This is a genomic window from Ensifer adhaerens (assembly GCF_001270265.1).
Classification (GTDB): Bacteria; Pseudomonadota; Alphaproteobacteria; order Rhizobiales; family Rhizobiaceae; genus Ensifer; species Ensifer adhaerens_B.
On the sequence record NZ_LGAP01000001.1, the window covers coordinates 57,390 to 112,734 of the forward strand.

Annotated in this window: 56 protein-coding genes and 1 pseudogene (1 of these 57 running past the window's edge); 35 read left to right on the forward strand and 22 right to left on the reverse strand. The window is 62.6% G+C overall.

Annotation, left to right across the window (positions count from 1 at the left end):
- The first annotated feature begins 147 nt into the window (after positions 1-147).
- The 6 genes from AC244_RS34915 to era all read left to right on the forward strand — a co-directional run bounded on the left by AC244_RS34915 (position 148) and on the right by era (position 4,032).
- Positions 148-300: a DUF3563 family protein gene (locus AC244_RS34915; RefSeq protein WP_082366691.1), complete on the forward strand. Its 153-nt coding sequence runs from the start codon at positions 148-150 to the stop codon at positions 298-300.
- Between the two features lie 191 nt (positions 301-491).
- A complete protein-coding gene (locus AC244_RS00225; protein WP_053246867.1) occupies positions 492-1,049 on the forward strand; it encodes a DUF2062 domain-containing protein in 558 nt (185 codons plus the stop codon).
- Entirely contained in the window at positions 1,046-1,465 is a 420-nt protein-coding gene (gene acpS / locus AC244_RS00230) for a holo-ACP synthase (protein ID WP_025426385.1), read from the forward strand. Before AC244_RS00225 ends, acpS begins: the two co-directional genes overlap by 4 nt.
- 169 nt (positions 1,466-1,634) lie before the next feature.
- Positions 1,635-2,378 (forward strand): signal peptidase I, encoded by a 744-nt coding sequence (gene lepB, locus AC244_RS00235; RefSeq protein WP_053247607.1) that lies wholly within the window; start codon positions 1,635-1,637, stop codon positions 2,376-2,378.
- Positions 2,378-3,094, forward strand: a complete 717-nt coding sequence (rnc, locus tag AC244_RS00240; RefSeq protein WP_152975839.1) for a ribonuclease III — start codon at positions 2,378-2,380, stop codon at positions 3,092-3,094. The genes lepB and rnc overlap by 1 nt, the downstream gene beginning before the upstream one ends.
- Before the next feature lie 8 nt (positions 3,095-3,102).
- Positions 3,103-4,032: a GTPase Era gene (gene era / locus AC244_RS00245; RefSeq protein ID WP_053247608.1), complete on the forward strand. Its 930-nt coding sequence runs from the start codon at positions 3,103-3,105 to the stop codon at positions 4,030-4,032.
- A 185-nt stretch (positions 4,033-4,217) separates the two neighbouring features.
- Here era and AC244_RS00250 read toward each other — a convergent pair.
- Positions 4,218-4,433 (reverse strand): annotated as a pseudogene (locus AC244_RS00250) (glycerophosphodiester phosphodiesterase); the annotation flags it as partial.
- A gap of 254 nt (positions 4,434-4,687) precedes the next feature.
- Between AC244_RS00250 and AC244_RS00255 the strand changes: the two are divergent.
- From AC244_RS00255 to AC244_RS00270, 4 genes are all read left to right on the forward strand, one after another.
- The gene (locus AC244_RS00255) at positions 4,688-5,734 is read left to right on the forward strand and encodes a glutathione S-transferase family protein (RefSeq protein ID WP_053246870.1); all 1,047 of its coding nucleotides are present in this window, start codon (positions 4,688-4,690) and stop codon (positions 5,732-5,734) included.
- Between the two features lie 299 nt (positions 5,735-6,033).
- Positions 6,034-7,290: an SAM-dependent methyltransferase gene (locus AC244_RS00260; protein WP_053247609.1), complete on the forward strand. Its 1,257-nt coding sequence runs from the start codon at positions 6,034-6,036 to the stop codon at positions 7,288-7,290.
- 209 nt (positions 7,291-7,499) lie between these two features.
- Positions 7,500-9,806, forward strand: a complete 2,307-nt coding sequence (locus AC244_RS00265) for a Tex family protein (RefSeq protein WP_053246871.1) — start codon at positions 7,500-7,502, stop codon at positions 9,804-9,806.
- 209 nt (positions 9,807-10,015) lie between these two features.
- Positions 10,016-10,333: a hypothetical protein gene (locus AC244_RS00270; protein WP_053246872.1), complete on the forward strand. Its 318-nt coding sequence runs from the start codon at positions 10,016-10,018 to the stop codon at positions 10,331-10,333.
- Positions 10,334-10,424: 91 nt separating this feature from the next.
- Here the strand turns inward: AC244_RS00270 and rkpK are convergent, their stop codons facing one another.
- The 3 genes from rkpK to AC244_RS00285 form a co-directional block, all read right to left on the reverse strand.
- Positions 10,425-11,738, reverse strand: a complete 1,314-nt coding sequence (gene rkpK / locus AC244_RS00275) for a UDP-glucose 6-dehydrogenase (protein ID WP_053246873.1) — start codon at positions 11,736-11,738, stop codon at positions 10,425-10,427.
- A gap of 79 nt (positions 11,739-11,817) precedes the next feature.
- A complete protein-coding gene (locus AC244_RS00280) occupies positions 11,818-12,861 on the reverse strand; it encodes an NAD-dependent epimerase (RefSeq protein ID WP_053246874.1) in 1,044 nt (347 codons plus the stop codon).
- A gap of 69 nt (positions 12,862-12,930) precedes the next feature.
- Positions 12,931-13,263, reverse strand: coding sequence for an ArsR/SmtB family transcription factor (locus AC244_RS00285; RefSeq protein WP_053246875.1), 333 nt, complete (start codon positions 13,261-13,263; stop codon positions 12,931-12,933).
- 49 nt (positions 13,264-13,312) lie between these two features.
- Between AC244_RS00285 and AC244_RS00290 the strand changes: the two genes are divergently transcribed.
- Positions 13,313-13,795, forward strand: a complete 483-nt coding sequence (locus AC244_RS00290) for an SRPBCC domain-containing protein (RefSeq protein WP_053246876.1) — start codon at positions 13,313-13,315, stop codon at positions 13,793-13,795.
- Between the two features lie 13 nt (positions 13,796-13,808).
- Positions 13,809-14,165, forward strand: coding sequence for a glyoxalase/bleomycin resistance/dioxygenase family protein (locus AC244_RS00295; RefSeq protein ID WP_053246877.1), 357 nt, complete (start codon positions 13,809-13,811; stop codon positions 14,163-14,165).
- Positions 14,166-14,181: 16 nt separating this feature from the next.
- Here the strand turns inward: AC244_RS00295 and AC244_RS00300 are convergent, their stop codons facing one another.
- Positions 14,182-14,919: a L,D-transpeptidase gene (locus AC244_RS00300; protein ID WP_053246878.1), complete on the reverse strand. Its 738-nt coding sequence runs from the start codon at positions 14,917-14,919 to the stop codon at positions 14,182-14,184.
- Between the two features lie 235 nt (positions 14,920-15,154).
- On the opposite strand from AC244_RS00300, the gene recO reads away from it, so the two are divergent.
- From recO to AC244_RS00325, 5 genes are all read left to right on the forward strand, one after another.
- Positions 15,155-15,901, forward strand: a complete 747-nt coding sequence (recO, locus tag AC244_RS00305) for a DNA repair protein RecO (protein ID WP_053247610.1) — start codon at positions 15,155-15,157, stop codon at positions 15,899-15,901.
- Positions 15,902-15,964: 63 nt separating this feature from the next.
- A complete protein-coding gene (locus AC244_RS00310; protein ID WP_053246879.1) occupies positions 15,965-16,474 on the forward strand; it encodes a PaaI family thioesterase in 510 nt (169 codons plus the stop codon).
- A gap of 261 nt (positions 16,475-16,735) precedes the next feature.
- Positions 16,736-19,561, forward strand: a complete 2,826-nt coding sequence (locus AC244_RS00315) for a DUF2339 domain-containing protein (protein ID WP_053247611.1) — start codon at positions 16,736-16,738, stop codon at positions 19,559-19,561.
- A gap of 9 nt (positions 19,562-19,570) precedes the next feature.
- Positions 19,571-20,227, forward strand: coding sequence for an HD domain-containing protein (locus AC244_RS00320; RefSeq protein ID WP_053246880.1), 657 nt, complete (start codon positions 19,571-19,573; stop codon positions 20,225-20,227).
- A 100-nt stretch (positions 20,228-20,327) separates the two neighbouring features.
- Positions 20,328-21,179, forward strand: a complete 852-nt coding sequence (locus AC244_RS00325; protein WP_053247612.1) for an MOSC domain-containing protein — start codon at positions 20,328-20,330, stop codon at positions 21,177-21,179.
- 18 nt (positions 21,180-21,197) lie between these two features.
- Here the strand turns inward: AC244_RS00325 and AC244_RS00330 are convergent, their stop codons facing one another.
- Positions 21,198-22,121 carry a phytanoyl-CoA dioxygenase family protein gene (locus tag AC244_RS00330; RefSeq protein WP_082366721.1) on the reverse strand — a complete coding sequence of 308 codons (924 nt, stop codon included), beginning with the start codon at positions 22,119-22,121 and terminating at the stop codon, positions 21,198-21,200.
- A 129-nt stretch (positions 22,122-22,250) separates the two neighbouring features.
- Here AC244_RS00330 and AC244_RS00335 point away from each other — a divergent pair, with 129 nt between their 5' ends.
- The 5 genes from AC244_RS00335 (at position 22,251) to nadC (ending at position 28,327) form a co-directional block, all read left to right on the forward strand.
- On the forward strand, positions 22,251-23,117 hold the full coding sequence (locus AC244_RS00335; RefSeq protein ID WP_053246882.1) for a helix-turn-helix domain-containing protein: 867 nt from the start codon (positions 22,251-22,253) through the stop codon (positions 23,115-23,117).
- 106 nt (positions 23,118-23,223) lie between these two features.
- Positions 23,224-24,462: an MFS transporter gene (locus tag AC244_RS00340; protein WP_053246883.1), complete on the forward strand. Its 1,239-nt coding sequence runs from the start codon at positions 23,224-23,226 to the stop codon at positions 24,460-24,462.
- 169 nt (positions 24,463-24,631) lie between these two features.
- Positions 24,632-25,711 (forward strand): quinolinate synthase NadA, encoded by a 1,080-nt coding sequence (gene nadA / locus AC244_RS00345; RefSeq protein WP_053246884.1) that lies wholly within the window; start codon positions 24,632-24,634, stop codon positions 25,709-25,711.
- A gap of 52 nt (positions 25,712-25,763) precedes the next feature.
- The gene (locus tag AC244_RS00350) at positions 25,764-27,362 is read left to right on the forward strand and encodes an L-aspartate oxidase (protein WP_053246885.1); all 1,599 of its coding nucleotides are present in this window, start codon (positions 25,764-25,766) and stop codon (positions 27,360-27,362) included.
- A gap of 56 nt (positions 27,363-27,418) precedes the next feature.
- Positions 27,419-28,327, forward strand: coding sequence for a carboxylating nicotinate-nucleotide diphosphorylase (gene nadC, locus AC244_RS00355; RefSeq protein ID WP_053246886.1), 909 nt, complete (start codon positions 27,419-27,421; stop codon positions 28,325-28,327).
- 97 nt (positions 28,328-28,424) lie between these two features.
- On the opposite strand, the gene AC244_RS00360 is transcribed toward nadC, so the two are convergent.
- From AC244_RS00360 to AC244_RS00400, 9 genes are all read right to left on the reverse strand, one after another.
- Positions 28,425-28,760, reverse strand: coding sequence for a hypothetical protein (locus tag AC244_RS00360; RefSeq protein WP_053246887.1), 336 nt, complete (start codon positions 28,758-28,760; stop codon positions 28,425-28,427).
- Between the two features lie 243 nt (positions 28,761-29,003).
- Entirely contained in the window at positions 29,004-29,999 is a 996-nt protein-coding gene (locus AC244_RS00365) for an NUDIX hydrolase (RefSeq protein WP_053246888.1), read from the reverse strand.
- Positions 29,986-30,525: a tyrosine phosphatase family protein gene (locus AC244_RS00370; RefSeq protein WP_053247613.1), complete on the reverse strand. Its 540-nt coding sequence runs from the start codon at positions 30,523-30,525 to the stop codon at positions 29,986-29,988. Before AC244_RS00370 ends, AC244_RS00365 begins: the two co-directional genes overlap by 14 nt.
- 1 nt (position 30,526) lies before the next feature.
- Entirely contained in the window at positions 30,527-31,135 is a 609-nt protein-coding gene (locus AC244_RS00375; protein ID WP_053246889.1) for a YfbR-like 5'-deoxynucleotidase, read from the reverse strand.
- Complete coding sequence (locus AC244_RS00380) at positions 31,132-31,977, reverse strand: YgfZ/GcvT domain-containing protein (protein ID WP_053246890.1); 846 nt, start codon at positions 31,975-31,977, stop codon at positions 31,132-31,134. The genes AC244_RS00375 and AC244_RS00380 overlap by 4 nt, the downstream gene beginning before the upstream one ends.
- Positions 31,978-32,318: 341 nt before the next feature.
- On the reverse strand, positions 32,319-33,089 hold the full coding sequence (locus AC244_RS00385) for a hypothetical protein (protein WP_053246891.1): 771 nt from the start codon (positions 33,087-33,089) through the stop codon (positions 32,319-32,321).
- Between the two features lie 16 nt (positions 33,090-33,105).
- Entirely contained in the window at positions 33,106-33,375 is a 270-nt protein-coding gene (locus AC244_RS00390) for a hypothetical protein (RefSeq protein ID WP_115420638.1), read from the reverse strand.
- Between the two features lie 159 nt (positions 33,376-33,534).
- A complete protein-coding gene (locus AC244_RS00395; RefSeq protein ID WP_053247615.1) occupies positions 33,535-33,990 on the reverse strand; it encodes a TIGR02301 family protein in 456 nt (151 codons plus the stop codon).
- Positions 33,990-34,460, reverse strand: a complete 471-nt coding sequence (locus AC244_RS00400) for an NUDIX hydrolase (protein ID WP_053246892.1) — start codon at positions 34,458-34,460, stop codon at positions 33,990-33,992. The genes AC244_RS00395 and AC244_RS00400 overlap by 1 nt, the downstream gene beginning before the upstream one ends.
- 58 nt (positions 34,461-34,518) lie before the next feature.
- On the opposite strand from AC244_RS00400, the gene AC244_RS00405 reads away from it, so the two are divergent.
- The gene (locus tag AC244_RS00405; protein ID WP_053247616.1) at positions 34,519-35,298 is read left to right on the forward strand and encodes an SOS response-associated peptidase; all 780 of its coding nucleotides are present in this window, start codon (positions 34,519-34,521) and stop codon (positions 35,296-35,298) included.
- Positions 35,299-35,311: 13 nt separating this feature from the next.
- Here AC244_RS00405 and AC244_RS37375 read toward each other — a convergent pair whose 3' ends face one another.
- On the reverse strand, positions 35,312-35,464 hold the full coding sequence (locus AC244_RS37375; protein WP_167590824.1) for a hypothetical protein: 153 nt from the start codon (positions 35,462-35,464) through the stop codon (positions 35,312-35,314).
- A 412-nt stretch (positions 35,465-35,876) separates the two neighbouring features.
- Here AC244_RS37375 and cysS point away from each other — a divergent pair, with 412 nt between their 5' ends.
- From cysS to rarD, 8 genes are all read left to right on the forward strand, one after another.
- Positions 35,877-37,268 (forward strand): cysteine--tRNA ligase, encoded by a 1,392-nt coding sequence (gene cysS, locus AC244_RS00410; RefSeq protein ID WP_053246893.1) that lies wholly within the window; start codon positions 35,877-35,879, stop codon positions 37,266-37,268.
- Positions 37,269-37,382: 114 nt separating this feature from the next.
- The gene (locus AC244_RS00415) at positions 37,383-37,763 is read left to right on the forward strand and encodes a VOC family protein (protein WP_053246894.1); all 381 of its coding nucleotides are present in this window, start codon (positions 37,383-37,385) and stop codon (positions 37,761-37,763) included.
- A gap of 12 nt (positions 37,764-37,775) precedes the next feature.
- A complete protein-coding gene (locus AC244_RS00420) occupies positions 37,776-38,267 on the forward strand; it encodes a GFA family protein (RefSeq protein WP_053246895.1) in 492 nt (163 codons plus the stop codon).
- Positions 38,264-38,740, forward strand: coding sequence for a GFA family protein (locus tag AC244_RS00425; protein ID WP_053246896.1), 477 nt, complete (start codon positions 38,264-38,266; stop codon positions 38,738-38,740). The genes AC244_RS00420 and AC244_RS00425 overlap by 4 nt, the downstream gene beginning before the upstream one ends.
- Positions 38,737-39,234, forward strand: coding sequence for a GFA family protein (locus AC244_RS00430; RefSeq protein ID WP_053246897.1), 498 nt, complete (start codon positions 38,737-38,739; stop codon positions 39,232-39,234). The genes AC244_RS00425 and AC244_RS00430 overlap by 4 nt, the downstream gene beginning before the upstream one ends.
- A 2-nt stretch (positions 39,235-39,236) precedes the next feature.
- Positions 39,237-40,199, forward strand: a complete 963-nt coding sequence (pip, locus tag AC244_RS00435) for a prolyl aminopeptidase (protein WP_053247617.1) — start codon at positions 39,237-39,239, stop codon at positions 40,197-40,199.
- A 26-nt stretch (positions 40,200-40,225) separates the two neighbouring features.
- A complete protein-coding gene (cimA, locus tag AC244_RS00440; protein WP_053246898.1) occupies positions 40,226-41,842 on the forward strand; it encodes a citramalate synthase in 1,617 nt (538 codons plus the stop codon).
- 329 nt (positions 41,843-42,171) lie between these two features.
- Positions 42,172-43,110: an EamA family transporter RarD gene (rarD, locus tag AC244_RS00445; RefSeq protein WP_053246899.1), complete on the forward strand. Its 939-nt coding sequence runs from the start codon at positions 42,172-42,174 to the stop codon at positions 43,108-43,110.
- A 77-nt stretch (positions 43,111-43,187) separates the two neighbouring features.
- On the opposite strand, the gene AC244_RS00450 is transcribed toward rarD, so the two are convergent.
- On the reverse strand, positions 43,188-43,808 hold the full coding sequence (locus AC244_RS00450; protein ID WP_053246900.1) for a TIGR00730 family Rossman fold protein: 621 nt from the start codon (positions 43,806-43,808) through the stop codon (positions 43,188-43,190).
- A gap of 243 nt (positions 43,809-44,051) precedes the next feature.
- On the opposite strand from AC244_RS00450, the gene AC244_RS00455 reads away from it, so the two are divergent.
- The 4 genes from AC244_RS00455 to pssA all read left to right on the forward strand — a co-directional run bounded on the left by AC244_RS00455 (position 44,052) and on the right by pssA (position 49,607).
- Positions 44,052-45,797 carry a LysM peptidoglycan-binding domain-containing protein gene (locus tag AC244_RS00455; RefSeq protein WP_053246901.1) on the forward strand — a complete coding sequence of 582 codons (1,746 nt, stop codon included), beginning with the start codon at positions 44,052-44,054 and terminating at the stop codon, positions 45,795-45,797.
- A 220-nt stretch (positions 45,798-46,017) separates the two neighbouring features.
- Positions 46,018-47,910, forward strand: a complete 1,893-nt coding sequence (locus AC244_RS00460) for an ABCB family ABC transporter ATP-binding protein/permease (protein ID WP_053246902.1) — start codon at positions 46,018-46,020, stop codon at positions 47,908-47,910.
- A 113-nt stretch (positions 47,911-48,023) separates the two neighbouring features.
- Entirely contained in the window at positions 48,024-48,722 is a 699-nt protein-coding gene (locus tag AC244_RS00465; RefSeq protein WP_053246903.1) for a phosphatidylserine decarboxylase, read from the forward strand.
- 9 nt (positions 48,723-48,731) lie between these two features.
- Complete coding sequence (gene pssA, locus AC244_RS00470) at positions 48,732-49,607, forward strand: CDP-diacylglycerol--serine O-phosphatidyltransferase (RefSeq protein WP_053246904.1); 876 nt, start codon at positions 48,732-48,734, stop codon at positions 49,605-49,607.
- Positions 49,608-49,683: 76 nt separating this feature from the next.
- Here pssA and AC244_RS00475 read toward each other — a convergent pair whose 3' ends face one another.
- The 5 genes from AC244_RS00475 to alr all read right to left on the reverse strand — a co-directional run.
- On the reverse strand, positions 49,684-50,424 hold the full coding sequence (locus AC244_RS00475) for an SDR family NAD(P)-dependent oxidoreductase (protein ID WP_053246905.1): 741 nt from the start codon (positions 50,422-50,424) through the stop codon (positions 49,684-49,686).
- A 12-nt stretch (positions 50,425-50,436) separates the two neighbouring features.
- Complete coding sequence (gene purF, locus AC244_RS00480; protein WP_053246906.1) at positions 50,437-51,927, reverse strand: amidophosphoribosyltransferase; 1,491 nt, start codon at positions 51,925-51,927, stop codon at positions 50,437-50,439.
- Between the two features lie 144 nt (positions 51,928-52,071).
- The gene (locus tag AC244_RS00485) at positions 52,072-52,695 is read right to left on the reverse strand and encodes a CvpA family protein (RefSeq protein ID WP_053246907.1); all 624 of its coding nucleotides are present in this window, start codon (positions 52,693-52,695) and stop codon (positions 52,072-52,074) included.
- 132 nt (positions 52,696-52,827) lie between these two features.
- The gene (gene radA / locus AC244_RS00490; RefSeq protein WP_053246908.1) at positions 52,828-54,231 is read right to left on the reverse strand and encodes a DNA repair protein RadA; all 1,404 of its coding nucleotides are present in this window, start codon (positions 54,229-54,231) and stop codon (positions 52,828-52,830) included.
- A gap of 157 nt (positions 54,232-54,388) precedes the next feature.
- Positions 54,389-55,345, reverse strand: the 3' portion of a protein-coding gene (gene alr, locus AC244_RS00495) for an alanine racemase (protein ID WP_053246909.1). Its footprint extends 183 nt past the window's final position; the window shows 957 of its 1,140 coding nt (coding positions 184-1,140); the start codon falls outside the window, past its right edge — the gene reads right to left on this strand; it ends in the stop codon at positions 54,389-54,391.

Genomic DNA, 55,345 nt, shown 5'->3' on the forward strand with positions numbered 1-55,345 from the left:
GCGCAGTTGCCTTGAATTCAGGCAGGTCGAGGTCTGAAAAGTGGCAAGGCATGCTTGTCGCGCATGGCTGCTGTCTTTTCCTGGCTCTGGTGGAACAGTGGCCTCTAAACTATCTTCTGCATCGGGAGGTAAACGAAGAGGTTTGCCATGTTTAATCAGTTGAGGAAGATCACCCGCGCGCTGCGCGTCGCCACTCAGGAAGAGCGCGAGCTCGCCTATCTCAACGGTTCGGTCGATCGCATCGATCTCGAATACCGTCAGCGCCAGATCGACCGCGGCCTGTTCCGCAACGGCTACTAAGCTGCTGCCTGTTTCCGTATGATGGCGGGAATGGCGAGCCATGCGCCAGGCGAATGGCTCATTCGTGATCGCTGCACCACACGCCAGCGGGTTGCAAGCAACGGGCATGACGCCTATCTTGCGGCCGGTAAACAGGCGGACACGCCGTCTTGTGCCGACTGGCGGTTTCAAGATGCGGTCATGACGGCATAATGTTATTCAGACGTAGAAAACCGGTCACGATTTCCGAAAGGCTTCGCGCGCTTGTTTGGCCGCGCAAGGGCTTTCGGCGTGGCCCCCGCTACATGGCGCTGCGTATCCTGCGCCTGTCGTCGTCACCGCACTCGATCGCAATCGGGGTCGCTGCGGGTGCCGCCTCCTCATTCACGCCCTTCTTCGGGCTGCATATCATCATCGCAGTTGCACTCGCTTCCGTGTTCTCCGGCAATCTGCTTGCCGCAGCGATCACCACGGCGCTCGCCAACCCGGTGACGATCCCGATGATCCTGACGGCGTCCTACGAGCTTGGAACGGTCATCATCGGGCCGCAGGCGTCAGGTCCGGCAACCGGCGCGGACGTCGCGCATATGGTCGAGCACCTCGAATTCTCGGGCCTTTGGGGCCCCGTCTTCAAGCCGATGCTCATCGGATCGGTTCCGCTTGCCGCCGCCGGCGCCCTGATCTTCTACCCGCTGGCCTACCAGACGGCCCGTCTTTTCCAGTCCCGCCGCCGACGCGCACGGTCGTCCGGTGTAAGGTCCACACCATGATCATCGGCATCGGCAGCGACCTCATCGACATCAGGCGCATCGAAAACTCCCTCTCGCGTTTCGGCGAGCGTTTCGTCAATCGCTGCTTCACCGAGGTGGAGATCGCCAAGTCCGAAGGCCGCAAGAACCGCGCCGCCTCCTACGCCAAGCGCTTTGCCGCCAAGGAGGCCTGTTCCAAGGCGCTCGGCACCGGAATAGCGCACGGCGTCTTCTGGAAAGACATGGGCGTCATCAATATGCCCGGTGGCAAGCCCACGATGCATCTGAGCGGTGGTGCTGCCGAACGGCTTCAGGCGATGGTGCCCAAGGGGCATCGCGCGGCAATCCATCTGACAATTACCGACGATTTCCCGCTGGCGCAGGCCTTCGTGATTATCGAGGCACTCCCCGTTGCCCCGCCAGAGGGAACGGTTTAGAGCATTCCGTTGAGAAATCCGGGCGTGCCCGATTGCGGGGGCAGGGTGCCCTTGCAGCATAGATACAAAATTGCGCATCCGCCTTTGAGGCTGGAAACCGAAAGCGCAAACGACAGTTGATTGAGCGGCACGCTTGTAGAGCGCACCGATGACAAAGGAAGACAGCAGCGTGGCAGAAAAGACAGAAGCGAAGCAGAGCGGTCTCTGGGAGAATGTGAAGGTCATCATCCAGGCACTGCTCCTGGCCGTGGTCATTCGCACCGTCTTCTTTCAGCCCTTCACCATTCCGTCGGGCTCGATGATGCCGACCCTGCTTGTCGGCGACTACATCTTCGTCAACAAGTTCGCCTACGGCTACTCCAAGTATTCGCTGCCGTTCTCGCCGGATCTGTTTTCGGGCCGCATCTTCGCCAGCGAGCCGAAGCGCGGCGACATCGTCGTCTTCCGCTTCCCGCCGAACCCGGACATCGACTACATCAAGCGTCTGGTCGGCCTGCCCGGCGATCGCATCCAGGTGCGCAACAGCATTCTCTACGTCAACGACAAGCCGGTCGACCGCGCGCCTGACGGCGCGTTCCGTGCCGACGATCAGTACGACACCGGCGGCGACGTGCCGGTCTACCGCGAAACCATGGACAACGGCGTTTCCTATGACACGCTCGATCAGTTCCCGGATTCGCGCGGCGACAACACGCGCGAGTTCATCGTGCCCGAAGGTCATTACTTCATGATGGGCGACAACCGTGACAACTCGGCCGACAGCCGCTTCGACGTCGGCTTCGTGCCGGCCGAGAACCTTGTCGGCCGCGCAAGCCTGATCTTCTTCTCGCTCGGCAACGACACCTCGTTCCGTGAAATCTGGAAGTGGCCGGCGAACCTGCGCTACGACCGCCTGTTCAAGGCGGTCGAATGATGAAGGCGCGGTCGCTAAGCGCGGAGGATCGGGCCAAGCTCGAGGCCGTGATTGGCTATCAGTTCAGCGAGAAGGAGCGGCTCGATCGGGCGCTGACCCATTCCAGCGCCCGCAATGCCAGGGGATCGAACTATCAGCGGCTCGAATTCCTCGGAGACCGGGTGCTGGGTCTGTGCGTCTCTGAGCTTCTGTTCCAGACGTTTCGTGATGCCAACGAAGGCGAGCTTTCTGTGCGGCTGAACCAGCTCGTCAGCGCCGAGAGCTGTGCCCAGGTCGCCGACGACCTGGAACTGCACCAGTTTATCCGCACCGGTTCCGACGTGAAGAAAATCACCGGCAAGGCGATGATGAATGTGCGCGCCGATGTGGTAGAGTCGCTTATCGCCGCCATCTATCTCGACGGCGGGCTGGAGGCGGCGCGCAAATTCGTGCTGCTACACTGGAAAGAGCGGGCGACCCGCGCCGACGGCGCCCGTCGCGATGCCAAGACCGAATTGCAGGAATGGGCGCATGCCAAGTTCGGCATCGCGCCGACATACCGGACGGATGACCGCTCCGGCCCCGACCACGATCCGCGCTTCACCGTGACCGTTGAGGTCGGGGGCGTTGCGCCGGAGACGGGGACGGATCGATCCAAGCGCGGCGCCGAGCAGGTGGCCGCGACGAAATTGTTGGAACGCGAAGGCGTGTGGCGGAAAATCTCCGCCGGAAATTGACGGAAAACATGACGGATATGGAAAAAGATACGGCCGCCGAAAGCGCGCCGACCCACTCGGGTTTCGTGGCGCTGATCGGCGCCACCAATGCCGGCAAATCGACGCTGGTCAATCGCCTCGTCGGCGCCAAGGTTTCGATCGTCAGCCACAAGGTTCAGACGACCCGGGCGATCGTGCGTGGCATCGCCATCCACGATAACGCACAGATCGTGTTCATGGACACACCCGGCATCTTCAAGCCACGGCGCCGGCTCGACCGGGCGATGGTGACGACGGCCTGGGGCGGAGCCAAGGACGCCGACTTCATCATGCTGCTGATCGACAGCGAGCGTGGCCTGAAAGGTGATGCGGAAACGATCCTTCAGGGCTTGAAGGAAGTCCACCAGCCGAAGATCCTGGTTCTGAACAAGATCGATCAGGTGCGGCCGGAGGATCTGTTGAAGCTCGCGGCAGCGGCCAACGAGACGATCAAGTTCGAGCGCACCTTCATGATCTCCGCGCTGACGGGATCGGGCTGCAAGGACCTGATGGATTATCTTGCCGAGACGCTGCCGGAAGGACCCTGGTATTACCCCGAGGACCAGATTTCCGACCTGCCGATGCGCCAGCTTGCGGCCGAAATCACCCGCGAAAAACTGTTCCTGCGCCTGCATCAGGAGCTTCCCTACGCCTCGCATGTCGAAACCGAGAAGTGGGAAGAGCGCAAGGACGGATCCGTTCGCATCGAGCAGGTGATCTACGTCGAGCGCGAAAGCCAGAAGAAGATCGCGCTCGGCAAGAACGGCGATGCGATCAAGGCGATCTCCACCGCGTCGCGCAAGGAAATCTCCGAGATCCTCGAGCAGCCGGTGCACCTCTTCCTGTTCGTCAAGGTGCGTGAAAACTGGGGCGACGACCCAGAGCGCTTCCGCGAAATGGGTCTTGAGTTCCCGCGCTGATCGGCAAGCTTCACGATATGCATTAACGCCGCTCGCCAGCCCCGCTGGCGAGGGGCTCTTCTCAAGGCGCGGTTTAGTGCCTCGGCCGAAGCCTGCAGGCGGGACTTGTCTCCGCACTCGGGTCAAGGCGCCTGTGGCGCGCTCGCGCTGCTTCCTTCAAGACAATCGCGACCGGATACGTGCCGTCACGACGCCGGTTGCCTTTTTGCCAGCATCGGTCCGGTCGTCTCCGCACGGTTGGTCCAGACGTAGCCCGAGAACGTCTCCGGCACCAACTCAAGATCTTCCGCGCTATCGATGCCCGTGGTGAAGTCGCCCCCCGCATAGGGTCCGAGCAGGATGATCTCGCTGCCGGCCGATTTCATTCGTTGCGCAAAACGGTCGGGCCAGCCCCAGAGCCAGGGAGGCGTTGCCAGCAAGGACGTGTTGAGAAGCCAGACGACGGCGGCAAACAGCACGGCGACAATGACGAATCTTTTCATCCTGATTCTCCCTCTTGCCACCGGGATTGCTCGACAATGTGGCGCTACCGTGATGTTGCGCGCTGGGCGTGTGGACTGGGTATTGCGAACGATCTGTCAACCGCCGGCCGAATTGACCGGTGCGCGCACGCGTGAGAGTTAGATGGCATTCCCGCAGGTTCAGGAGAGAATTCATGCCGCAGCTCGTCGATGGAAAATGGGTCAAGGGCGACGTTGCGGCGAGCGAGATGAAGGGTGGGGCCTTTCACCGGGAGCCGACCCGTTTCCACAGCTGGATCACGGCAGATGGCGGCCCGGGCCCGCAGGGGCAGGTGGGTCTTCCGGCGGAAGCCGGACGCTATCGCCTGTTCGTTTCCTATCTCTGCCCCTGGGCGTCGCGCACGATCGCCTTTCGCAATCTCAAGGGGCTTCAGGACGTGGTCGGGCTTACCGTCTCCAACCCGCTTTTGGGCGAGGATGGCTGGGTTTATGACGAGCCTGTCGATGCCGGTCCACGCGTCGGCATGATCCGCTTCCATCACGAGCTCTATACGGCGAGTGACGCCGGCTACACCGGCAAGGTCTCGGTCCCCGTCCTCTGGGACATGAAGGAAGGGCGCATCGTCAACAATGAATCCGCCGACATCATCCGCATTCTGAATTCGGCCTTCGACGACCTGACCGGCAATCGCCTCGATTTCTACCCTCAAGCGCTGCGTGCAAAGATCGATCGCTGGAACGATCCGATTTACGAGCGCGTCAACAACGGCGTCTATCGCGCCGGTTTTGCCAAGACGCAAGCCGCCTATGACGAGGCCGTCACGAGCCTGTTCGGGATGCTTGATGAGCTCGAGCGCCATCTGACGGCCAATCGCTACGTCGCGGGCGAATATCTGACGGAGGCCGATATCCGTCTGTTCGTCACATTGATCCGTTTCGATGCGGCCTACCACGGCGTCTTCAAATGCAACCTTCGCCGGATCGAGGACTATCCGGCGCTTTCCAACTATCTGCGTGAAATCTACCAATGGCCCGGTATCGCCGAAACGGTGCGCATCGATCACATCAAGCGTGGCTACTACGGCATCGCCCACGTCAATCCGACCCGTATAGTGCCCGCCGGTCCCCTGCTCGATTTCTCCCGCCCACATGACCGGCTTTCTCTGCCGGGTCGAGGGGTCGTCGGCGCTGATACCGCTTCGGCCGATTTACTAAGCAAACAAATCTTTGAGGGGGCATAAAAAACCCATTGCCAATCGATTGAAGCTTACTAAGTTAGTGGAAGTTCTGATGGATAGGAGCCAGATGGCAGCTGGCCTTACGAATTTCCGGTAACGCGTGCATGAGGAGCGCAGCATGTTTGCCGGATGCCGTTAGGCCACGCCCGAGCCGGTTTTCGCCGCTTCCGGACGTGCTTTGCGTCACGCCCATGCGTTTCGTGTCATGCGGGCTACGACGCCCTCCGGAATCCCCGATAGAACCGGCACCGTCGCCGCGCCTGTGCGCCAGGACATATATGTCGGTCTGGCTGGGGTTGGATATGAATGCGGCATTGTTGAATCTGCTTCGCCGTCTGGTGCGCAAGGGCAACCTGACGGTGTTCTTCTCTGCGGGTGAGCAGGTCATTCTGGGCGATGGCTCGGGAAAACCGGCAACGATCCGCATTGTCGATGCGGAGGCCGAAAAGGCGATAGCGCTCGACCCGAGCCTTCGTTTCGGCGAACTCTATATGGACGGGCGCGTCGTCGTCGAGGACGGCGATATTTTCGACGTGCTCTCGATCGTAAAGGAAAACGGGCTCGAGAACGCCGCGACCGTTCGATACACCCTGGTTGCTCTTCAGCACGTGTTGCGCCAGCAGGTGAAGAGCCGAATGCCGGTCAACCGCAACCGGCACAATGTGGCCCATCACTACGATCTCGATCGCAAGCTCTTCAATCTTTTCCTGGATCAGGACTGGCAATATTCCTGCGCCTATTTCGAGCCGCCGGGCATCTCGCTCGACGAGGCGCAGCTCGCCAAGAAACGCCATATCGCCGCCAAGCTGTTGCTCGAACCCGGGCAGAAAGTGCTTGAGGTCGGCTCCGGCTGGGGCGGGATGGCCATGTATCTGGCTGAATCCTCCGGCGTCGCGGTGACGGGCATCACGCTCAGCGAGGAGCAGCTGAAAATCTCGCGCGAGCGGGCGGCTAAGCGCGGTCTGTCCGATCGCGTCCGTTTCGAGCTTCAGGACTACAGGACGATGCAGGGGCGGCAGTTCGATCGCATCGTCTCGGTCGGCATGTTCGAGCATGTCGGCATCGGTAATTACGGCCGGTTCTTTCGCAAGATGCGGGAGCTTCTGAAGCCGGAGGGCGTGATGCTGCTGCACTCGATCGGGCAGGTCTACAAGCCTTGGGCGACCAATCCCTGGATCGAGAAGTACATTTTCCCCGGCGGTTATATCCCGGCGCTTTCGGAGGGTCTGCCGTCCGTTGAAAAGACCCGACTTCTCGTCAAGGATATCGAGCTCCTGCCGATGCACTATGCCTGGACGCTGAGGGCGTGGCGGGAACGCTTCCTGGCGCGGCGCGAAGAGGCGGTAAAGCTGTTCGACGAACGCTTCTTCCGCATGTGGGAGTTCTATCTTGCCGCCTCCGAGACGGCCTTCCTCCATGACAAGCATTTCATCTTCCAGCTGCAGCTGTCGCCGTCGCTCGACACCGTGCCTTTCGCACGCGGTTACATCGAGGCGAAGGAACGGGAACTGATGGAATTCGAGAAGACCCGCTCGCCGCTTGAGCCGGTGGATATCTAAGGCGTGTCGCCCGAAAGTGCGTCCCAGTTTCGAGACAACGACATGCGTATAAACAAGTGCTCGATCACGTTGTATGGATCCGTTCATTCGACGTGATCCAGCCTGCCATCTCCTGTGGAGTTCCGGTTTTGCCGCGCAGGCCTTCACTTGGCCTTGAAGGCCTGCGCCTTTATGGTCGCCGACTGAAAACAGGAAAGACGGATCCCATCATGGCCAGCCCAGCAAAACCCATCGCCGCCATCATTGCCAGCGAGATCAAGGCGACGACCTCCCAGGTCACCGCCGCCGTGGAGCTGCTCGATGAGGGCGCGACGGTGCCGTTTATCGCCCGTTACCGCAAGGAAGTGACCGGCGGGCTCGACGACACGCAGCTACGCACGCTGGCCGAGCGGCTGACCTATCTGCGCGAGCTGGAGGCAAGGCGGGGCTCGATCATCGAATCCATCCGCGGACAAGGCAAGCTGACCGACGAACTCGAAGCCAAGATCGCCGCCGTCGAAACCAAGGCCGAGCTTGAGGATATCTATCTGCCCTATAAACCGAAGCGGCGCACCAAGGCCGAGATCGCCAGGGAGCGTGGCCTCGGACCGCTTGCCGAGGCCATTCTCGCCGACCGGACGATCGCACCTGCTGACCGCGCTGGCGCGTTTCTGACGGCGGACGTGCCCGATGTGAAGGCCGCGCTCGACGGCGCGCGCGACATCATCGCCGAGGGCATGACTGAGAACGCCGACCTGCTCGGACGCCTGCGCAACCATATGAAGGGGGCGGCGTTCCTGCGAGCCAAGGTTGTCGATGGCAAGCAGGAGGCCGGCGCCAAGTTCTCGGATTATTTCGATCATTCCGAACGCTGGGCGACGACGCCGGGTCACCGGGCGCTTGCCATGCTGCGCGGCTGGAACGAAGAGGTGCTCACCGTCGATATCGTCGTCGATCAGGACGATACGTCTCCGGTCAAGCCGGTGGATCGCATGATTGCGGCCGCCTACAATGTCGGCGGGCAGCTGCCGGGCGACAAATGGCTTTCCGAAGCCATCGGCTGGACCTGGCGGGTGAAGCTGTCCATGTCACTGTCGCTCGACCTGATGCGCGAACTGCGCGAGCGGGCGGAAGAGGAAGCGATCCACGTTTTCGCCCGTAATCTGAAAGATCTGTTGCTGGCCGCTCCCGCCGGCTCGCGCGCCACCATGGGGCTGGACCCCGGCATTCGCACCGGCGTCAAGGTCGCCATTGTCGATGGCACCGGCAAGCTCCTGGAGACGACGACCGTTTATCCGTTCCCGCCGAAGAACGACGTCCGCGGCACGCAAGCCGAACTGGCTTCGCTGATCCGCAAGCACAAGATCGAGCTGATTGCGATCGGCAACGGTACTGGCAGCCGCGAGACGGAGAAGCTTGTCGCCGACATGCTCGCCCAATTGCCGGCGCCGAAGCCGACCAAGGTTATCGTGTCCGAAGCCGGCGCTTCGGTCTATTCCGCCTCCGAGACTGCCGCGCTTGAATTCCCCGGCCTCGACGTCTCGCTGCGTGGCGCCGTCTCCATCGCCCGGCGTCTGCAGGATCCGCTCGCCGAACTCGTCAAGATCGAGCCGAAGTCGATCGGCGTCGGCCAGTATCAGCACGACGTCGACCAGTCGAAACTCAGCCGCTCGCTGGATGCGGTGGTGGAAGACGCAGTGAACGCCGTCGGCGTCGATGTGAACACGGCATCGGCGCCGCTGCTCGCACGTGTCTCCGGTCTTGGCAAGTCGTCGGCAGAAGCGATCGTCGCGCACCGCGATGCCGCCGGCCCGTTCGCCAGCCGCAAGGAGCTCTTGAACGTGGCGCGTCTCGGCGCCCGCACCTTCGAACAGTGCGCCGGCTTCCTGCGCATTCCTGATGGCAAGGAGCCGCTCGACGCTTCCTCGGTCCATCCGGAAGCCTACGGCGTCGCCAAGAAGATCGTTGCGGCCTGCGGGCGCGACGTGCGCACGCTGATGGGTGACAGTGCGGCGTTGAAGCAGCTTGACCCGCGTGTGTTCGTCGACGATCGTTTTGGTCTGCCGACAGTCAAGGATATTCTGGCCGAGCTGGAAAAGCCGGGCCGCGACCCACGCCCGAGCTTCAAGACCGCGACCTTCGCCGAAGGGATCGATGACATCAAGGATCTGAAGGTCGGCATGCAGCTCGAAGGCACGGTGACCAATGTTGCCGCCTTCGGCGCCTTTGTCGATGTCGGCGTCCACCAGGACGGCCTCGTCCATGTCTCGCAGTTGGCCGACCGGTTCGTGAAGGACCCCCACGAAGTGGTCAAGGCTGGCGACGTGGTTCAGGTGCGGGTGACCGAAGTGGACGTCCCGCGCAAGCGCATCGGCCTGACGATGCGCAAGGATGGTGGTGCCGACACGGGCCGTGAGGCGAGGGGGCCGGCGTCGAACAACGGTAATCGCAGCGCGCCGGCGCGCCCACAGAAGCCGCAGCAGCCGTCGCAAGGCGCGTTCGGCGCCGCGCTCATGGAAGCGATGAAGCGAAAGTAATCTCCATCGCCCGGAAGTCGTATCGGCTTCCGGGTTTCTATCTATAAATTAGGTAATTGTAATATACGGATTGCTCCGCCATACTGATCTCGTGGCGGCACTTGTATCGTGTCGCGAGCAAGTGCCGATCATAACCATGCCGGTCTACGGCGGAACAGGTCAGCGGAAACTCCTTTTCCGCCGGGTCTCCCGGCGAAAGGAGGTGCGTCATGGGACGCAATGTGATCCGTGGCCTCGCTCGAGCCGTCATATTGGCGGCCGCAGTGACGGCACATCCAAATCCGGCAAGTTCGCAAACGATCGCGAACTGTGCCGAGCGGTCCGAAGTGATCGAATTTCTCTTGCGCCAGTATCAGGAAAAGCCGGCGGGGATCGGATTGATCAACCCGCATGCGATAATGGAGATCTACGCGGCCGACAGCGGCACCTGGACCCTGATCGTCACTGATGTAACCGGCCGAAGCTGCGTCATCCTCGCCGGTAAAAGCTGGGAGGCATTGCCTCCGTTGCCGATACCGAAGGCTTGAGGCATCGACGGTGTCGAGCTTCGAGCAGGTGGCTAACCCAACGCCATTACCGGGCGGAGTGCCCGGCGCGTGATCATTCGTCGTCTAACTCTCAGTGTGGCCGACCGACGCTGGCATAGACAAAGCCATGCTTTGCCACTTCCTCAGGGCGATAGATGTTTCTAAGGTCGACCAGAACCGGCCCTTTCATCACGGCTTTCAACCGGCGGAAGTCGAGCGCGCGGAACTCGTTCCATTCGGTGACGATGACAAGCACGTCAGCCTCTGTGGCCGCCTCATAGGGGTCGGTGGCATAGTCGATGCCGTCGATCAGCTTCTTGGCGTTTTCCATGCCTTCCGGATCGTAGCCGATGACATGGGCGCCGGCATCCTGCAGGGTCTGGACCACTGTTATGGCCGGGCTGTCGCGCATGTCGTCGGTGTTCGGCTTGAAGGTGAGGCCGAGAACGGCAATCTTGCGTCCGCGCACATCGCCGCCGGCAGCGGCAATCACCTTGCGGCCCATGGCGCGCTTGCGGTTGTCGTTGATGGCGACCGTGGTTTCGACCAGGCGAACGGGGCTGTCGAAGTCCTGGGCCGTCTTGACCAGCGCCAGCGTGTCCTTCGGGAAGCAGGAGCCGCCATAACCCGGGCCGGCATGCAGGAATTTGGCGCCGATACGGCCGTCGAGGCCGATGCCGCGGGCAACGTCCTGCACGTTGGCATCGACCTTCTCGCAGAGGTCGGCCATCTCGTTGATGAAGGTGATCTTCATCGCCAGGAAGGCGTTGCCGGCGTATTTGATCAGCTCGGAGGTGCGGCGCGAGGTGAAGACCAGCGGCGCCTGGTTAAGGTAGAGCGGACGGTAGACCTCGGTCATCACGTCGCGTGCGCGTGCATCATCGTCGGCAAGGCCGATGACGATGCGATCGGGGCGCTTGAAGTCCTCGATCGCAGCACCTTCGCGCAGGAATTCCGGATTGGAAACCACCGCGAAATCAGCGTCCGGATTGGTTTCGCGGATGATGCGCTCGACCTCGTCGCCGGTGCCGACCGGAACCGTCGACTTCGTCACGATGACGGTGAACCCCTTCAGGTTGACGGCGATCTCGCGCGCGGCGGCGTAGACATAGGAGAGATCCGCATGGCCGTCGCCGCGCCGCGACGGCGTGCCGACGGCGATGAAGATCACGTCGCTGTCGGCGACCGCCGCAACGAGATCCGTCGTGAACGACAAGCGCCCGGATTGGACATTGCTCGCAACGAGATGGTCGAGACCGGGTTCGAAGATCGGGATGCGCCCCTGCATTAGGGCGTCGATCTTGCTTTCGTCCTTGTCGAGACAGACCACGTCATGGCCGAAATCGGCAAAACACACACCGGAAACAAGGCCGACATAGCCGGCGCCGATCATCGTGACTTTCATCTGCTCTTCCTTTTGTTGCGAGAGCTTCGCTTATGGAGAATAGCGGCTGCGGCGGTCGTTGCCGGATGCCGCCTGCGCCTCAGTCTTGCATGGCTGGTGAGCCAGCCCTTTCCGGGCGACCGTAATATTCGTCGTACCACGCCGCAAAGCGCGTAACGCCGTCTTCCACTGAAATCGACGGCTTGAAATCGGTGAGCGCCTCGAGCAGGTCCGGAGAAGCGTAGGTGCGAGGCACGTCGCCCTGCTGCATCGGCAGCAGGTTGCGAAGGGCCGGACGGCCGACGGCCTTTTCGATCGTCTCGATGAAGGTCATCAGCTCCACCGGCTGGCCGCCGCCAATGTTGACGACACGGAACGGCGCCTGCCGCGACAGCGTGTCCTCGGCCTTTTCGGGCGGTACCCGGTTTTCTTCCGAGGGAACGACATGGGAAAGCCTGAGGATGCCTTCGACGAGATCGTCGATATAGGTGAAGTCACGGCTCATGCGGCCTTCGCCGTAAATGTCGATCGGCCGGTCGTTGTGGATGGCGTCGATGAACTTGAACAGCGCCATGTCGGGCCGACCCCAGGGGCCATAGACCGTGAAGAAACGGAAGGCCGTCGTCGGCACCTTGTAGAGATGGGCATAGCTGTGCGCCATCAGTTCCATCGATTTCTTCGTCGCCGCATAGATCGTCATCGGCTCGTCGGCCCGGTCGGTCTCGGCGAACGGGACTTTTTCATTGGCGCCGTAGATCGATGAGGTCGAGGCCAGCATCAGGTGCTTTGGGCCGATCTCTCGTGCCAGCTCCAGCATGTTCCAGGAGCCGATGAGGTTGGAATCGACATAGGCTTTGGGGTTTTCCAGGCTGTAGCGGACGCCCGCCTGCGCTGCCAGGTGGATGATGACTTCCGGCTCGGCCAGCTCTGCGGCGTGGTTCAGTGCATCCCGGTCTTCCAGCATGCCGACGACCGCCTTGAAGCCGTTCGAGCGGGCGAGGATGGCGTGCCGCTGCTCCTTGAGCGTCACATCGTAGTAGGGCGTCATGCCGTCGAAGCCGACGACGAAATGCCCCTCGTCGATCAATCGCTTGGCAAGATGAAAACCGATGAAACCGGCCGTGCCGGTAATGAGGTAGCGCAAGACGATATCCCCAGATTGCGTTGTCGCGCGTTCATACGAAGAAAGCAGGGCAATGGAAAGCCGAAACCGTCACTCCGAGGGACCGCCGAGCCCTTGCTGCAAGGCGGAAAGGACCGACATCGCGTGACCGGCATATTGGCTGATCCAGCGATTGTGGATCGCCTGGATCGGCATGGCGTTGAGGTGGTTCCAGCGCTCGCGGCCTTCGCGCTGGACGATCACCAGGTCGGCCTCTTCGAGAACCTTCAGGTGCTGCATGACGGTGCAGCGATCAAGGCTGGAAAACTGTTCACATAGCACGCCGGTCGTCTTCGGCTCATCTCTGAGGGCGTCGAGGATCTGCCGGCGCAGGCTGTTGGCAAGCGCCTTGAATATCAAGTCGTCTTTCGAATCAGTTAACATGTTATATTTTTATAACATATGCTGCGGCAGCACAATGGGAGGAGAGATCATGTCTTTCGAATTTCGTGTGAATGGACGCATCGACCGGCCTGTCGCCGAGGTTTTCGATGCGGTCGTCAATCCGGACCAGATCAGCAAATACTTCGTCACCCTCGGCGGGGTCAGCGGGCCGCTCGTTGCCGGCACGACGGTCACCTGGTGGGGCAATGTGCCGATTGAGGTCGAGGCCGTGGAGCCGCACGAGCGCATCGTCCTTCGCTGGGATGCGATGGTGGAGAAAGGGGAAGAGCCCTATCGCACCAAAGTCGAGATGCGCTTCAAGTCTCTCGATGACGGCGCAACCATGGTGACGATCGCCGAGACCGGCTGGCGCGAGAACGCGCGGGGACAGAAGAGCTCGTACATGAATTGCGAGGGTTGGTCGCAGATGCTGGCCTGCATGAAGGCCTGGCTCGAATACGGAATCAATCTGCGCCAGGGCTATTATGTCAGCGAATTGTCCGGCCAGCCGGCGACGGAACCGCAACTCTAAGGGAGTTCATGCCATGACCATCACGGGTGGTATCAACATCGCGATGAAGGTTCCGTCGCATCAGTATGAGGCGGTCGTCGCCTTCTACCGCGACACCGTCGGGCTCGAGCCTTTCGACGAGAAGGCGCCGGCCAAGGGTTTCATCCTCGGCCCCAACAGGTTGTGGATCGACGAGGCGCCGAATTATAGCCAGGCGGAGGTGTGGCTCGAGCTCTTCACCGACGACCATGAGGCAGCACTCGGCGGGCTCGCCGACAAAGGCGTCGTGCGCTGCGACGCGGTCGAGGATCTCGGCGAAGGTTTTCGCGGCGGCTGGATCATGAATCCGGCCAACATCGTGCACATGGTGCGCACGCCGGACGCCTGGTAGACGCCCGGCGGCGAGTTTAGTAGGCCAGCGGCTCGCCGGCGGTTGCCGGCGTCGACATCGGGGCAAGCGTCGCGCTCATCGGCGCTTCCGCCTGCAGCACGACGACGCGCGAATCCTTCGGCACGCGGCTGTAGAGGTCGATAATGTCTGGGTTGAAGAGCCGGATGCAGCCGCTCGAAACCGCCTTGCCGATCGACCACGCCTCGGTGGTACCGTGGATGCGGAACAGGGTGTCGCGGTCGCCCTGGAAGAGATAGAGCGCGCGGGGCCCAAGTGGGTTGCGCACTCCCGGCTCCATGCCGCCGGCAAGCGGGCCGTAGCGCTCCGGTTCGCGCGCGACCATGCTGGAGGTCGGTGTCCAGCGCGGCCATTCGGCCTTGCGGCCGATCCGGGCTTCGCCTTCGAACTCCAGGCCGGCCTTGCCGACGCCGATGCCGTAGCGCATCGCCATGCCCCCGTCCTGAACCAGGTAGAGGAAGCGATTCTGCGTGTCGATCACGATCGTGCCCGGCGGCTCATGCGTCGCATAGGCGACCTGCTGGCGCAGATAGCGCTGGTCGACCTTGCTGATATCGATGGCGTCCAGCGGAAACTTTTCTTCCGGCTTCGCCCCGTACATCGCGACATAGTAGGGATCGGGTCCCTTCGGCTTCGCCGGTCCGCCGCTGGTCACGCAGCCTGCGAGCGTGGACGTGGCAAGAAGAAGGGCGAAGAGCTGCGCCAAGCGGCCGGCGCTGTTCCGGGACACACACATAATCGGGTCAATGTTCCTGCTGATTGTATTTTGGGAAGGAGCGGACGTTGCCGCCATGTATCGCCGTTCTAACGCCGAACATGGCTCCGGGGAGGCGCGAGCATGGCGAAATTGAGGCAATCGGCGAGTGTAGCCGAAAGGCGACAGTTCGCATCCGGCACGAAAGCGCTTGATCCCGATGCCGTGTGGGCATCATCGCTTGATCCGCTTTCCGTCGCGGGTGTATGCCTTTTTCATGCAATGGAGCGATCAGGCCATCATTCTCGGGATCAGGCGGCACGGCGAAAGCTCGGCCATCGCCGAAGTCATGACCGCAACCCGGGGCCGGCATCTCGGCATGGTGCGGTCCGGCCGTTCGCGGGCCATGCAACCTGTCCTTCAGCCGGGAAATACCGTCGAACTGACCTGGCGGGCGCGGCTTGACGAGCATATGGGCGAATTTCGCATCGAGCCGCTCGAACTCCGGGCGGCGCGGCTGATGGAAACGGCCACATCAGTCTATGGCATTCAGGCGCTTGGCGCGCTCTTACGCCTGCTGCCGGAGCGCGATCCCCATCCCCATCTCTATGACGCGCTGGCCGTCATTGTCGATCACCTCGAGGATCCGGCCGACGCTGGTGAGCTGTTCGTGCGCTTCGAGCTGGCGGTGTTGAACGATCTTGGCTTTGGGCTCGATCTCACCGAATGCGCGGCGACCGGCGCGCGCGACGATCTGGCCTATGTATCCCCGAAGTCGGGCCGGGCGGTCTGCCGCGCTGCGGGAATGCCCTATGCCGACCGTTTGCTCGTGCTGCCGGAATTTCTCGCCGTCGAGGCACGAAGTGCGGCCGACTATGACAGCCTTGCCGCAGCCTTCCGCCTGACGGCTTTCTTTCTCAACCGCCATGTCTATGAACCGCGCGGGCTCAAAGTCTCGTCCGCGCGCGATGGTTTCGTCAACGCGGCGCTCAAGGCATTGAGGCCATCTTCTTCAGCTGCATGATCGACAGCGCAGCGCGCCCAAAGCGGCGAGCAAAGGACGCTGTGACGTCTTAAGGAGTTTTCCATGTTTCAAGAACTTTTTCCCGGCATGCCCGTATCCAGCATCGGCGTGCTTCCGCTGGATCGGGTCGCGCGTGACGGCGGGCTCAAGGTCATGCAGGATCTGTTGAAGGGCGACCTGCCGGCGCCGCCGATGTCGGCGACGCTCAAGTTCGGCCTGACCGAGGTCGAGGAGGGCAGGGTGGTCTTCAAGGGATTGCCGACCGAGGAGCATCTGAACCCGCTTGGAACCGTGCATGGCGGCTGGACGGCGACGGTGATGGATTCGGCGCTCGGGTGCGCGGTCTTCACCATGCTGAAGCCGGGCGAAGCCTACACCACGGTCGAATTCAAGGTCCACCTGGTGCGACCATTGCTGCCCGGAATGGGTGAGGTCTTCTGCGAAGGCAAGATCGTTCACCGTGGCCGGACCATCGCCACGTCGGAGGCCTGGTTGCGCGATGCTGGCGGCAAGCTTCTGGCGCATGGAACGGAGACCTGTGCGATCTTCCCGATCGACAATCTGCGCCGATAACGACCGGTCGAACTGCCTTCCTTCGACGCAATAACGATCGTCGGCCGGGCCGCGGCAAAGGCGCACGGGGATAAGTTCGCTGTCTCCCGTCCGCTGGGACGGCGACAGCAGGCTCGCCTGTCGCGACGCCTGCGCATTGGGCGAATGAAACTATACATTTCCGCGAACAGATCGCGGCTCTCAACCGTCTATGCATTTGGCGGTGGCGCAAAAATCTGTATGGTCGCGGTCGGCCTGCGAATGTTGCCGCCAGGGGAAAACATGATTGAAGTTATTGCCTTAGTCGCTTTTGCTCTGGCGCTCTCTGCCTTTTTCGGTGGCAGGAAGACAGCCGAACGATTGGACGCCGAAGTCGCCGTGCTCAAGAAGGAGATCGCGCGACTGACCGCGACGGCCGGGCTCGCCCCGCCGGAAGGCGATGTCGCGTCGGAGCAGGCTGCCGGCATTGCTGAGCGGTCCGCCGATGTGGCGATCGACGATGACGAAGGCGTCGAAGGGCCCTCGGCGAGTGCGCGCGAAGGGGCAAGGATCTTTGGCGATGCCGAGCCGGCCAAGGCTGAGACCGCAGCCGACGAGGCCGTTGCGGCGAGTGTCGAAGCGGCCATCGCCGACACGACACAGCCGCGGCAGGCTGAAAGTCTGGAAAGCCGTCTCGGCGCTCGCTGGGCCGTCTGGGTCGGTGGCGTCGCGCTGGCGCTCGGTGGCGTCTTCATGGTCAAGTACTCGATCGACGCCGGTCTTCTGAGCCCCGCCGTACGGCTGACGCTGGCGGCGTTCTTCGGCCTGCTCTTGGCCGCTGCCGGCGAGGTCATTCGCCGCCGCGCGGTACCGGTCATCGCCAACGAATTCCAGAACGCCATGATCCCCGGCATTCTGACTGCCGCCGGCGCCGTCACGCTCTTCGGCGTCGCCTACGCGGCTTACGATATCTATGGCTTCATCGGCACGGCGACGGCCTTCGTGCTGCTGGCGATGATTTCGCTTGCGACCGTCGGCCTGTCGCTGCTGCATGGGCAGGCGCTGGCTGGTCTCGGCCTGCTCGCCTCGCTGGTCACGCCATTGCTCGTTTCGAGCGATGAACCGCGCCCCTGGGTTCTCTTCGGCTTCCTGTCGGTCGTCTGGCTGGCGACGCTGCTGGCGTCGCGGTTGCGGCGCTGGATGGTCGTGCCGACGCTCGCCAATGTCGGTATCGGTCTCTGGGGACTTGCCTACGTCACCGCCGTATCGCCCTTTGACGCGCTGCCGGTCGCCTTTGCGCTGCTGGTGATGATCCTGGGTGTCGGGTTGGTCTGGCCGGGCGCGGCGGACACGGATATGCCCGATGAGCCGTTGCCTGAGCCGACACGCCCGCTTGCGGTCGCGGGCCCCTGGGAGAAACTCTTCACGCCGGCCTATGCCGCTATCAGCGTTTCCGCCGCCATCGCCGCGACGGTGCTTGCACTGATCTTCATCAGCCCGGCCGTCAGCGCCGTGAACTACCCCGTCAAGGAATTCTTCGTCGTGGTCGCGGCCCTGGCCGCGCTCGGCGCATGGCGGACAAATGCCGTCTATCCGGCCCTCCTGTCTGCGCTCGGCGCGATCGCCGGCATCGGCAGCCTGACGGCGCTGAGCGGCGTGCTTGCCTATCTCGATTCGTCGCTCGCCGGCGTTGCGCCCGAGATTGTTCTGCCGAGCCGCACCGCTACGCTGACAGCCCTGCTGCTGGCAACGCTGTTCGTGCTGTTCGGTGCATTCGTGCTCGCCCGCCGCCTGCGCGAAAACACGCAGTTCGCTATTCTGTGGGCCGGTATTGCCGCCGTCGTCCCGGTTGCTCTCACAACAATGTCGTTCCTGATGACCGGCAACTACGCCTTCGATCTGCCGCACGGCCTTTTCGCGCTCGTTGTTGGTGGTGGCCTGCTGGCGCTTGCCGATTGGCTCTACCGCCGTGATGGCGAAACAGAGGGTCTGGATATCACTGCGAACCTTCTCATCGGCGGCTCCTTCGCGCTCTTCGTCATTGCCTTGCACGCCTGGACCGATGGCCTCGTCACCACCCTGGCGATCGCGGTGCTTGGCACCGGCTATGCCGGTGCGACCCGCATCCGCACCTGGCCGATCCTGCCCTGGATGATCGGAGCGGCGGCGATCGTCGTTCTCGGCCGCATCGCCTGGGAGCCGACGATCGTCGGAGCGGAAAACCTCGGCACCACGCCGGTATTTAACGCGCTGTTGCCGGGCTATGGCATTCCGGCGCTCTTGCTTGTCGGCTCGGCCTATCTGGTCCGGTCCTGGCCGGATCTACGGGTGCGCAACCTGCTGCAGGCGCTGGCGAGCCTCTTCGTGCTGTTGACGCTGGCGATCCTCGTTCGCCATGCCATGAACGGCGGCGTGCTCGACAGTGCCGTGCCGACGCTGGGCGAGCAGTCAATCTACACGCTGCTGGCGATCGGCGCCTCTGGTGTCTTCATGACGCTGGATACGAAGTCGCCAAGCCCTGTCTTCCGCTATGGCGGCATGGGGCTCGGCGTGCTCTCGATGCTTTCGGTCCTGTCCGCCCATCTCTTTGGGCTCAACCCCTATTTCAGCGGCGAGCTTCTGGGGCGCATCCCGTTCTTTGATCTGCTGCTGATAGGCTATCTCCTGCCCGGCATCGGCTATGCCGGCCTTGCCTGGTATGCGCGCGACAAGCGTCCGCTGCCCTATGTCATGGCGCTGGCCGTCAGCGGCGCGATCCTCGCTTTCGCCTGGGCGACGCTCTCGGTCCGCCGCCTCTGGCAGGGCGAGAATGTGGTGGATTGGAAAGGTTTCCTGCAGGGCGAAACCTACACCTATTCGGTCGTCTGGCTGGTGCTCGGCGTGCTGTTGCTGGTGCTCGGCTCGCGCTTCAATGCCAAGAGCATTCGCATCGCCTCGGCCGTGCTCGTCTTCATCGCCGTCCTGAAGGTCTTCCTGATCGACATGTCCAATCTCGAAGGTTTCCTGCGTGCGCTCTCCTTCATCGGGCTCGGTGGCGTGCTGATCGGCATAGGGCTGTTCTACCAGAAGATCCTTTCGGGCGTCGGTGTGAAGCGGCAACCGTCCGCTGGTCCGACCCAGCCGCAATAGGAACCAACCATGACCCGCAACTCTGCACTGGCGGCGGCATTCGCGCCGCATGGCGAACTCGCCGCCGTTCTCCTGCCGCATGCGTTTGCCGCGGATGACGGTTCGCACGATGCCTCCCACCTGATCCGGGTCTGGAAGAACGCCGCCCGGATCCATGTCGAAGAGGGCGGTAACGAACGCGCGCTTGCCGCGGCCGTATTGCTGCACGATTGCGTTTCGGTCGAAAAGAACTCGCCGCTTCGCATGCAGGCCTCCAGGCTTGCGGCCGAAAAAGCGGCCGGCATCCTGCGCGATCTTGATTGGTCGGCGGAAGAGATATCGTCCGTGGCCCATGCGATCCTCACCCACAGCTTTTCCGCCAACATCACGCCCGAGACGATCGAGGCGAAGATCCTGCAGGATGCCGATCGGCTGGATGCGATCGGGATGGTCGGCGCTGCCCGCTGCTTTTATATCGCCGGACGCATGGGCAGCGGTCTCTACGATCCGCTCGACCCGTTGGCCGAGGATCGGGAGCTCGACGACAAGGCTTTTGCCATCGACCATTTCGAGACCAAGCTGTTCAAGCTGGCCGATGGATTTCAGACGGTTGCGGGTCGCAGGCTGGCGCTCGAACGCCAAAAGCGGCTGCGCGATGTGCTTGCCATGATGCTGGATGAAATTTAATACCAGCGGAGCTTGGTATTAAATTTCAACCCATTAACGCCGTCCGGTGAATCGGATCGCGAACGGCCTGAATCTGTTTCCGAACGTGGAGCGTTTTTCGATGAAGGTGACCGGACTGAACATTCATCCGCTGAAGAGCGGCCGGGCGATCCCGCTTGAAACGATTGCCGTCAACCTTGACGGCTTTGAGGGCGACCGTCGGTTCATGCTGGTCGAGCCGGATGGGCGTTTCATCACCCAGCGCGAACTGCAGACGCTGGCGCAGGTCGAGGCGACCCACATCGATGGCGGCGTGCATTTGACGATGGGCGACAAGGCCCTTTCCGTCCGCTTCGATCCCGACCAGCGGCTCGCGGTTCGTGTCTGGGCAAGTGATGTCGATGCGGCGGTGGCCGACGATGCGGCAAACGACATGCTGACGAGCTGGTTCGGGCGGCCCGTCAAGCTTGCCCATATGGATGCCTCGGCGGAGCGTTTCGTCGGTGCCGAATGGGCCGGCACGGCAGCGCCCGTCGGATTCGCCGATGGCTTTCCGGTGCTGATCACCACCACAGGCTCGCTTGCCGATCTCAACAAAACGCTGGTGGAGAAGGGGCAGGAGCCCGTCGGCATGGACCGGTTCCGCACCAACATCCTGCTCGATTGCGACGAGGCGTGGGACGAAGATTTCTGGGAGAGCTTGGAAATCGGCGGTATCCGTTTCGACTTCGTCAAACCTTGCGCCCGCTGCATCATGACCACTCAGGACCAGATCACCGGCGAGCGCATCGGCGGCAATCCGATTCAGGGCCTGGCCGAAAAGCGCATGTCGGCCGATCGTCGCGTGGCGGGCGTGCTGTTCGGCTGGAACGTCGTGCCGCGCGGCGAGGGCACCTTGAAGCTCGGCGACGAGGCCCGGATCATCGGCCGGCGCCAGGAGCGCTGGCCGATGAAAGTGCGCGCCTCCGCCTGATAAGACGCAACCGGTCCGTCAGAACCAGGACGTGACGCCGAGCAGCTTCGCCCCGAGGTCCGACAGGTTGGCGGGCGTTGCATTGTGCCTTTCCCATTCGCGTGGATCGCCCGGAAAGGCGTCACGCTTAGGATGGTCGAGTTCGCGCCAGAGCCGGACGCGTTCTTCGCGTTCGGCCTTGTTGTCCCAGTCGGCCGGGTGCATCGAGATGTATTGCGCCATGCGCACCCTGCCGTCGGAATGGTTGGGTCGTACGCCGTGGGCGAGCAGGCTGTTGAAGATCATCAGGTCGCCAGCCTCCATCTCGATGTTGACGGTCGAAAGACCTGACATGTCGGGGTGCATGGGGTCTCTGTCCGCTGCTTGAGTCTTCTCCCAGGCCTCGAAGTTTTCAAACAGTTCTGGAACACATTGAAAGCCGCCGACGTCGCCATCCTGCTTCTTCAGGCTGAGCACGCCCTGGACGCCGATGGGTAGGGGCCGGATCGAGGTGTCGACGTCCCAATGGATGAAGCCGTTGGGATTGCCTTTGACCTTCTTCGGCGGGTTGAGGTTGGCGCGGTCGATCGTCACCCAAAGGTCTTCGCGATCCCAGATGTCGACGAAGGCACCGTAGATGCGCGGCTCCTGGCGGTTGTCCCAAAGGTACTGGTGATTGTAGATCTCCAACATGCCGGTGTTGTTGAGCTCCTTCATCGTGTGCTCGCGGCGCTGCGGCGCGTACCAGGTCGAAGGATCGGAAGGATCCTTCTCGTCGAAGCGCCAGAGCAGCTCGACGAGCCGCTCGACATTGGCTGGCGGCACGGCCTGCCGGACGATGACGTAACCCTTCGTGATCCAGTGCTGCCAGTCCTCTTGTGAGAGCACGTGCAGCGGCAGGCGCTTTTTGATGTCCTTCAGCTGGGTTTCTGCGGCGGCGGTGGGGTGACTGTCTCTGAGCATGCGCATGGCCTCCTGTGCATCTGTGTCTGTCTGTCGATGCAGGAAGACTAAGTGATCGCTGTCACGCGTGTTGCCTTCCCGAAGCAAGTATTGATACTAATCTGGCGTCATTGGCGATGTGAGTGCAATATGAAGCCCGTTCTACAGAAGATTCCAAGGCCGACAGATGCATCATCCATCCTGCTCGACCGGCGGCTCGACGATTGCATCCCATTTCAATGGCACCATCATCCGGAATTCGAGCTCACCCTGACGCTGAATTCGCGCGGCCAGCGCTTCGTCGGCGATCACATCGGTGCCTATGAGGATGGCGATCTCGTGCTGGTCGGATCGAACCTGCCGCACACCTGGCATTCCGCGTCCAAGGTCGATGAAGCCACACCCCATGTGGCACTGGTGCTCTGGTTCCACCCCGAATGGGTAGAGCGAATGCAGGACGGTTTCGTCGAACTCGGCGGCGTAAGGGCAATGTTCGATCGCTCGGCGCCTGGTCTGCATTTCTCCGAAGCGACCGCGCGCCGGGTTCAGCCGTTGTTCGAGCGTCTGCGTACCCTTGTGCCCGAGGAGCGGTTGCCGGACGTGCTTGCGCTGCTGACGATCCTTGCGCGCGACAAGCACGCATCTCCATTGTCGAACCGCGTCGTCGCGCCTTCAGGCAGGGCCGTTGATCGTGGTCGCCTCGACCGCGTGCTCGACCACATCCACCTGAACTATGCCGAAAACCCATCCATGGGCGAGCTTGCGGATATTGCCGCCCTTAGCCTCTCCGGCCTGCATCGACTGTTCCTGCGCCATCTCGATATGCCGATCTCTGAGTATCTGATGCGCTTGAGGATCGGCGAGGCATGTGCGCTTCTGTCCGGTTCAGGAAAATCCATCGCCCATGTGGCGGAAACGGTCGGTTATCGCTCGATCGCCAATTTCAACCGCCAATTCAAGGCACAGAAGGGTATGACCCCGCGCCAGTTTCGCCAGCGGTTCCAGGGAAACAGATGAGCCGCCTCCATCCTCATCAATTCCCGTGATCGCGCCGTCAATTTAATTGGCTTTTATCTGTTTTAGCTGCCGCGTAGGATCGCCGCACCTCAATTGGAGAAGATCCATGTCCGTTGTATCCGGTGCAGCCGCACCGTCGAGCGCCCGCCGGGAAATGCCCTGGTTGATCATTGCGGCAGGCTCGATCGTCGCGATGCTCACCTTCGGCCCGCGCTCGGCGATGGGCTTCTTCCAACTGCCGATGCTTGCCGATACCGGCTGGGACCGTACGACCTTCGGTCTGGCTATGGCGCTGCAAAATCTCTGCTGGGGCGTGAGCCAGCCGTTCTTCGGCGCGATCGCAGACAAGTTCGGCACCTGGCGCGTGCTGACCATGTCGGGGCTTCTCTATGCCTTGGGCCTGTTCATCATGGCCCATGCCAATGCGCCGATCTGGTTGCACATCGGTGGCGGCGTGCTGATCGGCATGGCCGTGGGCTCGGGCTCGTTCGGCATTCTGCTCTCCGCATTCGCCCGCAACGTCACGCCGCATCAGCGCTCCATGGCCTTCGGTATCTGCACAGCGGCAGGGTCTGCCGGCATGTTCCTGTTCGCGCCTCTCAGCCAGGGGCTGATCTCCTCCTATGGCTGGTCCGACAGCCTTGTCTATCTTGGCGTACTGATGCTGCTCGTGCCGCTCTTTGCCATACCTCTGCGTGGAAACTCGTCCTCCGGCATCCAGTCCGAAGCGCAGTACAAGCAGTCGATCGGCGAGGCGCTGAAGGAGGCGCTGGGGCACAAGAGCTATCTCCTGCTGGTCTCGGGGTTTTTCGTCTGCGGCTATCAGGTGGCCTTCATCACCGCGCATTTTCCCGCCTATATCGGCGACATCGGCATCGACGCCCGCTATGCGGTGATCGCGCTGGCGCTGATCGGGTTCTTCAACATCATCGGCTCGCTATCGGCGGGCTTCATCGGCCAGCATTATTCCAAGCCCTATTTCCTGGCCTGGATTTACATTGCCCGCTCGGTCGCCGTCACCGCATTCCTGTTGGTGCCGCAATCGCCGACCTCGGTCATTATCTTTGCGATCGTCATGGGCTTGCTCTGGCTTTCGACCGTGCCGCCGACAAACGCGCTCGTCGTCATCATGTTCGGCACGCGCCACCTCGGTCTGCTCGGCGGCATCGTCTTTCTCTCCCACCAGGTGGGCTCGTTCCTGGGCGTGTGGATGGGCGGCTACCTCTACGACCAGTTTGGCTCCTATGATCCGGTATGGTGGCTGGGTGTGGCGCTCGGCCTGTTTGCCGCCGTCGTGCATTGGCCGATCGAGGAGAAAGCCGTGCCTCGGCCGGCCTTGGCCTGAAGAAATCCATGAACGGAGCGTCGCGAAATGCGACGTTCCGTTCTTGAAATCTGTCACAAAACTTTCTAAATCAACCCATGCGGCTTTGCCGCTTTTGTTTTGGTTCAATTATGCTCAGTTTGAGCATAATTGAAGAGCCGCCCGAGAGAGGGGTGGAGAGGAGATCTCGATGACGCGCCTTGATTCCCGCACGCAGGCCGTGGCGAACCCGGTTTTTGTAAGCGCCGCCCAGCGTTTCGGCATCATCGAAAGACCCGAGCTTGCCTTCACGCCGGCAGTCGCGCGCGAGACGGAGCACCTCTACGAGAAGGTCAAGGACTTCATCCCGGCGATCGAATGGCCGGTCTATGCTCCCTATGTTCACGCCATCAACCGGCTGAAAAAAGAGCGCAACGCCGTCATCCTCGCGCATAACTACCAGACCCCGGATATCTTCCATTGCGTCGCCGATATCGTCGGCGACTCGCTGCAGCTTGCGCGCGACGCCAGCAAGGTCGATGCCGAGATCATCATCCAGTGTGGCGTTCACTTCATGGCCGAGACCTCCAAGCTGTTGAGCCCGGAAAAGACGGTGCTGATCCCGGACGGCAAGGCCGGCTGCTCGCTGTCGGAATCGATTACCGGAGCGGACGTGCGGCTGCTGAAGCAGCGCTACCCCGGCGTTCCGGTCGTTACCTATGTCAACACCTCTGCCGACGTGAAGGCCGAAACCGACATCTGCTGCACCTCGTCGAACGTGCTTGCGGTTGTCGAAAGCTTCGCCTCGGACACGGTGCTGTGCATCCCGGACGAGTATCTGGCCATGAATGTCGCGCGCCAGACCAACAAGAAGATCCTCACCTGGAAGGGCCACTGCGAGGTGCACGAGCGCTTCACTGCCGCCGAACTGCTGGCCTACAAGGAAGCCAATCCGGGCATCGAGATCATCGGTCATCCCGAGTGCCACCCGGACGTGATCGCGGTCTGCGATTTCGCCGGCTCGACATCCGGCATGATCAACTATGTCAAGGACCACCGCCCCTCGAAGGTCCTGCTCGTCACCGAATGCTCGATGGCGTCGAACATCCAGGCGGAGATCGAGGGCGTCGAGTTCGTCAAGCCCTGCAATCTCTGTCCGCACATGAAGCGCATCACACTGCCGAAGATCCTCGACAGCCTGCTCACCATGACGGAAGAGGTGCTGGTCGATCCGGCGATCGCCGATCGGGCGCGCCTTGCTGTCGAACGCATGGTCAACCTCAAGCAATAACACCTGCCGGGAAGGCCCGGCATACAAGCATGCGCTGGAGGAGAGCCGCACCATGCTGAGAGATCATTTTCGCCCGCAATCCTTCAATGGGATTGACGATATCGTCATCGTCGGCGGCGGCCTTGCAGGCCTCTTCTGCGCGCTGAAGCTCAGCCCCCGGCCGGTTACCATTCTCGCCGCAGCCCCGATCGGCCACGGCGCCTCGTCGGCCTGGGCGCAGGGCGGTATCGCCGCGGCGATGAGCCCCGGCGACACCTTCGAAAAGCATGTCGCCGACACGTTGACGGCGGGCGCCGGCATCGTTGACGAGAAGATGACGCGCATGATGGTGGCCGAAGGCCCGGCGCGCATCCATGACCTCTTGGAATATGGCGTTCCCTTCGACCGCGACCTCGAAGGCAAGTTGATCCTGTCGCGCGAGGCTGCTCATTCCGAGCGCCGCATCGTGCGCGTCAAGGGCGACATGGCCGGCAAGGCGATCATGGAAGCGCTGATCACGGCGGTGCGCAACACGCCCTCGATCCGCGTCATCGAAGGCTATGTGGTCGAAGAACTGGTGCGCGAAGGCCGTTTCATCTCCGGTGTCATCGCCCGGCCGGATGCCGGTCAGTCGAAGAAGCGCGTTTCGTTTCCGGCGCGGGCCGTGGTTCTGTGCTCGGGTGGCATCGGCCACCTCTATGCGGTGACGACCAACCCTTGGGAAGCTTGCGGCCAAGGTCTCGGCATGGCTGCACGGGCAGGGGCGATCATCGCCGATCCGGAATTCGTCCAGTTTCACCCGACCGCCATCAATATCGGCAAGGATCCGGCGCCGCTGGCGACCGAGGCATTGCGCGGCGATGGCGCACAGCTCATCAACGCGGCCGGGCACCGCTTTATGCTCGACATTCACCCGGACGGCGAGCTTGCCCCGCGCGACATCGTTTCGCGCGGCGTATTCGCCGAGGTTCAGGCTGGCCGCGGCGCGTTTCTCGATTGCACCAAGGCCGTCGGCAAACATTTCCCGGAAATGTTCCCGACGGTCTATGCCTCCTGCATCGGTGCCGGCATCGATCCGGTGACGCAACCGATCCCGGTCGTGCCGGCGGTGCACTACCATATGGGTGGCGTCCTCACGGATGCCGAAGGCCGCACCTCGATCGACGGCCTTTGGGCAGCGGGCGAAGTGACGTCGACCGGCGTGCACGGCGCCAATCGCCTCGCCTCCAATTCGCTGCTCGAAGCGGTGGTTTTTGCCGCCCGCATCGCCGAGAACATCAAGGGTACCCTGCCGACGCCGCAGCTCACCCAATGGGGCGACAATGCCGGGGAAAACGACGACCCGGTCACGGTCGAAGACAGCCCGCAGCTCACGGTCCTGCGTGGGCTGATGAGCGAATGCGTCGGCGTCATCAGGACGCGCGAAAGTCTGCTGCGGGCGATCCGCGAGATCTCGGCGCTCGAGCGCGACAATGCGCGCATGCGCTTCACCAATATCCTGACCACGGCCAAGCTGATCGCGGTTGGCGCCCTTCGCCGCACCGAGAGCCGCGGCGGCCACTACCGCGCCGATTGCCCGTCGGAGCAGCCGGAATGGCGTCGCCGCACCTACCTGACGCTTTCCGAGGCGAACCGCCTGGCGGCTGAACTCACGGAAACCGAAACGGCCTGACCGTGACGTCGTCATGGCCGCCGCAGTTGAGAATACAAGCAGGGAATAACGACCAGATGACCGCAGCCCTTCGCCCCGAACTGCCCGCCCTCATGGTCGAGGATCAGGTGCGCGCCGCTTTGCTCGAAGATCTCGGCCGCGCCGGCGACATTACGACCCTGTCGACGATCGGGCCGGAAATGACGGCAACAGCCGGCATGAACGCGCGTGATCCCGGGGTGGTTGCCGGGCTCGAACTCGCGCGCACGGCGTTCCGGCTCGTCGATCCGTCCATCGTCTTCGAGGCTCTGGTCGCCGACGGCGACCGTGTGGCGCCGGGAACCGCGATTGCCCGCATCTCCGGCCGTGCCCGCGGGCTGCTCTCGGCCGAGCGCGTCGGCCTGAACTTCCTCATGCATCTCTCGGGCATTGCCACCTATACGGCGACGTTCGCCGACGAAATTGCCCATACGCGCGCAAAGGTCTGCTGCACGCGCAAGACGATCCCGGGACTGCGTGCGCTGGAGAAATACGCCGTGCGCCTCGGCGGTGGCTCCAACCATCGCTACGGCCTCGACGACGCGGTGCTGATCAAGGACAACCACATCGCCGTCTCCGGCGGCGTTGCCGCCGCCGTGCACGCGGCCCGCGCCTATTGCGGTCATCTGGTCAAGATCGAGATCGAGGTCGATGGCCTCGACCAGATGCGCGAGGCGCTGACTGCCGCACCCGACGTCATCCTGCTCGACAATATGGGGCCGGAGCGCCTGCGCGAAGCAGTTGCCATCAATGCCGCCCATTGGCAGCTTGGCGGTGACGCCTATGCCGCCGACCCGCGGCGCACGCGCCTCGAAGCCTCCGGCAACGTCAAGATCGACACGGTCCGCGCCATCGCCGAGACCGGCGTCGATTATATCTCGACGTCCAAGATCACCATGGCCGCGCCAACGCTCGACATCGGGTTGGACGTTGCGATCAAACGCTAAAGTTCCGCGGCAAAGCTTTAAGCGCCCCGCGCAAATCCATGAATCGATTCCGGTTTAAGGCATTGTCGAGTGACCGTTGGCGCAGTTGAGGCGTGCGTTATCGCTGCTGGATGAACGGGCAGACGATGCGCTGGTCGATGGTGATCTCCGTGCCGCAGTCATAGCGACAGATCTTGAACTGCCCCCGCCTATCCTGGCCATTGAGGTTGCAGATCGTCACACCGGGTTGGCCGCCGCCAAACCCGGGTTGGCCGCCGCCCATCTGGTTGTTCTTGAAGTAGTCGGGTATCGCCGTATTACCCCGCGGGTTCGGTACGACCGGCTGGTCCGAACGGTTGTTGAAATAGTCGGGGACCGCCTTGCTCCCCTGCGGGTTCGGCAGGATAGGCTGATCGGTCAGGAGGCTGGTGAGCAGCGCAAGCGCAAGCAACATGTGTTCTTCCTCAGAGCATTTCCAGGAAAAGTGCGGAGCGGTTTTCCGTCAGGAAATGCGCGAAAACAAAGAGCTGGAGCGTTTCTGTGATTCCGTTTCAACCGGAAACGCTCTGGCCGGCCGGAGCCTGCACAATATCCGATCGAACGAATGTAGCGCGCACTTGCCGAAGTGTAAGAAGCAGCCTGCACTTTATCCGTTCGGTCGCCAGCATAGATGCCCGACCGCTTCCGTCTGCGAATATCATGCGGAGGAGGAGCGGCCACCCACCTTGAGGCCGGGCGCGGGCCGTTCGTCGAGGATCTGGCGACGGAAGCGGAAGAGTGCCGCCGGCCTTCCGCCGGTCGACGCCAGCGTCATGCCGGTCGGCTCGACCAGCTCGGCGCCTTCGACCAGCCGCCGAAAATTCTGTTTGTGCAAATGGCGGCCGGAAATAGCCTCCACGGTTGCCTGCAAATCGGTGAGGGTGAATTCGGGCGGCATCAGCTCGAAGATGACCGGCCTGTATTTGATCTTGCCGCGCAGGCGGGCAATTGCGGTCGCGACGATGCGGCGGTGATCATGGCGCATGGCCTGTCCTGCCGCTGGATTGTCCTGCTCCCGGCTACGGCCGTCGATCACCGCCTCGCGCACGAGACCCGCTTCGTAGAGCAGTTCATAGCGCTCCAGCACCCGTTCCTCGTCCCAGGGGAAATCGCCGAGGCCGAAGGCAAGCCGGATGCGCGCGCGCCGCTGCGCGCTTGGGGCCATGCGCTCGTCATCGGACGTGCCAAGCTCCCAGCGGGAGAGGGCAGGCAGGATCATCTGGTCGAGGATGGCAGGGCGACCCTGCCGCCAGTCCTCCCAGGGCAGGTAACCGTACCAGTCGCGCCAGTGCGCGCCGGCCCCGGCCAGGCGCTCGGTGTTTTCGGTATCGGTCTGCGTCAGGGCGAGATAGCCGACCGAAACCATGTGCTTGCCCTCTTCGCCCGGCAGCCGCTGCCGTCCGCGGTCGCCGAAGGTGTAGAGCTGCTCGATATAGCCGAGCTTGAGCGCGGTGCGTTTTTCCACACGGTCGCGCAGGCTGGTCTCGAAGGTGCGGTGGCGAGCGGGATCGAAGGGGCCGAAGGGCAGGCTGTCCCGTGCGTCGCCATCCGCCTCGTTGATCGCCAGAATGCGCGGGCTGCGGTTGACGACGGCGACGATCGCCGCGTTGAGACCGATTTCGACGGTGACCGCCTGCATCTCAGTCGCCAACATGGGCTCCTTCGGCAACAAGCGGCAGCACGAAGGGAACATTGCCGTCGGTATCGGCGCCGCGGCCGATCGAGCGCACGGCAGCGACGAGCCGCCCGCCACGGGATAAGACGGCGTCACCGATTTCGACAAGCCGGGTGTTGGGCGTCGCATAGGGCGAGGCGAGCCTCAGTCGCTCGACCAGTTCCCGGTCTTCCTGCTCGGGCTCCACCGCAAGCGCTGCGATAAGAGCCGCAGCCGGAGACCGGGAAACGCCCATCCAGCAATGAACGAGCATCGAGCGCGCGCGGTCCCAGTCTTTGGCGAAGGCGACGATCTGCTGGACGTGCTCTTCCTGCGGGGCGATGAGCCCGCCGGTGCCGGCAAAGCTGATATCGTTCATCCCCAGCGTCAGGTGCCGTGCCTTGGAGATGACCGCCGGGCGGTGGAAATCCTGGCCCTTGGCGACAAGGCTCAGCATTTCCGTGCAGCCGTGGCGGACGGCCATTTCGGCGATGCGGGCAAGCGGCGATACGACGATCCGGGACATCTCAGGCATCCACCTTCGCAGCGGCGCGTTCCGCCTCGAGAGCGGCGAAACGCTCGGTAAACAGACGCTGGGCCTCGACGGCCGGCAAGGGGTCGATCAGCAGGCTGTCGCGGGTGATGCCGCGCGGCTGCCCAAAGAACTTTCGCGCTTCTTCTGTCGCGAAGCCGGCAAGCGCTGTCGCTTCGAAATAGGCGGCGATATGATCTGCCTTCTTGATCCGGTCCTTCAATTCCCTAGAGCAATGGGCAGGCAGGCCGAAGCGTAAATGGATGGCGCTTTCCAGCCGGTTCTCGACCAGCTTGTAGCCACCGCCGACCACGGCCTTGAAGGGAGAGATCATGTCGCCGATCACATATTCCGGCGCGTCGTGCAGCAGCGCCATCAGGCAGTCGTCGGCGTTGCACTTGTAGCTCCGACGAAAGATATCCTCGACGATGAGGCTGTGCTGGGCGACGGAGAAGGCGTGGTCGCCAGCCGTCTGGCCGTTCCATCGCGCAACGCGGGCAAGGCCGTGGGCGATGTCGCTGATTTCGACATCGAGCGGCGACGGATCCAGCAGATCGAGCCGCCGTCCGGAAAGCATGCGTTGCCAAGCGCGCGCCGAGGTCATGCGCTTGCCTCGTCGGCGCTGGTGGGGAAGGCAAGCCCCGTCCATTCCGGCAGCGTCAGCGTCACGGGCACGTCGCCTGCAAGAAGGTCGACGCCGTTAGCCATCGCTTCCCCGGCCTTGTCGATGCGCACGATCGCCAATGCCGATGCGTCACGCACCGTGCCGAGCGTGCCGATCGGCTTGCCGTCTGCCGTTATCGCCGTGCCGCTCGGCGGGAGTGCTGATGCGCCGGCAACGATCACCACGCGGCGGCGCGGCGCGCCGCGATGCTGCATGCGCGAGACGACCTCCTGGCCGACATAGCAGCCCTTGCGGAAGGAGAGCGCGTCGTTCTTGTCCATCAGCACATCGTGCGGGAAGGCGTCCTGCAGCGCGTAGTCGAGACCGGAAACAGCAATGCCGGAAACGATCCGGAGTCGCTCGAGGTCGGCCGCGTCAGCCGCGTCCGTCTCGGTCTCATCATAGGAACGGAACACCGCAGCACCGGCCTTCTCGAAGCGGTGATCACGATAACCCGCTGCCTGCGGCTCGTCGAAGGCGATGATGGTGGGCGTCGACGTGTCGAGCGACAGGACCACCGCAGAACGCAGCTTGTACATGGTCAGACGCTTCAAGAGGGCCTCGGCCTGGTCGGCAGCGGTTTCCAGCCTGAAGCCGTCGCCGTCGCGGGAAATCATGAAGTCGAACAGGATCTTGCCCTGCGGCGTCAGCAGCGCGCCGGGCCTTGCCTCATCGGGTGCGAGGGCATCGAGGTCGGTGGTGATCAACCCTTGGAGAAGATCTTCCGCATCCTTGCCGGAAACGGAGACGATCGCGCGGTCGTCGAGGCGAACTCTGGGCATGGCTCGAATCCTGTTCACATTGCCGAACAGGTAGGATGTTCAGGGATGAACGGCAAGCGTATCGCCGGCGTTTAGAGCGCTTCATCTTTAAACGGAAGCGATTCTGTTGGCTCAAAACGGCCGTTCCACACGAAGGATGGCGCAGAGCGATGCGGATCCATCGGGCAAGCCATCCGACACAGTGGGCGGCCGTTTTCAGCCAACCCGAAGGGCCGGATGAATTTCGGCCATTGCCGGCGGCGGCCGTCTCGACCGCAGCTTCTGCTGCGCTCTTCGCCAGCCGCCTTGGTCCTGGCCGAAATTCCTTCCGGCAGAATGCTTCTGTTTAAAGATGAAGCGCTCTAGTCGCCGGCGATGAAAAATTTCCACTTCCCGTCGGGCATGATGCCGACGCGATAGAAGTTGTAGCTGCCGAATTCTTCCATGTCGGCAAAATCGCCCGCCGTCACCAGTCGGAAGAGGTCCACTTTTTCGGGGGCGGTCAGCGAGGACAGCGGTTTTTCGGCGAAATAGGGCCAGACATAGGCTTCCTGCGGCGTACCCTTGTCGACCTGCACGAAGCCGGTCGAAAGCACGTCGAGCAGGATCGCCAGGATCTCGACGCCGTCCTGGTCACCCGACAGGCTTTTCAGGACTGCGATCGGGTCTTCGTCGGCGCTGACACCGGTGACTTGGGTCTGTGTCGGGCCCTTGCCGAGAAGCGGCCGCAGCCGCTCGATGTCGCCGGAGGCGGCCGCCTCGACGATCAACTCGCGCATGCGCGCCACGGGAGCCGGTATCTTGGAAACGTCGCTCAGCACTTCGATGGGGTCGACCGTCTTCGGCTCCTCGGCGGCCGGATCGTCCTTCTTCACGGTCGCCGACTTGTTGATCAGCGGGTCCGGCATCGGGATTTCGAGCGGGATCTTTTCTTCCTGATCCGGTTCGTCATCCACAGGCTCGGCAGACGGAGGGGGGGCGTTCTGGTCGCTCGCGACTGCATTGGGCGCCTCTTGCAATTCGCTGAGCGCAAATGCGGGCGACGTCATAACCGGAACGCTCAGCGCGACACCGGCCAGAAGCAGCGTAACAAGGCGAACCGGAGAGGTCCGGTTTGCATGGTTCCGGCTCATAAGGGCAGTCCTGATATCACTGAAGCGAGCGTTGGGGCGAAAATTCACCGGCGAGCATGCGCTCGCGAAGCGAATTGAGCATCGCTTCCGCACCGTCTTCACCATGAAGCCGAACGGTTTCCCGCATGGCTAGAGCGATGGCCGCATCGGCGATGATTTCTGGCTCGATGCCATCAGCCATGCCATCCGCCCAGGCCTCGTTCTGGTGTTCCAGCGCTGCCTGCATTTTCTCGTGGACGATCATGTCATCGATGTCGGTCAGGCTTGGTTCCATCATTCGTTCCATGCGACTTCCATTGCTGCAAGTGGCTCACTTTAACGTCGCCCGGCTGAACCTCAACTGAACGACTGTGACTCGGTTGGCACTTCTTACCACTCTCTTAACGAACTTAGCAGCCTTTTCCCGAAACGACACGGGGTCGTGAGAAAAGAGGTTAATTTATTGCTAATTTCCAAAGCGGGCGACGATTTCTGACGCAAGTGTTGCTCCTTCGGCACGATATCTTTGCTCGGCAACGATCGCCGGCTGCGTACATGTCGTGTAGACGGAGGCGAAGGTGCGATACCCCCGGTTGAAGGCAGCGGTCATCCGCTCGCGCCTTTTTTCCTCGTTGGCGGTTTCCTTGTCGATCAGTTCCTGCATCGAGCGCCGCCAGACATCCTCGGGCTCCTTGACGCAGAGATTGCGCAGATAGTGGACGGAGCCGAGAACCTCGGCGAGGCGAATCAGTCGCTGGTCGTAGGGCGTCGGTTTTTCCTCGACGACGACAGGGGCGGGCGCTTGCGCCTGCGTCTTGTCCTGCGGCGGTGCGGCCGTCTTCTGCGCCACAGCGGTGGTCGCCGCGGTGGCGAGCAGTAGGGTCGTCACGATCAGGCGGGTGATGGTCGGGCCGAATGTCATCATCCCATCAAGTCCGAATCAGCGGCTGTTTCAAGGCGTCCGCCCGTCTTTGCGTTTGCTGCAGCCTGAGCTGCCAGTTTTTCCACGCATTCGCGAACGCTGTCGGGAATGGGAAGCGCAAAGATCTCGTCAGGGGTGAACCAGCCGAGGCCGGCCGCATCGTCGCTGGCAACGGCGACAGCCGTCGCGTCCGCCTGCGCGCGGAATACGGAGAGGAAGAAATGCCGTCCTTCCGATTCCTTGCCTGGCAGATCGTAGGTTTCGAACAGCACGGGGCTACGGGCGCGAATGCCGGTCTCTTCCTGCAATTCGCGCAAGGCCGTCTGCTCCGGCGTTTCTCCCGGTTCGGCCCGGCCGCCCGGAAAGGCGTACATATCGGCGGACGGCGGATTGGCGCGTCGCACCAGGAGGTAACGGCCATCGCGTTCGAGAATGACGGAGGAGGCGAGTTCGGGCTGTTTCGGCATGATGGAATCAATTTCGATCGCTATCGTTGACCCATCCTACGTGAAGTGCCACATCCGTGTCATGTGCGGACGTTTTGCGCTGACGGCGACCCCAGAAGAATTGATGGAACTGTTCGGCCTGCTGGAAAGCGATGACTTTCCGGCGCGCTTCAATATTGCGCCGACGCAGCCGATCATCGTCGTCGTGGCTGCAGATGGCGGCGGGCCGGGCAGCAACCTGCCGGAGCGCAGGGCCCTTCTCGTTCGTTGGGGTTTCACGCCCGGCTGGGTCAAGGACCCCAGGGATTTTCCGCTGTTGACCAATGCCCGCGCCGAGACGGCGATCGAAAAGGCATCGTTTCGCGCCGCGATGCGCCACCGTCGCGTTCTGGTCCCGGCATCCGGCTTCTATGAATGGCATCGCCCCGCAAAGGGCAGCGGCGAGGCCTCGCAGGCCTATTGGATCCGTCCGCGAAAGGGCGGCATCGTCGCCTTTGCCGGCCTGATGGAGACATGGTCTTCCGCCGACGGCTCAGAAGTCGACACCGCCGCAGTCCTCACGACTAGCGCCAATCCGGTGATCGCGCCCATTCACGATCGCATGCCGATCGTGATCCAGCCGGAAGATTGTGCGCGCTGGCTGGACTGCAAGACGCAGGAGCCGCGCGACGTCCTCGATCTGATGGTGCCGACGTCGGAGGATTATTTCGAAGCGATCCCCGTATCCGACAGGGTCAACAAGGTCGCCAATGCGGGGCCAGATATTCAGGAGCCGGTCGTCCCACAGATGGCGCCGAAAGCACCCGCAAAGGACGTCAAGAACGGGGACAAGCCCGACGACGGGCAGATGTCCCTGTTCTGATCCGCGGATAGGTTTATGCCGGCTGTTTCTTCAGCTTGCCGGCGGGCTTTGCCTTCACCTGCAGGGCAGCGGCCAGCACGGCCTTAAGGCCGAGCGGACGATACTGCTGAACCAGATCGGCGGATGTCTTGGCGATGTCGGTGGTCTTGGCGGCCTTCACTTGCATGCACTCCTTGATGCTTTCCCTGGACCGGAAACTCCTCGTTGTCGCTTGCGTATACGACAACGACGCTCCTCCTCATTTTCTCCGGAGACAGGAACCGTGGTGTAGGGCCAAGCTGCACCGCGAATCTCTTTCCCGCGTGGCGATCCCAGATAAGCCAAATCATGACAAATCCATGACCATGCCTCAGCTTTGATAGTCGGCTGTGTTTGCATACGGCTGACCACTTGACCGACGCCATGCGAAGCGCGATAAGTGAGCCCATGAAAACGGTTACCTGCATTATCTGCCGGAAGATTATTCGCTAGCGCTTCGCTGGCCTGGCCGTTTTCGTCTCCCGAAATCCAAGATGACAAACGCGCGGGCCTCCCGGGCGCCGTATTTCTGACGGTCGCATGCGTATTGGAGATTTGGAATGGGCGGAGTGCCGACACTTAAGCTGTACAACACGCTGACACGGGAGAAGGTCGATTTTCGGCCGATCGATCCTGACAATGTCCGCGTGTATGTCTGCGGCCCGACCGTCTACGACTATGCCCATATCGGCAACGCCCGTCCGGTCATCGTCTTCGATATTCTTTTCCGACTGCTGCGCCATGTCTATGGCGCGCCGAAGGTGACCTATGTGCGCAACATCACCGACGTCGACGACAAGATCAACGCGCGCGCTTTGCGCGATTATCCCGGCCTGCCGCTGAACGAGGCGATCCGGCATGTGACCGAGAAGACCGAGACGCAGTTTCTCGAAGACGCCAAGTCGCTCGGCTGCCTCGATCCTGACGTGCAGCCGCGCGCGACCGACAATATTCCGCAGATGATCGACATCATCGACAAGCTGATCGCCAAGGGCCATGCCTACAAGGCCGGTGGCGAGGTGCTGTTCGATACCAAATCGATGCCGGACTACGGGCAGCTTTCCAAACGCAATCTCGACGAGCAGCAGGCCGGTGCCCGAGTCGCCGTCGAGGTGCACAAGAAGCACCCGGGCGATTTCGTGCTGTGGAAACTCTCGGCCGATCACGAGCCGGGCTGGGAGAGCCCATGGGGCAGGGGCCGCCCGGGCTGGCACATCGAGTGCTCTGCCATGAGCGGGCGTTATCTCGGCGAGGTCTTCGATATCCACGGCGGCGGGCTCGACCTCATCTTCCCGCACCACGAGAACGAGATTGCCCAGTCGCGTTGCGCCCACGGCACCGATGTGATGGCGAATGTCTGGATGCACAACGGCTTCCTGCAGGTCGAAGGCCGCAAGATGTCGAAGTCCGAAGGCAACTTCGTCACCATCTACGAACTGCTGCACACCGAAAAGTTCGGCGGCCGCAAATGGCCGGGCGACGTGCTACGCCTTGCCATGTTGATGACACACTACCGCGAGCCGATCGATTTCTCGATCAAGCGGCTGGAAGAGGCCGAGCACCTGCTGTCCAAATGGCCGGTGCCGGGCGACGCCAAGGGCGAGGTCGATCCGGCGATCGTCACAGCGTTGTCCGACGATTTGAACACGGTGGCGGCGGTTCAGGCGCTGCATGCGCTGGCGCAGAAGGCGGCCGGCGATCCGAGCCTGCGGGGCAGCTTTGCCGCAAGCGCGTGGTTGCTCGGCATCGTGCCGCAGGCCGTCGAACTCGACGAGGCTGTCGTGCACGAAGTCGATGGCCGCGTGCGGGTACGTCTCGAATTGCTCAAAGCCAAGGATTTCGCTGCGGCCGACAGGATCCGCGAAGATCTGCTGGCCCAAGGCATCCAGCTCAAGGACGGCAAGGACCCGGCGACCGGCGAACGCGTGACGACCTGGGAAGTGAAGCGGTGAAGATTGCCTGCCGTGTCCCCCTATTGCCCTTGGAGACCGCTGGTCTGAGCGGCAGGGGACGGCGGTCGCAGCTTGGCGGCATGAGGAGAGGCGCATGAAGGAGGAGTTCGTGCAATGATCGATCATACGGGCATCTCGGTTGCGGACTTCGACAAGGCGAAGTCGTTCTACGACAAGGCATTCGCCCCGCTCGGAGCATCGCTCCTGATGATGGTGCCGGCGGAGCATACCGGCGGCGTCAAGGTCGGCGGCTACGGTCGTGAACGTCCGGTCTTCTGGCTGCACGAGGCCGTCGCAGGTCCGGGGCGGCATTATGCTTTCACCGCACGCAGCCGCAGCGAAGTCGACGCTTTCTACGAAGCGGCCCTGTCTGCCGGCGGACGCGACAATGGCAAGCCGGGGCTGCGGCCGCACTACCATCCGGATTATTATGCCGCCTTCGTCTTCGATCCCGACGGTAACAATATCGAGGCGGTCTGCCATGCCCCGGCGTGAGGAGATGTCGTGATGAGCCTCGACAACAAGCCGTATCATACCGGCGGCTGCCAATGCGGTGCCGTGCGATTCCGCGTCGAGGGCGTTCTCGGTGACGCGTCGGTCTGCCATTGCCGCATGTGCCAGAAGGCGAGCGGAAACTTCTACCTGCCCCTGGTGTCGGTTCGGGGTGCGCATGTCACCTGGACGCGCGGCGAGCGCAAACGCTTCCAGTCATCCAATTTCGGCTGGCGTGGTTTTTGCGGCGATTGCGGCACGCCGCTGACCTACGAGGCACCGGATGGCATGGCACTGGCAATCGCCGCCTTCGACGAACCGCACGGGATCGTGCCGACAATCCAATGGGGCATCGAGGGCAAGTTGCCCTATGTCGACCAAGTGCCTGAGCTTCAGGGCGAGGAGACGATGGCCGATGCCGACGCCGTGTCCTTCCTTGCCGATCTCGTATCCTATCAGCACCCCGACCACGACACTGAAACCTGGCCCCCGGAGGACAAGAAATGACGGACACGGTTAGAACAGGCGGATGCCAATGCGGCGCGGTTCGTTTCCGCATCCGCGGGCAGCTCGGCCGTCCGTCGATCTGCCATTGCCGCATGTGCCAGAAGCAGTTCGGCTCCTTCTTCTCCGCGCTGGTGACAGCGCCGAAGGATGGCATCGAGTGGACGCGCGACGAACCGAGCTATTTCCAGTCTTCGGTCAATATCGATCGCGGTTTCTGCCCGAAATGCGGCACCCCGATGACCTACCGCCATCCCGGCGGCGTGGAGATTGCCATCGGGACCTTCGACGATCGCAGCGATTTGGCGCCGCAGATACAGGTCAATTATGCCTCGCGGCTCCCCTGGGTCGAGACCATCTTCGACCAGCCGGTGCTGACGGATCCGGATTTCTATAGCAGGCAGGAGAGCATCATTTCCTTCCAGCACCCCGATCACGAGACCGAGCAATGGCACGAACCGGGAGTGTTCAGATGACGATCTCGCGCATCTTTACCGGCGGATGCCAGTGCGGAGCGGTCCGCTACCGCGCCGAAGGTGTATTGGCAGATGCGCATATCTGTCACTGTCGCATGTGCCAGAAGGCAGCCGGCAATTACTTCATGCCGCTCGCCAACATCGCCCGCGACAATTTCGACATTACTCGCGGACAGCCATCCTGGTTCCGCTCGTCTCATCTGGTGCGCCGCGGCTTCTGCCACGATTGCGGAACGCCGCTCTTCTACGACATGCCGGACGAGGATTTCCTCAACATCGTGCTCGGCTCGCTCGACGACCCGGACGATCTGCTGCCGGTTTATCAGTCGGGAGTAGAGTCGCGCATGGTGTGGTTCGCGCGGCTGGCGAAACTGCCCGAAAGGCAAACCGACGACGGCAGCGAATTGTCCGCCACCCGACACTTGCTCGTGCTCGAAACGAACCGCCAGCATCCCGACTACGATACGGTGCACTGGCCACTCATGAGAGACTGATGATGACTGCTGCATTGCGCACGCTCTACCCGGAAATCGAACCCTATGCGTCGGGCCACCTCGACGTCGGCGACGGGCACTCCGTCTATTGGGAACGGGTGGGAACGCCGGGGGCCAAGCCGGCGGTGTTCCTGCATGGCGGGCCTGGCGGCACGATCTCGCCGAACCATCGCCGGCTGTTCGACCCCAAACTTTACGACGTGACGTTGTTTGATCAGCGCGGTTGCGGCAAGTCGACGCCGCATGCTGAGATCGAAGCCAACACCACTTGGCACCTCGTCGCCGATATCGAACGCCTGCGTGAGATGGCAGGGGCCGAAAAATGGCAGGTGTTCGGCGGGTCCTGGGGATCGACGCTGGCACTCGCCTACGCGGAAAAACACCCTGACCGCGTCACGGAGCTGGTGCTGCGCGGCATTTATACGCTGACCAAGGCGGAGCTCAACTGGTACTATCAGTTCGGCGTCTCGGAGATGTTTCCGGACAAATGGGAGCGTTTCATCGCACCGATCCCCGAGAACGAGCGCCATGAGATGATGCATGCCTATCACCGGCGCCTGACCAGCGAAAACAGGGCGACGCGGCTTGCGGCCGCCAAAAGCTGGAGCATCTGGGAAGGCGAGACGATTACGCTGCTTCCGGAACTGTCGACCAGCGGCCGGTTCGAGGAGGACGAGTTTGCCGATGCCTTTGCGCGCATCGAGAACCACTTCTTCGTCAATGCCGGCTGGATGGATGACGGGCAATTGCTGCGGGACGCCCATCGTCTGCGCGGCATCCCTGGCGTTATCGTCCAGGGACGCTACGACATGCCATGCCCGGCCAAATATGCCTGGCAATTGCACAAGGCCTGGCCCGAGGCCGACTTCCACCTGATCGAGGGGGCAGGGCACGCCTATTCCGAGCCCGGTATCCTCGACCAGCTGATCCGCGCCACGGACAAGTTCGCAGGCAAGACCGAATAACGACTGAGCATTATTGGAAACGAGCCATGACCAGGGAACGCATCTATCTCTTCGACACGACGCTACGGGACGGGCAGCAGACGCCCGGCATCGATTTTTCCGTCGAGGACAAGATCGCGATTAGCACCCTGCTCGACGATTTCGGCATGGATTATGTCGAAGGCGGTTACCCCGGCGCCAATCCGACCGATACGGACTTCTTCAAGCGCAAGCGCACGAAGAAGGCGTCCTTCGTCGCCTTCGGCATGACCAAGCGCGCCGGCGTTTCCGCCTCGAACGATCCGGGCCTTGCAGCCTTGCTCGAGGCAAAGAGCGATGCGATCTGTCTCGTGGCCAAGAGCTGGGATTACCACGTGGCAGTGGCGCTCGGCTGTTCCAACGAGGAAAACCTCGACAACATCCGGGCTTCCGTCGCCGCGGTCGTCGGTTCCGGCCGCGAGGCGATGGTCGACTGCGAGCATTTCTTCGACGGCTACAAGGCGAACCCCGCCTATGCGCTTGCCTGCGCCAAGACCGCCTTCGAAGCGGGCGCGCGCTGGATCGTCCTTTGCGATACCAATGGCGGCACGCAGCCGCACGAAGTGCGCGAGATCGTGTCGGCGGTCATCGCTGCCGGCGTGCCCGGCGCCAATCTCGGTATCCACGCCCATAACGATACGGGGCAGGCGATTGCCAATTCACTCGCCGCAGTCGAGGCCGGCGTCCGCCAGATACAGGGGACGCTGAACGGTATCGGCGAACGGTGCGGCAATGCCAATCTGGTGACGCTGATCCCCACTTTGGCGCTGAAAGAGATCTATTCCAGCCGGTTCGAAACGGCGATCGATGCCGATCGCCTGCAGGAACTGACGAAGCTGTCCCACGCCTTTGACGAGCTGTTGAACCGCTCGCCCGACATGCAGGCGCCCTATGTCGGTGCCTCGGCCTTTGCCACCAAGGCCGGCATTCACGCCTCGGCGCTTCTGAAGGATCCGCGCACCTACGAGCATATTGCTCCCGAAAGCGTCGGCAATCTGCGCAAGGTCATGGTGTCCGACCAGGGCGGCAAGGCCAACTTCATCAACGCCCTGAAGCGTCGCGGCATCGTCGTTGGCAAGGACGATCCCAAGCTCGACAAGCTGATCGCGATCGTCAAGGAACGCGAAGCGACCGGCTATGCCTATGAGGGTGCCGATGCGAGTTTTGCGCTGCTGGCAAGCCGCATCCTCGGAACGGTGCCGGATTTCTTCCATGTCGAAAGCTTCCGGGTGATGGTCGAGCGCCGCTTCGACGCCAACGGCCAGCTGAAGACCGTGTCGGAGGCGGTCGTTAAGGTCGTCGTCGATGGCGAGACCATGATGTCGGTCGCCGAGGGCCACGGCCCCGTCAACGCGCTCGACCTGGCTCTGCGCAAGGATCTCGGAAAATACCAGTCCGAGATCGAAGACCTTGAGCTTGCGGACTACAAGGTCCGTATTCTCAACGGCGGGACCGAGGCGATCACCCGCGTTCTGATCGAATCGACCGATGGCACGGGCGCGCGTTGGTGGACGGTGGGCGTTTCCGACAACATTATCGATGCCTCCTTCCAGGCGCTGATGGACAGTATCATTTTCAAGCTGTTGAAGAACCGCGACCATGTCGGGCTGATTGCGGCCGAGTAAACGCCTGGTTCAGAGAGCAGGGGCGCCCGCTTGGGCGCCGCTTCCCTTGCCTAAAGTATGAGCAAAATTCACCATCCGTTCACGGAAATGAATTGGTGCATTACCGGTCGTTGGAGTACGACGCCCCATGGGAGGCATCGTCGGCCGGTAGGGCTGCGCCTTCGACTAGAGCATTTCCAGGAAAAGTGCGGAGCGGTTTTCCGTCAGGAGATGCGTAAAAACAAAGAGATAGAGCGTATCTGCGACTCCGTCCAAAACGGAAACGCTGTAGCACCGGAGCGGGCGTCATCGCCGCGATAGCCTCCGGCGAATACATCAGGAAAAATGTCATGGCCGAGCCGAACGCGAAACTACCCGCAGAAAATACCGATTCCGCCAAGGGCTTCGCCTTTGCGCTCACGGCCTATCTGCTTTGGGGGTTCCTGCCTTTCTTCATGAAGGCGATCGCCCATATCCCGGCGCCGGAAGTGGTTGCGCACCGCATCGTCTGGTCGGTTCCGCTCGCGGGTCTCGTGCTGGTCTGGCTCGGGCGCACGGAAGACATCAAGGTGGCGCTTCGCTCGCCGCGCATGTTGCGCATGGCGGCCCTTACGGCCGTGCTCATCACCATCAACTGGGGCATCTATGTCTGGGCGATCGGCGCGGGCCGGGCGATCGAGACGGCGCTCGGTTACTATATCAATCCGCTGTTTTCGATTTTCCTCGGCGCTCTGTTGCTGAAGGAAAAGCCGAGCCCGGCACAGATGGTGGCGATCGCGCTGGCTGCTGCCGCTGTTGCCGTGCTTGCTTTCGATGCCGGCGGTCTGCCCTGGGTATCGATCGGGCTCTGCCTTTCCTGGGGCTTCTATGCCTTCTTCCGCAAGACGCTGCCGATCGGTCCGAACCAGGGTTTCTTCCTCGAAGTCCTGCTGCTCAGCATCCCGGCGATCGGCTACATCATCTGGCTCGAGGCCACCGGTAAGGGCCACTTCGGCGACCCCGGCATGGCCGATGTGCTGTGGCTGATGTCCTGCGGCATCGTCACCGCCATTCCGCTGATGATCTATGCCAATGGCGCCAAGCTTCTGCGGCTGTCGACCATCGGCATCATGCAGTACATCGCCCCGACGATGATCTTCCTGATCGCCGTCTTCGTCTTCCACGAGCCCTTCGGCACGGCAAAGCTGATCGCCTTCGCACTCATCTGGGCCGCACTGGTCATCTATTCCGGCGCAATGCTGGCGCAGAGCCGAGCGCGTCGTACGGAACAGGTCAGCCCGGCGGAATAACAAATCCGACAAAATGAGAAAGGCGCGCTCATCGGGCGCGCCTTTTTGATTCCGTGTGGCTCTGAAGCGGTCGGCGCCTAAAGGCGCGAGATGATCTCCGCTTCGCCTTCGCGGCCGTTTGCACCCTTGGCGGCGGCAAGGATTGCCGGCACGATGTCCTCGGCCTTGTCGACGACGAGCGGTTGGACGAGATGGGCGGTGTGGACGAAGCCTTCGCCGCGCATGTGCTGTAAGAGGTCCAGCATCGGCTTCCAGAAATTGTTCATGTTGCCGAAGACCATCGGCTTGCGGTGCCGCCCGAGCTGCGCCCAGGTCATGATCTCGACGATCTCTTCCAGTGTGCCGATACCGCCCGGCAGCGCGACGAAGGCGTCGGCGCGCTCGAACATCGTGTGCTTGCGCTCATGCATGTCGGCGGTGACGATCAGCTCGTTGAGCTGGCCGAGCGAATGGCGCGTCGCTTCCTTGTCCATCAGGAATTCGGGGATGATGCCGGTGACCTCGCCGCCATTGGAAAGCACGCCGCTTGCGACCGCTCCCATGATGCCGCGGGTGCCGCCGCCATAGACCAATCGCAGGCCGTGGTCGGCGATCGAGCGGCCGAGTGCGCGGCCGGCTTCCATGTAAATCGGGTCACGTCCGGGCTGCGAGCCGCAGTAGACGCAGATGGATCGAATCGTGCTGGCTTCAGTGTTCATCCGGCCAAAAAACATTGCAGCGCAGCAAGGGTCAAGAAAAATGAGGGGAAAGCTTGGTTCACGGCGCTTGCAGCAAGGGCGGCTGCTTGTCTGCTACTCCCGGAAACGCTAGCAATTTCAGGGATCGATTGAAGAAATCGGGCGGGTAGCTCGCAGTTGCGCTATAATGATAGTGCAAGCCCCGCGCCGTAGGCCGATGAGAGGGCATGCGCGGAGCGTCGCTCCGCTGCTGTGGAGAGTGGCATGATCAAGAACAAGGCCGGCTGGGTGGCCCTTACTGTCCTTGCGGCAGCAACAGCGTTGATGATTTTTGTAGTTCAACCGAATTTGCGTGACGACAAGGAAGCCTCAGTCGATGGCGCGGCAAACGGCCCTGCCCAAACCAGTGATGCGGCATCGTCGAACGGCGGGCCTCAGCCCAATCCGGGTGCAAGCAACGAGGCTGCGGCAAGCGGCACCGATGCGAAAGCGCCGACAGAGGACCCGACCATTCCCGGCTTCGACGTCCTGCGCGTCGAGCCCGATGGTTCGACCGTTGTTGCCGGCCATGCAGCACCTGGCTCCAAGCTCGAGATCCTCAACGGTGCGACCGTCGTCGGAACGGCCGATGTCGGCGTGACCGGCGATTTCGCCGCTGTCTTCGACAAGCCGCTTCCGGCCGGAGACTATCAGCTGACCCTGCGCGCCGTCGGCGAAGATGGCGTTGCCAAGAATTCGCATGAGGTCGCGACGGTTTCCGTGCCGAAGGACCCGACGGGCCAACTGCTTGCCATGGTCTCCAAGCCGGGCGAGGCCAGCCGGCTGCTCACCACGCCCGACGCTCTGGCCGGGGCGGCGCCGACAGCCGACGCATCAGCTTCGCAGCCAACTGCGGGGACTTCCGCCGACGTGGCGTCTGCAACGGCGCAGACGACGAGCGATGCAACGGCGGCAAAGCCAAGTGCCGCTGCCGGGCTGCAGGTGACCGCCGTCGAGATCGAGGGCGCGAAGATGTTCGTCGCCGGTAGCGCAAAGCCCGGCGCCCTGGTTCGCATTTATGCGGACGACAAGCTGCTCGGCGAAATGAAGGCCGACGACAAGGGCCACTTCGTCGTCGACGGCCAGATCGACCTTTCGGTCGGCAGCCACATTATCCGCGCCGACATGCTGAGCGACGACGCAAGCAAAGTCGTGATGCGTGCATCGGTTCCGTTCGACCGTCCGGCAGGTAGCCAGGTCGCGGCCATCGCCGGCCCGGTTTCTGCGGCCGCGACGGCCGGCCTCGACGGGCTGCGTGCGGAAGCAGGCAAGGCGCTCGCGCTCTTGAAGGGGCTCTTCTCCAACGGCAAGGTGCCGACGGGCGAGCAGCTCGCGGCAGCACGCTCCGCAAGCGAGTTTGCGCTGAAGTCACTGGCCGATTTCAGGCTGACCGACAATTCCGACCAGGCGTTGGCTGACGCCGCCGCCCGGACGTCGAAGGCCGCAGCTGATGCGCTGGCCGTGCTGAAAGAGGCGTCGCAGGATCCCTCGAGCGTCGCTACGGCCTTGACCAAGGTCGAGGCATCGGTCGGAGCCATTCTCGCCGAACGCGGCAGCGCCACGCCGGCGGTTGCCGCCAAGACGCAGCCCGCCGCATCGGGCGAGGTCGCCGAGGCTTCCGGCGTGTCGAAGGTCAAGGGTGCCGGTAGCTCGATCGCCACTGACGTTGCCGCCGCGCAACCTTCCGTGGCCTCTACTGAAAGCCGGGCGCAGCCGGGAACGGTGGAGCAGGCGCCGCTGAAGGAGAGCAAGAGCTCGGTCATCATCCGCCGCGGCGATACGCTCTGGCAGATTTCACGGCGTGTCTATGGCGCGGGCGTTCGCTACACCACGATCTACCTTGCCAACCAGGCCCAGATCGATAACCCTGATCGGATCCGTCCGGGTCAGGTGTTCGGCGTTCCGGATCAGGCGCTTTCCGACGAAGAGTCGCGGGAAATTCACAACAAGCATATGAAACACGAACAATAGGCTGCCCATCGACATCAATCGCATTGCGGTGGTGTCGACGGAGACCTATCTGTCAAATAAGGCGGCGTCTTCAACGAGACGCCGCTTTTCATTGAATGGCGACGATGTGCCCCGATGTCCTTGTCCAGGGTACGGGGCGCAGAGCCGTAATTGCGCGACGCCGGTGGATTGGCATGACCGTCCGCCCGGGGCGTGCGAAAGAGTGAAAGCGGATCAAGACGTGGCACCTGCAAACCAGACGAAGACGATCTCCGCCGATACGAGCAATCCGTTTCGGACCATCGTCAACCTGTGGCCCTATATGTGGCCTTCGGATCGGGCGGATCTGAAGCTTCGGGTCGTCTGGGCAACGATCATCCTGGTGATTGCCAAGGTCGTGCTGATCCTCGTTCCCTATTTCTTCAAGTGGGCGACGGATGCGCTCAACAACAAGCCCGACGCGCTGGGCTTCCTGCCGCAATTCCTGACCGGCGCGGTCATGCTGGTGCTTGCCTATAACCTCGCGCGTCTGCTGCAGGCGGGGCTTAATCAACTGCGCGACGCGCTGTTTGCCAGCGTCGGGCAGCACGCGGTCCGCCAACTCGCCTACAAGACGTTCGTGCACATGCACCAACTGTCGTTGCGCTTCCATCTGGAGCGGCGCACCGGTGGTCTGTCGCGCGTCATCGAGCGCGGCACCAAGGGCATCGAGACCATCGTTCGCTTCACCATTCTGAACAGTGTTCCGACGCTGATCGAATTCCTGCTGACCGCGGTGATCTTCTGGTGGGGCTACGGTTTCAGCTACCTGCTGGTCACGGCCATCACCGTCTGGCTCTATATCTGGTTCACCGTCAAGGCGAGCGACTGGCGCATCGCCATCCGTCGCTCCATGAACGACAGCGACACCGACGCCAATACCAAGGCGATCGACTCGCTCTTGAACTTCGAGACGGTCAAATATTTCGGCAACGAAGAGATGGAAGCCAAGCGCTTCGACAGATCCATGGAGCGCTATGAGAAGGCGGCGACCCAGGTCTGGACGTCGCTCGGCTGGCTCAACTTCGGCCAGGCGGTGATCTTTGGTGCGGGCACGGCCGTCATGATGATCATGTCGGCACTCGCGGTGCAGCGCGGCGAACAGACGCTCGGGGACTTCGTCTTCATCAATGCGATGCTGATCCAGCTTGCCATCCCGCTCAATTTCATCGGCTTCGTCTATCGCGAAATCCGCCAGGGCCTGACCGATATCGAACACATGTTCGATCTGCTCGACGTCGAAGCCGAAGTGGTCGATCGCCCGGATGCGCGACAGCTTGCCATCGCCAACGGTGCCATTGCCTTCAAGGACGTGCACTTCGCCTATGATTCGGCGCGGCCGATCCTCAAGGGCATCAGCTTCGAGGTGCCGGCCGGCAAGACCGTTGCCGTCGTCGGTCCCTCAGGTGCAGGCAAATCGACGCTCTCGCGGCTTCTCTATCGCTTCTACGACGTGCAGCAGGGCACGATCACCATCGACGGGCAGGATGTGCGCGATGTGACGCAGAAGAGCCTGCGCGGGGTCATCGGCATGGTGCCGCAGGATACGGTGCTGTTCAACGACACCATTGCCTACAACATCCGCTACGGCCGCGTCTCGGCCACCGAGGCGGAGGTCGTGGCGGCGGCTGAAGCAGCGCAGATCGCCAGCTTCATCCAGTCGCTTCCCGAAGGTTTCCAGGCGATGGTCGGCGAGCGCGGGCTGAAGCTTTCGGGCGGCGAGAAGCAGCGCGTCGCTATCGCCCGCACGATCCTCAAGGCGCCGCCGATCCTCATCCTCGACGAGGCAACCTCGGCGCTCGACACTCGCACGGAACAGGAAATCCAGTCGGCGCTCGACGTTGTTTCCCGCAACCGCACGACGCTGGTCATAGCCCATCGGCTTTCGACGGTGATCAATGCCGATGAAATCATCGTGCTCAAGGACGGCGTGATTGCCGAGCGCGGCACGCATGGGGAACTGATCGAGCGCGACGGACTTTATGCTTCCATGTGGAGCCGTCAGCGTGAGGCGACCCAGGCGGAAGAACAATTGAAGCGTGTGCGCGAGAGCGACGACCTTGGCATCGTGACGCGCGGGGAGCCGGCCGTTTGACGATACTGTCTTTGGCTGATCGCGACGTGTTTTGTCGCTGCCGGGCGGCCAGCGTTGCCGCGGGCGGCATTTCGCGCTAGGTCACGTTCCACATCAAATCTGGAGTAGAGTTCATGAGCTTGGTCAATACGGTGCGCAACACGCTCGTTCCGGTGCACAAGGAAGGCTATCGCTTCATCGCGATCTTCTTCGTCGTGTCGCTGGTGCTGGGCTTCCTGTGGGAGCCGCTGACGTGGATCGGCTTCCTGCTCACCGCCTGGTGCGCCTATTTCTTCCGCGATCCCGAGCGCATGACGCCGATCGACGACGATCTGGTGATCAGCCCGGCCGACGGCCGCGTTTCGTCGATCGCCATGGTGACGCCGCCGGACGAACTGGGTCTCGGCCCCGAGCCGATGCTGCGCATCTCGGTGTTCATGAACGTCTTCAACTGCCATGTGAACCGCGCGCCGGTGACCGGTACGATCAGCCGCATCGCCTACCGCGCCGGCAAGTTCGTCAACGCCGAGCTCGACAAGGCCAGCCATGAGAACGAGCGCAACGGCCTCGTCATCCAGACCAAGCATGGTGCTATCGGCGTCGTGCAGATCGCCGGTCTCGTCGCCCGCCGTATCATCTGCTGGAAGTATGAAAACGCCTCGCTCGACGCCGGTGAGCGTTTCGGCCTCATCCGCTTCGGTTCGCGCCTCGACGTCTTCCTGCCTGATGGTGTAGAGCCCCGCGTCAGCCTCGGCCAGACCGCGATTGCCGGTGAAACCGTGCTTGCCGAGTTCGGCTCGGCCAAGGGCCCGGTCATCAGCCGTCGCGCATAAGGAGCCCCTATGGAAGGTCCTCGACAGGAAAACCCGGCCGAACCGCCGAAAGCCGCGGGCGAGGCGAACGGTTCCAAAGATACCGGCCGCGGCCCTCGACTGCGCGAAATACCGCTGCGCCTGATGATCCCGAACATGATCACTGTGCTGGCGATCTGCGCGGGTCTCTCCGGCATCCGGCTCGCCTTTGAAAACCGCATCGAATTGGCGGTTGCCATGGTGCTGCTTGCAGCCTTTCTCGACGGTATCGACGGTCGCGTCGCCCGCCTCCTGAAGGCGACGTCGAATTTCGGCGGCCAGATGGACTCGCTCGCCGATATCATCAATTTCGGTGTTGCACCGGCTCTCGTTCTCTACGTCTTCATCCTGGATCAGGCCCGCTCGATCGGCTGGATTGCGGCGTTGATCTACGCGATCGCCTGCGGTCTGCGGTTGGCGCGCTTCAACGTCATGGCCGAGCGCCAGTCCAAGGCCGCGTGGCAGTCGGAGTATTTCGTCGGCGTTCCTGCGCCGGCAGGCGCCATGCTGGTGCTGCTACCCGTCTATCTCGGCCTGCTGGGCTTGGCGCCCGAGCGCACCATGGCGCTGATCGCATCCGGCTATACCGTGCTGATTGCCTTCTTGCTGGTCAGCCGCCTTCCGGTCTGGTCGGGCAAGTCGGAAAACAGCCGCGTGCGCCGCGATCTCGTCCTGCCGGTCATTCTCGTGGTCGTCTTCTATGTCGCGACGCTGATGACATACACTTGGGAGACGATGGCGGTGACGGCGCTCGGTTACCTGATCACGCTGCCGTTCGGCGCCCGCTCGTGGCAGCGCAAATATGGCGGCGACTGGCCCGCCCATCCCGCCCATGGCGGCGACGGCTTGCCGGGCGACAAGGACTGAAGCTTGCCATCAAGGCAAAGACAAAGGCCACCGTGGAAACACGGTGGCCTTCTTGATTCCGGGCTTGTGGTAACCGTCACTCCGGCAGGCGATAATCGACGATCTTCTTTTCGCGAACGATGTAAAGCTTGCCGGTCTCGGTCTGGTCCGGACCGACCAGCGGCAGCAACTGGGCTGCGACTTCGGCCGGATGCGGCACGGTCTCCGGATCTTCGCCGGGCATTGCCTGGGCGCGCATGGCGGTGCGGGTTGCGCCGGGGTCGACGCTGAGGATGCGCAGCGGCAGCCGCTGCGTCTCGCCGGCCCAGGTGCGGGCGAGCGCTTCGACAGCGGCCTTAGAGGCGGAGTAGGGGCCCCAGAACGGCTTGCACTTGTGGGCGGCGCTCGAGGAGAGAATGAGCGCACGTCCGGCGTCGGACTTGATCAGCAACGGCTCGAGCGTGCGGATCAGGCGCCAGGTCGCATTGACGTTGATGTTCATCACCTTCTCGAACACCTTGGCCTCGACATGGCCGATCGGCGAGATGGTGCCGAGAACGCCGGCATTGGCAACCATGATGTCGAGCTTGCCCCAGCGCTCGTTGATCGCGCCGCCGAGCTTGTCGATCGCCGCCATGTCGGCGAGATCGAAGGGAACGAGCGTCGCCGAGCCGCCGACCGCCTTGATCGCGTCATCCAATTCTTCGAGGCCGCCGACGGTGCGGGCGCAGGCGACGACATGGGCGCCAGCCTTGGCGAGTTCGAGAGCGGTGAAATAGCCGATACCGCGCGATGCGCCGGTGACGACGGCGACCCGGTCTTTCAAATTGATCGTCATTTTATTGTCTGATTATCCGTTGCTGGCGAGAACCGAGAGTTTGCGGACGTTGCTGGCGCCTTCCTGGTCGAGAAGGCGGGTCGGATAGTCCCCGGTGAAATAGTGGTCGGTGAACTGCGGCGACTTGGGATCGCGCTTGACGCCGCCGACAGCCTCGTAGAGGCCGTCGATCGACAGGAACTCGAGCGAGTCCGCGCCGATGAAGCGGCACATGGAAGCGAGGTCGGCATGCTGGTTGGCCAGCAGTTTGTCGCGGTCCGGCGTGTCGATGCCGTAGAAGTCCGGGTGGAAGATCATCGGGCTGGCGACGCGCACATGCACCTCGCGTGCGCCGGCATCGCGGATCATCTGCACGATCTTGACCGAAGTGGTGCCGCGAACGATCGAATCGTCGACGAGCACGACGCGCTTGCCTTCGATCATCGCGCGGTTGGCGGAGTGCTTCAGCTTGACGCCGAAGGCGCGGATCTGCTGCGTCGGCTCGATGAAGGTCCGGCCGACATAGTGGTTGCGGATAATGCCGTATTCGAAGGGAATGCCGCTCTGCTGCGCATAGCCAAGCGCGGCCGGCGTACCGCCGTCCGGCACCGGAACCACCACGTCCGCCTCGACGGGTGACTCCTTGGCGAGATTGATGCCCATGTTCTTGCGCGAGACATAAATGCTGCGACCGCCGACGACCGAATCCGGACGGGCGAAATAGACGTATTCGAACAGGCACAGCCGCTCAGGCCGCGGAGCCAGCGGCTTGCGCGAGTCGATCGAGATCGAACCGTCGGCCTGGATCTCGCAGATGATGATTTCGCCATTCTCGACATCGCGCACGAACTTGGCGCCGATGATGTCGAGTGCGCAGGTTTCCGAGCAGAAGATCGGCTTGCCGTCGAGTTCGCCCATGACGAGTGGCCGGATGCCGTGCGGGTCACGGGCGGCAATCAGCTTGGTGCGCGTCAGCGCCAGCATCGAGTAGCCGCCTTCGACCTGCGCGATCGCATCGGCGAAGCGGTCAGTGGTCGAGGCATGCTTGGAACGGGCGATAAGGTGAAGGACGACTTCGGTATCGGAGGTCGACTGACAGATGGCGCCATCTGAGATGATCTGGCGACGGAGCGTCAGGCCGTTGGTGAAGTTGCCGTTATGGGCAATCGCGATGCCGCCTTCATGCAGTTCGGCAAAGAGCGGCTGGACGTTGCGCAGCGCCACTTCGCCTGTCGTCGAGTAGCGCGTGTGGCCGATGGACATGAAGCCCGGGAGCTTCGCGAGGGTAGCGGGGTCGGTGTAGTGGTCGCCGACGAGGCCCATGCGCTTTTCGGTGCAGAACTGCTTGCCGTCGAAGGTGACGATACCGGCGGCCTCCTGGCCGCGATGCTGGAGCGCATGCAGGCCGAGCGCCGTCAGCGCCGCTGCATCCGGGTGCCCCAGGATGCCGAACACGCCGCACTCTTCATGCAGGGTGTCGCCATCGATTTCGTCATGGATTTCCGTGGATCTCAGATCGGTCATCACAGTCGCCTTTGCTCCGTGCCGGTGCGCATATCGTGATCAGGCCCGCCGTCTTCAAGCGATCTTAGCTGAAAACGGACGTCAGCGTTATTCCCAAAAGGACAAAGCCCGCGCAGCGGGCTTTGTCGGCAGTTTTTCCATGTCTCAGCCGCTGGTGGCGGGGGCGTCGTCAACCGGCGCCTGGTCGGGCGAACCCGACGGTGCCTGTCCGGGCGTGCCGGCCGGGGTCTCGCCTTCGCCTTCGCCGGTCGTGTCCTTGCCGCGCAGGCGGTCGAGGATGGTGGCGTCGGCTTCCTCGGGCAAAAGCGCGATCAGCTTGTTGCCGAGATTGTCGAGCAGCGGCTTGGATTTCGCCTGTGTCACCCAGCCCGGCTGCTGCTGCGGAGCGACCAGCCAGTTGAAGAACAGCATGGCGACGACCACAAGCAGGATGCCGCGTGCGGCGCCGAAGAGAAAGCCGAGCGTGCGGTCAAGCGCGCCGATGCGGCTGTCGATGATGAAATCGGCGACGCGCATGGTGATGAAGGAAATGATGATCAGCGCGACCAGGAAGATCACTGCCGCCGAGCCGATCAGCGCGACCGTGTCGCTGCTGGTGTACTGCTTGGCATAGGGCAGGAGGTGCGGATAGAGGAAGTAGGCCGCTGCCGCCGCGCCGACCCAGCTGGCAACCGACAGCACCTCGCGCGAGAAGCCTCGGACCATTGCCAGGATTGCTGAAAACAGCGCGACGCCGAGAACGATACCGTCGAGAATTGTAATGGGCATTTTGTCCTTACTCCGAACCCGGTTCGTCCGGGTCTCCTCAAGCCTATCCGCCGTCGGCCCTGCCTGATGTTCAGGGCATATTACAGCCTGCTCAGACGGCGCCTCGTGGAGCCGCTTGCAGCACCCGCACCTTCAATCTGCGTCCTCAACCGGCCTCAGGGCGTTTCGCGATCCCGCGATGCGCGCCACCAGATCCGGCAGGCTTTCCAACTCGCTCCACCGGCCATTGCCGTTTTTCGGCAATTCGGTTGAGGCGGATGGCAGAACAGCCTGCGAGAAACCGAGTTTCTCGGCTTCCTTGAGGCGTTGAGCGGTATGCGCAACCGGCCGGATGGCGCCCGACAAGCTGACTTCGCCGAAATAGACGCAATCAGCCGGAAGGGCAAGCCCGGCAAGCGACGAAACCAGTGCGGAAGCCACAGCCAAGTCGGCGGCAGGCTCGGAAATCCGGTAGCCGCCAGCGATGTTGAGATAGACGTCGTGCTGCCCGAGGCGCACGCCGCAATGGGCTTCAAGCACCGCGAGGATCATGGAGAGGCGGGCGGAATCCCAGCCGACGATGGCGCGGCGCGGCGTACCGAGCGAGGTTGGCGCCACCAGCGCCTGCACCTCGACTAGGATCGGTCGCGTTCCCTCCATGCCGGCAAAGACCGCGGCGCCAGGCGATTTCTCATTGCGCTCGCCGAGGAACAGTTCCGATGGGTTGGCGACCTCGCGCAACCCCCTGTCCGACATCTCGAAAACGCCGATCTCGTCGGTCGGTCCGAAGCGGTTCTTCACGGTTCGCAAGATGCGGTAGTGATGGCCGCGGTCGCCTTCGAAGTAGAGCACCGCATCGACCATGTGCTCGACGACACGGGGACCGGCGATCTGGCCTTCCTTGGTGACGTGGCCGACGAGCACGACGGCGGTTCCCGTCTGCTTGGCAAAGCGGATCATCGCCTGCACGCCGGTCCGCACTTGAGTGACCGTACCGGGTGCGGAATCGACGATGTCGCTCCACAGCGTCTGGATCGAGTCGATGATGACGAGGTCGGGGCGCTTTCCCTCGGCAAGCGTTGCCAGGATGTCCTCGACATTGGTTTCGGCTGCGAGCAGCACGTCGCTGTCGGCAGCACCGAGCCGCTGGGCGCGCAGGCGCACCTGGGCCACGGCCTCTTCGCCCGAAACGTAGATGACGCGGTGCTTCTGCCGGGCAAGTGCCGCTGCCGCCTGCATCAGCACCGTCGATTTGCCGATGCCGGGGTCGCCGCCGATGAGCAAGGCGGAGCCACGAACGAAGCCGCCTCCGGTGGCGCGGTCGAGCTCGGATATCCCGGTCTGAATGCGGGGAGCGTCCTCGATTTCACCGGAAAGCGTGGTCAGGGCGACCGGACGCCCCTTCTTCGGCGCGCGGGAGGGACCGCCGCCGATGCCGGCGGTCGGGTCGTCCTCGATGATCGTGTTCCATTCGCCGCAGCCCTCGCACTTGCCGGCCCAGCGGGTATGAATGGTGCCGCAGTTCTGGCAGACGAATTGTGTGCGGGCTTTCGCCATCGGATACGACTTTCACAGTGCCGGGACTTCAGCGGGTCGCATCAGGCGACACGGCTGGTGATCGGAGAATCACTTTTGCCTTCACATAATGCCGTGAAACGCGGAACAAAAGGTGATTTTCGGCAACGGACTGTAAAGTATCGCTTCGATAGCCGCCTCAGACGGCGCCGACATAATGGCGTTCGTAGCGGTGGCCGAGGCTCGTCAGCATCTCATAGCCGATCGTGCCGCCGGCACGCGCCACGTCGTCCACGGCGATATGCCGACCGAAAAGCTCGATATAGTCGCCGGGGCGCACGGCATTTTCCGGGAGGTCGGTGACGTCGAAGAGGCTGAGGTCCATCGTCACCCGGCCGACATGCGGCACCTTCTGGCCATGCAGAAAGCCGAATGCGCCCGAAGGCGTTGCCTGCCGCAGGGTCACGCCACCGCCCGAGACGGACCGGTGGTAACCGTCGGCATAACCGACGGCGACCGTGGCAATGCGGCTGTCGCGGTTGAAGCGGGCCGATGCTCCGTAGCTTGCATGACCGCCGGACGCGATGTTGCGCACCTGAATGATGCGAGCTTCGGCCGTCACCACCGGCTTCATCGGATTGGCGACGTCATTGACCGCTTCGCCGCCATAAACGGCGATACCCGGACGCGTCAGGTTGAAATGGTAGTCGTTGCCCAGGAACACGCCGCCGGAGTTTGCGAGGCTGGCATCAACGCCTTCGAATGCGGCCGTGGCTTCGCGAAAGCGTCGGAGCTGATAACCATTGAGCGGGTTGCCCGGGTCGTCGGCGCAGGCGAGGTGGCTCATGATCAGAACAGGCGAAAAGCTGGCCGGCCGCGCCGGGTCGTTGGCGAGAGCGGCGGCTTCCTCGACCGACAGCCCCAGGCGGTTCATGCCGGTATCGACATGCAGCACGCAAGGATGGTCGCCGCGCTCGGACAGCGCCGCCATGAAAACGGCAAGCTGCTCCTCCGAATTGATCACCGGCACCAGATCGTTGTCGAAGAACAGCGCCTCGTTTCCGGGCCACATGCCGGCCAGAATGTAGATCCGGCCCTCGGGCACCAGCGGCCGCAGATCGGCACCTTCCTCTGCATTGGCGACGAAGAAGTCGCG

What these genes read in the sequence shown, in the direction of transcription:
- AC244_RS34915 (WP_082366691.1), top strand. Translation starts at nt 148, where the DNA reads ATGTTTAATCAGTTGAGGAAGATCACCCGCGCGCTGCGCGTCGCCACT.
- AC244_RS00225 (WP_053246867.1), top strand. Translation starts at nt 492, where the DNA reads ATGTTATTCAGACGTAGAAAACCGGTCACGATTTCCGAAAGGCTTCGC.
- acpS (WP_025426385.1), top strand. Translation starts at nt 1,046, where the DNA reads ATGATCATCGGCATCGGCAGCGACCTCATCGACATCAGGCGCATCGAA.
- rnc (WP_152975839.1), top strand. Translation starts at nt 2,378, where the DNA reads ATGAAGGCGCGGTCGCTAAGCGCGGAGGATCGGGCCAAGCTCGAGGCC.
- era (WP_053247608.1), top strand. Translation starts at nt 3,103, where the DNA reads ATGACGGATATGGAAAAAGATACGGCCGCCGAAAGCGCGCCGACCCAC.
- AC244_RS00255 (WP_053246870.1), top strand. Translation starts at nt 4,688, where the DNA reads ATGCCGCAGCTCGTCGATGGAAAATGGGTCAAGGGCGACGTTGCGGCG.
- AC244_RS00260 (WP_053247609.1), top strand. Translation starts at nt 6,034, where the DNA reads ATGAATGCGGCATTGTTGAATCTGCTTCGCCGTCTGGTGCGCAAGGGC.
- AC244_RS00265 (WP_053246871.1), top strand. Translation starts at nt 7,500, where the DNA reads ATGGCCAGCCCAGCAAAACCCATCGCCGCCATCATTGCCAGCGAGATC.
- AC244_RS00270 (WP_053246872.1), top strand. Translation starts at nt 10,016, where the DNA reads ATGGGACGCAATGTGATCCGTGGCCTCGCTCGAGCCGTCATATTGGCG.
- rkpK (WP_053246873.1), bottom strand. Translation starts at nt 11,738, where the DNA reads ATGAAAGTCACGATGATCGGCGCCGGCTATGTCGGCCTTGTTTCCGGT.
- AC244_RS00285 (WP_053246875.1), bottom strand. Translation starts at nt 13,263, where the DNA reads ATGTTAACTGATTCGAAAGACGACTTGATATTCAAGGCGCTTGCCAAC.
- AC244_RS00290 (WP_053246876.1), top strand. Translation starts at nt 13,313, where the DNA reads ATGTCTTTCGAATTTCGTGTGAATGGACGCATCGACCGGCCTGTCGCC.
- AC244_RS00295 (WP_053246877.1), top strand. Translation starts at nt 13,809, where the DNA reads ATGACCATCACGGGTGGTATCAACATCGCGATGAAGGTTCCGTCGCAT.
- AC244_RS00300 (WP_053246878.1), bottom strand. Translation starts at nt 14,919, where the DNA reads ATGTGTGTGTCCCGGAACAGCGCCGGCCGCTTGGCGCAGCTCTTCGCC.
- recO (WP_053247610.1), top strand. Translation starts at nt 15,155, where the DNA reads ATGCAATGGAGCGATCAGGCCATCATTCTCGGGATCAGGCGGCACGGC.
- AC244_RS00310 (WP_053246879.1), top strand. Translation starts at nt 15,965, where the DNA reads ATGTTTCAAGAACTTTTTCCCGGCATGCCCGTATCCAGCATCGGCGTG.
- AC244_RS00315 (WP_053247611.1), top strand. Translation starts at nt 16,736, where the DNA reads ATGATTGAAGTTATTGCCTTAGTCGCTTTTGCTCTGGCGCTCTCTGCC.
- AC244_RS00320 (WP_053246880.1), top strand. Translation starts at nt 19,571, where the DNA reads ATGACCCGCAACTCTGCACTGGCGGCGGCATTCGCGCCGCATGGCGAA.
- AC244_RS00325 (WP_053247612.1), top strand. Translation starts at nt 20,328, where the DNA reads ATGAAGGTGACCGGACTGAACATTCATCCGCTGAAGAGCGGCCGGGCG.
- AC244_RS00330 (WP_082366721.1), bottom strand. Translation starts at nt 22,121, where the DNA reads ATGCTCAGAGACAGTCACCCCACCGCCGCCGCAGAAACCCAGCTGAAG.
- AC244_RS00335 (WP_053246882.1), top strand. Translation starts at nt 22,251, where the DNA reads ATGAAGCCCGTTCTACAGAAGATTCCAAGGCCGACAGATGCATCATCC.
- AC244_RS00340 (WP_053246883.1), top strand. Translation starts at nt 23,224, where the DNA reads ATGTCCGTTGTATCCGGTGCAGCCGCACCGTCGAGCGCCCGCCGGGAA.
- nadA (WP_053246884.1), top strand. Translation starts at nt 24,632, where the DNA reads ATGACGCGCCTTGATTCCCGCACGCAGGCCGTGGCGAACCCGGTTTTT.
- AC244_RS00350 (WP_053246885.1), top strand. Translation starts at nt 25,764, where the DNA reads ATGCTGAGAGATCATTTTCGCCCGCAATCCTTCAATGGGATTGACGAT.
- nadC (WP_053246886.1), top strand. Translation starts at nt 27,419, where the DNA reads ATGACCGCAGCCCTTCGCCCCGAACTGCCCGCCCTCATGGTCGAGGAT.
- AC244_RS00360 (WP_053246887.1), bottom strand. Translation starts at nt 28,760, where the DNA reads ATGTTGCTTGCGCTTGCGCTGCTCACCAGCCTCCTGACCGATCAGCCT.
- AC244_RS00365 (WP_053246888.1), bottom strand. Translation starts at nt 29,999, where the DNA reads ATGTTGGCGACTGAGATGCAGGCGGTCACCGTCGAAATCGGTCTCAAC.
- AC244_RS00370 (WP_053247613.1), bottom strand. Translation starts at nt 30,525, where the DNA reads ATGTCCCGGATCGTCGTATCGCCGCTTGCCCGCATCGCCGAAATGGCC.
- AC244_RS00375 (WP_053246889.1), bottom strand. Translation starts at nt 31,135, where the DNA reads ATGACCTCGGCGCGCGCTTGGCAACGCATGCTTTCCGGACGGCGGCTC.
- AC244_RS00380 (WP_053246890.1), bottom strand. Translation starts at nt 31,977, where the DNA reads ATGCCCAGAGTTCGCCTCGACGACCGCGCGATCGTCTCCGTTTCCGGC.
- AC244_RS00385 (WP_053246891.1), bottom strand. Translation starts at nt 33,089, where the DNA reads ATGAGCCGGAACCATGCAAACCGGACCTCTCCGGTTCGCCTTGTTACG.
- AC244_RS00390 (WP_115420638.1), bottom strand. Translation starts at nt 33,375, where the DNA reads ATGGAACGAATGATGGAACCAAGCCTGACCGACATCGATGACATGATC.
- AC244_RS00395 (WP_053247615.1), bottom strand. Translation starts at nt 33,990, where the DNA reads ATGACATTCGGCCCGACCATCACCCGCCTGATCGTGACGACCCTACTG.
- AC244_RS00405 (WP_053247616.1), top strand. Translation starts at nt 34,519, where the DNA reads ATGTGCGGACGTTTTGCGCTGACGGCGACCCCAGAAGAATTGATGGAA.
- AC244_RS37375 (WP_167590824.1), bottom strand. Translation starts at nt 35,464, where the DNA reads ATGCAAGTGAAGGCCGCCAAGACCACCGACATCGCCAAGACATCCGCC.
- cysS (WP_053246893.1), top strand. Translation starts at nt 35,877, where the DNA reads ATGGGCGGAGTGCCGACACTTAAGCTGTACAACACGCTGACACGGGAG.
- AC244_RS00415 (WP_053246894.1), top strand. Translation starts at nt 37,383, where the DNA reads ATGATCGATCATACGGGCATCTCGGTTGCGGACTTCGACAAGGCGAAG.
- AC244_RS00420 (WP_053246895.1), top strand. Translation starts at nt 37,776, where the DNA reads ATGAGCCTCGACAACAAGCCGTATCATACCGGCGGCTGCCAATGCGGT.
- AC244_RS00425 (WP_053246896.1), top strand. Translation starts at nt 38,264, where the DNA reads ATGACGGACACGGTTAGAACAGGCGGATGCCAATGCGGCGCGGTTCGT.
- AC244_RS00430 (WP_053246897.1), top strand. Translation starts at nt 38,737, where the DNA reads ATGACGATCTCGCGCATCTTTACCGGCGGATGCCAGTGCGGAGCGGTC.
- pip (WP_053247617.1), top strand. Translation starts at nt 39,237, where the DNA reads ATGACTGCTGCATTGCGCACGCTCTACCCGGAAATCGAACCCTATGCG.
- cimA (WP_053246898.1), top strand. Translation starts at nt 40,226, where the DNA reads ATGACCAGGGAACGCATCTATCTCTTCGACACGACGCTACGGGACGGG.
- rarD (WP_053246899.1), top strand. Translation starts at nt 42,172, where the DNA reads ATGGCCGAGCCGAACGCGAAACTACCCGCAGAAAATACCGATTCCGCC.
- AC244_RS00450 (WP_053246900.1), bottom strand. Translation starts at nt 43,808, where the DNA reads ATGAACACTGAAGCCAGCACGATTCGATCCATCTGCGTCTACTGCGGC.
- AC244_RS00455 (WP_053246901.1), top strand. Translation starts at nt 44,052, where the DNA reads ATGATCAAGAACAAGGCCGGCTGGGTGGCCCTTACTGTCCTTGCGGCA.
- AC244_RS00465 (WP_053246903.1), top strand. Translation starts at nt 48,024, where the DNA reads ATGAGCTTGGTCAATACGGTGCGCAACACGCTCGTTCCGGTGCACAAG.
- pssA (WP_053246904.1), top strand. Translation starts at nt 48,732, where the DNA reads ATGGAAGGTCCTCGACAGGAAAACCCGGCCGAACCGCCGAAAGCCGCG.
- AC244_RS00475 (WP_053246905.1), bottom strand. Translation starts at nt 50,424, where the DNA reads ATGACGATCAATTTGAAAGACCGGGTCGCCGTCGTCACCGGCGCATCG.
- purF (WP_053246906.1), bottom strand. Translation starts at nt 51,927, where the DNA reads ATGACCGATCTGAGATCCACGGAAATCCATGACGAAATCGATGGCGAC.
- AC244_RS00485 (WP_053246907.1), bottom strand. Translation starts at nt 52,695, where the DNA reads ATGCCCATTACAATTCTCGACGGTATCGTTCTCGGCGTCGCGCTGTTT.
- radA (WP_053246908.1), bottom strand. Translation starts at nt 54,231, where the DNA reads ATGGCGAAAGCCCGCACACAATTCGTCTGCCAGAACTGCGGCACCATT.